At 45.3% G+C, this 57,671-nt stretch carries 32 protein-coding genes (2 of these 32 cut by a window edge); 5 read left to right on the forward strand and 27 right to left on the reverse strand.

Translation table 11 applies throughout. The features are described 5' to 3' along the window. The 8 genes from MHN30_RS02735 to MHN30_RS02770 form a co-directional block, all read right to left on the reverse strand. On the reverse strand, window positions 1–367 hold the 5' portion of the coding sequence (locus tag MHN30_RS02735; RefSeq protein ID WP_239357949.1) for a YbaN family protein. The gene continues 23 nt to the left of window position 1, outside the view; only the first 367 of its 390 coding nucleotides appear in the window; it begins with the start codon at window positions 365–367; the stop codon falls past the left edge of the window. Next, window positions 364–954, reverse strand: coding sequence for a biliverdin-producing heme oxygenase (locus MHN30_RS02740; RefSeq protein ID WP_039491166.1), 591 nt, complete (start codon window positions 952–954; stop codon window positions 364–366). The genes MHN30_RS02735 and MHN30_RS02740 overlap by 4 nt, the downstream gene beginning before the upstream one ends. Before the next feature lie 67 nt (window positions 955–1,021). Continuing rightward, window positions 1,022–3,745, reverse strand: a complete 2,724-nt coding sequence (locus MHN30_RS02745) for a TonB-dependent receptor (protein ID WP_239357961.1) — start codon at window positions 3,743–3,745, stop codon at window positions 1,022–1,024. Between the two features lie 84 nt (window positions 3,746–3,829). Continuing rightward, window positions 3,830–4,795, reverse strand: coding sequence for a FecR domain-containing protein (locus MHN30_RS02750; RefSeq protein ID WP_239357971.1), 966 nt, complete (start codon window positions 4,793–4,795; stop codon window positions 3,830–3,832). Between the two features lie 10 nt (window positions 4,796–4,805). Beyond that, on the reverse strand, window positions 4,806–5,276 hold the full coding sequence (locus MHN30_RS02755; RefSeq protein WP_130164537.1) for a sigma-70 family RNA polymerase sigma factor: 471 nt from the start codon (window positions 5,274–5,276) through the stop codon (window positions 4,806–4,808). A gap of 209 nt (window positions 5,277–5,485) precedes the next feature. Then, window positions 5,486–6,688 (reverse strand): iron-containing alcohol dehydrogenase, encoded by a 1,203-nt coding sequence (locus MHN30_RS02760; RefSeq protein ID WP_239357973.1) that lies wholly within the window; start codon window positions 6,686–6,688, stop codon window positions 5,486–5,488. 78 nt (window positions 6,689–6,766) lie between these two features. Beyond that, entirely contained in the window at window positions 6,767–9,094 is a 2,328-nt protein-coding gene (gene ygjK / locus MHN30_RS02765; protein ID WP_239357983.1) for an alpha-glucosidase, read from the reverse strand. 105 nt (window positions 9,095–9,199) lie between these two features. Further along, complete coding sequence (locus MHN30_RS02770) at window positions 9,200–9,946, reverse strand: transporter substrate-binding domain-containing protein (RefSeq protein ID WP_039491180.1); 747 nt, start codon at window positions 9,944–9,946, stop codon at window positions 9,200–9,202. 180 nt (window positions 9,947–10,126) lie between these two features. Between MHN30_RS02770 and MHN30_RS02775 the strand changes: the two genes are divergently transcribed. Continuing rightward, the gene (locus tag MHN30_RS02775; RefSeq protein ID WP_239357985.1) at window positions 10,127–10,642 is read left to right on the forward strand and encodes an acyloxyacyl hydrolase; all 516 of its coding nucleotides are present in this window, start codon (window positions 10,127–10,129) and stop codon (window positions 10,640–10,642) included. Window positions 10,643–10,834: 192 nt separating this feature from the next. Continuing rightward, complete coding sequence (locus MHN30_RS02780; RefSeq protein WP_239357986.1) at window positions 10,835–12,070, forward strand: MFS transporter; 1,236 nt, start codon at window positions 10,835–10,837, stop codon at window positions 12,068–12,070. 64 nt (window positions 12,071–12,134) lie between these two features. Here MHN30_RS02780 and MHN30_RS02785 read toward each other — a convergent pair whose 3' ends face one another. The 17 genes from MHN30_RS02785 to MHN30_RS02865 all read right to left on the reverse strand — a co-directional run bounded on the left by MHN30_RS02785 (window position 12,135) and on the right by MHN30_RS02865 (window position 49,668). After that, complete coding sequence (locus MHN30_RS02785; protein WP_239357994.1) at window positions 12,135–13,202, reverse strand: hypothetical protein; 1,068 nt, start codon at window positions 13,200–13,202, stop codon at window positions 12,135–12,137. 75 nt (window positions 13,203–13,277) lie between these two features. Further along, window positions 13,278–14,330, reverse strand: a complete 1,053-nt coding sequence (locus tag MHN30_RS02790; protein WP_010604068.1) for a hypothetical protein — start codon at window positions 14,328–14,330, stop codon at window positions 13,278–13,280. Window positions 14,331–14,522: 192 nt separating this feature from the next. Continuing rightward, window positions 14,523–15,761: an NAD(P)/FAD-dependent oxidoreductase gene (locus tag MHN30_RS02795; protein ID WP_045988380.1), complete on the reverse strand. Its 1,239-nt coding sequence runs from the start codon at window positions 15,759–15,761 to the stop codon at window positions 14,523–14,525. A gap of 128 nt (window positions 15,762–15,889) precedes the next feature. Beyond that, window positions 15,890–25,702 carry a non-ribosomal peptide synthetase gene (locus MHN30_RS02800; protein WP_239358004.1) on the reverse strand — a complete coding sequence of 3,271 codons (9,813 nt, stop codon included), beginning with the start codon at window positions 25,700–25,702 and terminating at the stop codon, window positions 15,890–15,892. A gap of 2 nt (window positions 25,703–25,704) precedes the next feature. Further along, on the reverse strand, window positions 25,705–33,549 hold the full coding sequence (locus MHN30_RS02805; protein ID WP_239358014.1) for a non-ribosomal peptide synthetase: 7,845 nt from the start codon (window positions 33,547–33,549) through the stop codon (window positions 25,705–25,707). A gap of 3 nt (window positions 33,550–33,552) precedes the next feature. After that, on the reverse strand, window positions 33,553–38,106 hold the full coding sequence (locus tag MHN30_RS02810) for a non-ribosomal peptide synthetase (protein ID WP_239358024.1): 4,554 nt from the start codon (window positions 38,104–38,106) through the stop codon (window positions 33,553–33,555). A gap of 23 nt (window positions 38,107–38,129) precedes the next feature. Next, entirely contained in the window at window positions 38,130–38,885 is a 756-nt protein-coding gene (locus MHN30_RS02815) for an alpha/beta fold hydrolase (protein ID WP_239358026.1), read from the reverse strand. Continuing rightward, the gene (locus MHN30_RS02820; protein WP_239358028.1) at window positions 38,882–39,589 is read right to left on the reverse strand and encodes a hypothetical protein; all 708 of its coding nucleotides are present in this window, start codon (window positions 39,587–39,589) and stop codon (window positions 38,882–38,884) included. Before MHN30_RS02820 ends, MHN30_RS02815 begins: the two co-directional genes overlap by 4 nt. Further along, complete coding sequence (locus MHN30_RS02825) at window positions 39,586–40,317, reverse strand: SDR family oxidoreductase (protein WP_239358030.1); 732 nt, start codon at window positions 40,315–40,317, stop codon at window positions 39,586–39,588. The genes MHN30_RS02820 and MHN30_RS02825 overlap by 4 nt, the downstream gene beginning before the upstream one ends. 11 nt (window positions 40,318–40,328) lie before the next feature. Beyond that, window positions 40,329–40,727 carry a 3-hydroxyacyl-ACP dehydratase FabZ gene (gene fabZ, locus MHN30_RS02830; protein WP_010369411.1) on the reverse strand — a complete coding sequence of 133 codons (399 nt, stop codon included), beginning with the start codon at window positions 40,725–40,727 and terminating at the stop codon, window positions 40,329–40,331. Then, window positions 40,724–41,839, reverse strand: coding sequence for an ABC transporter permease (locus tag MHN30_RS02835; RefSeq protein WP_010369409.1), 1,116 nt, complete (start codon window positions 41,837–41,839; stop codon window positions 40,724–40,726). Before MHN30_RS02835 ends, fabZ begins: the two co-directional genes overlap by 4 nt. Next, window positions 41,832–42,599, reverse strand: coding sequence for an ABC transporter ATP-binding protein (locus MHN30_RS02840; protein WP_010369407.1), 768 nt, complete (start codon window positions 42,597–42,599; stop codon window positions 41,832–41,834). The genes MHN30_RS02835 and MHN30_RS02840 overlap by 8 nt, the downstream gene beginning before the upstream one ends. A 1-nt stretch (window position 42,600) precedes the next feature. Next, a complete protein-coding gene (locus MHN30_RS02845; RefSeq protein WP_239358032.1) occupies window positions 42,601–44,784 on the reverse strand; it encodes a beta-ketoacyl-[acyl-carrier-protein] synthase family protein in 2,184 nt (727 codons plus the stop codon). Continuing rightward, window positions 44,777–46,273, reverse strand: a complete 1,497-nt coding sequence (locus tag MHN30_RS02850) for an AMP-binding protein (RefSeq protein ID WP_222242884.1) — start codon at window positions 46,271–46,273, stop codon at window positions 44,777–44,779. The genes MHN30_RS02845 and MHN30_RS02850 overlap by 8 nt, the downstream gene beginning before the upstream one ends. Window positions 46,274–46,307: 34 nt before the next feature. Then, the gene (locus tag MHN30_RS02855; RefSeq protein WP_010369398.1) at window positions 46,308–46,601 is read right to left on the reverse strand and encodes a phosphopantetheine-binding protein; all 294 of its coding nucleotides are present in this window, start codon (window positions 46,599–46,601) and stop codon (window positions 46,308–46,310) included. Between the two features lie 137 nt (window positions 46,602–46,738). Continuing rightward, complete coding sequence (locus tag MHN30_RS02860) at window positions 46,739–48,358, reverse strand: aromatic amino acid ammonia-lyase (protein ID WP_010606259.1); 1,620 nt, start codon at window positions 48,356–48,358, stop codon at window positions 46,739–46,741. Between the two features lie 650 nt (window positions 48,359–49,008). Next, window positions 49,009–49,668: a hypothetical protein gene (locus MHN30_RS02865; protein ID WP_010606260.1), complete on the reverse strand. Its 660-nt coding sequence runs from the start codon at window positions 49,666–49,668 to the stop codon at window positions 49,009–49,011. Window positions 49,669–49,948: 280 nt separating this feature from the next. Between MHN30_RS02865 and MHN30_RS02870 the strand changes: the two genes are divergently transcribed. Continuing rightward, window positions 49,949–50,542 (forward strand): ATP-binding cassette domain-containing protein, encoded by a 594-nt coding sequence (locus tag MHN30_RS02870; protein ID WP_130126616.1) that lies wholly within the window; start codon window positions 49,949–49,951, stop codon window positions 50,540–50,542. Between the two features lies 1 nt (window position 50,543). Next, window positions 50,544–51,617 (forward strand): DUF6136 family protein, encoded by a 1,074-nt coding sequence (locus MHN30_RS02875; protein ID WP_239358049.1) that lies wholly within the window; start codon window positions 50,544–50,546, stop codon window positions 51,615–51,617. A 9-nt stretch (window positions 51,618–51,626) separates the two neighbouring features. Here the strand turns inward: MHN30_RS02875 and MHN30_RS02880 are convergent, their stop codons facing one another. After that, the gene (locus MHN30_RS02880; RefSeq protein ID WP_130164521.1) at window positions 51,627–53,594 is read right to left on the reverse strand and encodes a winged helix-turn-helix domain-containing protein; all 1,968 of its coding nucleotides are present in this window, start codon (window positions 53,592–53,594) and stop codon (window positions 51,627–51,629) included. Window positions 53,595–53,783: 189 nt separating this feature from the next. Here MHN30_RS02880 and MHN30_RS02885 point away from each other — a divergent pair, with 189 nt between their 5' ends. Next, entirely contained in the window at window positions 53,784–56,042 is a 2,259-nt protein-coding gene (locus tag MHN30_RS02885) for a DUF5916 domain-containing protein (protein WP_239358057.1), read from the forward strand. Between the two features lie 117 nt (window positions 56,043–56,159). Here the strand turns inward: MHN30_RS02885 and fadE are convergent, their stop codons facing one another. Further along, on the reverse strand, window positions 56,160–57,671 hold the 3' portion of the coding sequence (gene fadE, locus MHN30_RS02890) for an acyl-CoA dehydrogenase FadE (RefSeq protein WP_039496080.1). 942 nt of this gene lie beyond the right edge of the window; only the last 1,512 of its 2,454 coding nucleotides appear in the window; its start codon lies off the right edge, out of view; it ends in the stop codon at window positions 56,160–56,162.

Consider the following 57,671-nt stretch of genomic DNA (forward strand, 5'->3'; position numbering starts at 1 on the left):
AATAAATATAAGACATCACTGCAATCTTTATACTGCCAACTACACAGGCCAACCAAGCCGCTGGTGAGAGCAAAATAAGTAAAGCATAACTTGCAGCCATGCCCACTGTTGCCATAATTTTGGCCTTAAGCGGAATAACCTTATATTGTTTCCATTGCGTTAATGAAGTGCCAAACCTTGGGTGATTTAGCAGCCACAAGGCAAGCTTAGGAGAAGCTTTTGAAAAGCACGCCAAAGCCAGAATAAAAAACACGGTGGTTGGCATGACGGGCAAAACAATACCAATAACACCGAGGGCTACAAATAGGTATCCGCATAGCAGTAGGGCTATTTTTTTATAGTTGGCTAAGGTGGCTTTAAACATCATGAATAAACGTGTGCCTGAAATGCTTGGAAACGGGTGAATGCCTGACGAGCACCTTCAATTAGCGCCTGTTCTTGCTGTTCGCTCAATTCAATAGCGTCTATGATTTGCACAAGCTCTCGCCAAGCGCTGCCGCGACCAGCTCCTGGGCCTGCTAAATATCGAGCGCCGTGCTGCGCATCAAAATTGAGTTTGGCCCCAACTTGTTTACCCAACATGGCCGCACCTACCTTTGAGCCCTCAACCACATACAGCCAGCCGAGCGCTTTGGCGACGTCGGTATGATTGGTTACTTCTGGCATTAAGTAGGGAGTAGGGATGGTGGTTCCAAGGTCGATAAAGTCTTGTTCAAGCAAACCTAAGCGGCGGCGCGCGGCCAAATCAGGAATAAGCGCCGACAACTCTGGGTGTTCATAAAGAGCGCTCACATCTTTTAAAAAATAAAACTGTAGTCTTAAGAAATCGAGATAGCTTTGTGTATTGGCGAATGGGTCTTGCGCCATAATGGATTTGTCTACATTGTCGTGGGTATCTGCAGTTGCATGTTTTAAGTTTTGCGCTCGAGAAAGTGCAGAGGTAACGGTAGTCATTGATGCTCCAAGGTGATGTAAAAATATAGCGCTGTCTTTAAGCAAAAGTACAGCGCCTAAGTGTTGATTAAAGTTTGAGTTCTAAGCCAATTGAAATGGTCTGGCCAGGTTCAGGCATCGCAACGATCGAGCCGCTTGAAACTTTATACTGATCGGTCAAGTTGGTGATCGCTAGGTTGCCTTTGATGCTATCGCTAAAGATATAATCAAGGTAAAAGTCGAGCTGATAGCCTGCTGGAATATACTCAAGCGCAGTTACTCCAGTCCCTGCCAAAAAGCCGCCTGGGTGATGTTTCTCAGCGTGTTTTTTGTAGGTAAAACCCGTATCAATTGTGTCGTTAAAGAGTGTCATACCAAGCGTTGCGATATAGCTTTTTTCAGGAGGCACACGAAGTGGTGTTAAACTCCCCGCAAAGCCGGTCGTATTACAAGTATCAACACCTGCAGCCTCAGCCATTAAGCGTGAGCACATTTTGACGTCGGTGTACTTTGTGTAAGATAACCTGCTGTAAAATAAGTCGCTTTGGTAATGAAGGCCAAACTCCGTGCCAGGCAGTTCAAACTGATCATAGTTGGTAAAAGTGAACTTTTGATCCCATGAAGGTGCATCGGGTTTAGGCAAGAAGCCTGTTGCTAACATACTTTCAATATTGGTGTAGAAGTACTCCGCCGAGATAATTAGCTTATCCCCGTGGCTGAGTAAGTTGCTAAAGTCACTCTCAAAGCCAATATCATACGATTTCGTTTTTTCAGGGGTGATCGGGTAGTCACTTGAGTAAGAAAATACCTCATTAGAAACCGTTGTTTCGTACAGGTTTGGCATTCGATATGCGTTGCTATATTTGGCTTTAATGACTGTACTATCAAGTAGTTGATAATTTGCTTGTACAGTCACATCCGCTTTGGCATCAAATGTAAGCTTTTCGCCTGTTTGATAGTCCTCGTTTACCGAGTCATGAAGGTTTACGTTCAGTGCAAGCTCTATCGGGGCAAGATCGATATTGGCATTGGTAAATAACGCTCGCTTTGTTTGCTTACCGTGTCGCGAAGTCGCTTTTAAATTGAAGTCAGCAGGGTACCAGTCTCGATTAAAATTGTCTTTCCAGTTTTTATGAGGGCTTAATTTTTCAACTTGCCAGGATAGGCCATACGTCAAAGTAATTGGTGTACTAGCCAGAGATAATGCAGAGGTATTGAATGCACTTATCCCATGACGCTTATTATTATAACGGTGAAAATATTGCCCCGCATTTGCTCCTAGGTTACTGCCAAGCGCATTATATTGCTGTAACCTCGCACTGGTACGCCAAACGTTAACACTAAGATCGACTAATGAGTTATTACTTGGTAAAAAACGGTATAACGCACTGGCACTGTTTACCAAAGCAGAGCCCGGAGCCCACTGCGGCATGGTTTCTACACCTTCTGGAATTTCTTCGGACATCCATTGTTCTTGGCCATTTTCATCGATCACCTTCCAAAACTTGGTGTCACCGGCTCTTTGTTTGTACCAGTAGGTGGCCAGCATTTCTCCCGCTTCTTGCTTATGGTAGCGTGTATTCACCTCTAACGATTGTTCGTCCGTAAACGCATAAGTTAGTTTGGCAAGATATGAGTCGCTTTCAAAGCTTGTATTGACGACTTCGCCATTTTGGTTAACCGGAGGTGGGATAAAGTCGACTACTGTGACTTCATCATATTTCCCTTGGTGTTCAGTTGAAGGCACCCAACGCACGTACTCCTTGGTTTCAACAAAGTCGTTAAAGCCATTTTTACCAGCAAAGTAGTTACCAACCTTTTTCTTACTGTAAGCGAGTACCGCTTGTAAGTTATCTTGTTGATAAGCGGTTGCTAGCGTAAACCCACCGCCTGCAAAGTCGAGCGTGTCATTGTGGTTGCTGATTTCGTAATAACTTTGCAGACCAAAGCTTTCAGGTACTTCAGGTGTTCTATTATTGTTGTGCGTATTTACCTTAACTAAAGCGCCAAGATTCTGACCGTCTTGGAGAATATCTTGTGTGCCTAAGGTACGGATATTGACTGTTCCGCCGATTGCACCTGAGCCAAAAGGTGATGCTTTGGCCGATGCGCCTTTTTCGACATTAACCGAGCTTATCAAGTTTGAGTCGATATAGGTTCTGTCAGACGAACCCATATAGCCGCGGTTTGTGTGCGTTGATTGCAAACTTCCGTCGATGAAAATCGGCACTCGGCCTTCGCCTTGCACGCCGCGGATACCAATATCAAGTGCGCCTGCTTCGTTTCGAATATTGTTTGCCTCTACACCAGAAAACGTTGAGAAGATATCCGAGTTAGATAAACCCTTGGTTCGAGCAATCTGTTCACGATTAAGATTGAGTTTATCGCCTTTGACAGTGATGACTTCAATATTATCTTGCGGATTTGGTGTTTGCTTGTGCTTAGCCTGAGTGTTGTTGGATTGGTCTTTTGCTGACGTTAACTCGCTAATCGCCGCTTTAATAACGATGTTATTGTCAATAATACTCGCCGTTAGCGGGCTGCCTTTCAATGTACGCTCTAGCGCCTCGGTTAAACTTACCTCTCCTTTAAGTGCTGGGGCTTGCAGGCCATTTAAGAGTTTCGCATCGGCAATTAGATTCATACTCGCAGCCTCAGCTACCTGCGTTAAGGTATGGCTAATAGGTTGCTGCGCGAGATTAAATTGATATATAGAAACTTGACTCTGCGCGGTTGCAGGCAGGCTCAGGCTAAGCCCGAGTGCAAATGCTAAGGGAGTGAGTCTTGTGTTTAAAACAGAGCGAGTTCTCATTGTGATGCGTCCAAATAAATTACCTAAGATGAAAACGAATGAGAATGAGAACTCCTCAATAAAAATTTGAATATTTTTATCTTGTCATCGAGAATTAACTATAACTATATGATTATTAGATTCTTTAACTTCTACAGGGAGAACATGTGGAAGTAAGTTTAAAAAGCTTTCGAGCTCTGATGCCAAAAAAGTACCCGAAATAACCAATTGCTCAGTTGATTGCGTGCTTAAGGTGTAACTTATCGCATGATGTCGTTTAAATTCCTCAAATACTTCGTTGAGTGGTGCATTGTCGAACACGAGTCGCCCTTGCTTAAACGCATCGACGAGATTGAGGTTTGGGTCAAACTCAGTCTTAACAATACCGTCACTGCCCACAACCGCCATTTGACCTTTTGTCAGCGTTATTTGCTGATGTTGGCTTTGCACGTTTACACGGCCATGAGCCACCACAATGCGAACGCTATCGGCTTTTTTATCGACTGAAAAGCGGGTGCCTAATACGGTAATCTTTGTGCTGCCGGCACTGATCACAAATGGTCGGCTTTTGTCACTGGCAACGTCAAACAATACGCGTCCACTGAGTAGCTTATTCCGGCGCCGATTGCCATCAAAATCAATAGCGAGGGACGTTTTGGCATCTAAGGTCAGTAGAGAGTTATCGGGCAGTGAGATAGTGCGTAATTCGCCTCGAGGTGACTGATAGCTGGCGTGAAAGGTGTCTTTGTTTACTTGAAAGAACCACGTTTGATAACCAACGAAACTCAACGCAAAAAGTGCAAAGCATGCAGCAATGGCGAAGTACCGCTGAGTTGTCTTTGATTTAAGCTTAGAGTGTGTAACTGGGTTCTCTAATTGTGCAATGTCTTGCTCTGAAAATTGCGATAACAGTCGCTCAACCTGTTTACTTTCTTGATAGGCTGTTTGGTGCGCACGGCTTTCACCAAGCCAACGATTGAGCGCTTGCTGCTGCGCTTTATTGAGTCCTTGCCTTTCGAGTTCCAGCCAGTGGTTTACTTGCTGTTGTATTGATACATTATGACGGTCCATTGCGATTCTCTTATTGTTTTTGTAATGCGTTACGGCAAGCGAGCATGGCAGTTGCCAAGTGTTTTTCGACCATGCTGACAGATATTCCCATTTGCTCTGCTATTTGTGGCTGGCTTAAGTTTTTAAATTTATAGAGCACAAATGCTTGCTTGGTTTTTAGGGGTAAGGAGTCGATACTTCGATTAAGTAATGCCAGTTGTTGTTGACTTGCGAGCTTAGCCTCGGGCTCATAATAACTTGGCGCGACTAATTCGAAGTCGTCGGGCTCAGCAACGGTTTGATTTTTGCGATACTGATCAATCACAATGTTTTTCGCGGCTTTAAAAAATAGTGCGCGCTCTTGCGTGCTATCCTGCTTTGGATTGCTGTTTTTATAACTTAGTATTCGGGTATACGCCTCTTGGACTATATTTTGAGCCTTATCTTTGCACCCCACTGAACGAGCGATATAACTTAATACTTCTGAGTAATAACGTTCCAAAATACACCAGTTTGCTTTTCAAAAGTCGCGCATACTAGCATTAATTTTTGTTATTGAGAATTGTTTTTATTTGCGTTTATTGGTTTTAAACTGTTCGTTAATAGATTTTATATTTTTAGTGCTTTTACTTAATGTTTGATTGTAAGGTTATGAAAAAACTTAGCTTTATTTTAAATTGCTTTGGTTCCAAACACTAAGCGGAGTGCTTATTAAGGCGCAGGAGCGATACCTTTTATAATGCGCTGGCAGGCACTGGGATCCATAAAATGGGGCACCGGATAATCCGGATGTGCTTCTTTTAGCGCCAGCTCTGCGAGTAGTGCAGCATCATCAGGAAGTACTTCGGCGAGCGTGGTTTGGATATGTAAATCAAGCAGTAAGCGCTCAATGTGCTCTAAAAGATCATCTGCTTGGCGCTCGATGGGATAGTCTAACGAGGTTAATCCACAGTATCTGGCGATGAGCGCGAGTTGCTGATTAATGCGCTCGCCATACCAGGTTAGCACGGGCATGAGTAACACCGCATTGGCAAGCCCGTGCGGCGTACCATATTGAGCGCTCAATTGGTGTGAAATTGCATGCACGTAGCCGACAGAGGTTCTGGTAAACGCTTGTCCTGCGTAATGGGAAGCGAGTAGTAGCTGTGTTCTTGCTTCTAAGTTTTGTGGGTCTTGTTGCGCTTTGGGTAGATATTCAAAGATGGCTCTACAGGCTTCAAGAGCACGTTCGCGGCTAAACTTAAGACAGTTAATGCTCAGTAGAGCCTCAATGGCGTGGGTTAGTGCATCAATTGCTGTAGTCGCGGTGATATGTGCGGGCATACTTGTGGTTAATTCTGGTAATAACACGGCATGGTGTGGCACTAAACAAAAATCAGTCGCGGCATATTTGGCGTGATTAGTAGGATCGTTAACGACGGCGGCAACGGTGGTTTCCGAGCCGGTTCCTGCTGTTGTTGGGATCGCGATATTCGGCGGTAGGCGTTTTAAGACTTTAAACAACCCTTTGAGTTTAGTGACTGGTTTGTTCGGCTTGACAGCCCGAGCACCGATCAACTTGCCCGTGTCGAGTACCGAGCCGCCACCAAGTGCGATAATTGCTTTACATTGATGCTGTTGGTAGACCTTTAGACCATCTTCGACGTTTGTTATGGTTGGGTTGGGTAAAACATCTGCGTAATAATGCGTGACTAACTCTGACTCACGTAGTGTGTTTTCCACAACCTGATGCAAGTTGAGTTTGAGCAGCACTTGATCGGTCACGACTAAGACGTTATCTCCACTTTTTAACCCCAGCGCTTTAATGGCGTCTAACAACCCCGTTTTTCCCTGATGTAATTTGGGGTTCGGGATCCCGATAAAAATAACAATGCACTTTAGGGCAAAGTGGTAAATACGGTAAAACCAACTCATTGCGATCCGTCTAATTTTGCTTTTGTATCATTTAAAAAATGTAGACGGATCATCACTGAATTGCTAGCAAATTTTCGGCTAGTTTGTAGTGATTTGCTGTGAAACTGGCTTTTCTTCTTTAATTGGTGCTTTGGGCTTGTCCATCTCAAATGCTTCTATCATGAGTAAAATATGGGCCGCGCTCCATGAAAAGTTCGGTGCACCTTGCTGCTCGCCGGTGAGTGGATTGTAGTTTTCGCGAATAGGCGCGTTTTGCAGCAGACCATCCGCATTTTGCATAAATCGCTGAAGCAAAGTGTTCGCTTCAGTTTCATAACCATAATAACCTAGTCCCATCAAGCCAAAATACAATTGGTCAAGCCAGACACGACCACGCCAATAGATATTTGCGCCAAATGCAGGGTTGGTCTGGGATGCAGAGCCCAGAGGAATATAGGTGTTGAATTCACTGGGGCTGAGCATTACCTCAGAGACGCGTTTAGCATGATACGCTGTTGCTACCTGATTAAAGAGCGGAGCCCAACCCTCTGGGCCGCGACCACGTTCAATGATTGGTTTCCCTGCACAGCCATTTTCAAGCGGTGATGCGGCAATGCGAATGTCGTAGTAGTATCCGCTGTTATCGTCGAACATGCAGCGGTTTATATAATCGGCGACTTGCTTTGCTTGTGCTGAAAAGGCTTTGGCTTCCTGTGGCTTAGCCAAGATATTGGCGATGGTACTCAAGTTTTTGGTGTCAGAATAAAAATAACTGGCCCCGTCAACCGATTCTTGCATCAAAGAGTAGCCTAGCAGGTGGCCTTGGGCGTCCTTATTGCTAGCAAATTCGACTTGCCAGTCTTTAGCATCGCCACCTTGTTTCACATAGATCTCAAGCTGCTGTGGTGAGATAAAACCAAAGTTAGCAGCATCGTCTCTTCCAGATTCCCATGACGCTGCGGTCTGCGCGGGAATACTTATCTGTTTACCTTGTGTTTGCGCATCGCGATAGGCTTTTAGCCCAAAGCGGGCATGCTTTTGCTTTCCTTCATGTAGATAAAATAACAACTCACCCGCTTGATTATTATGGTGTTTATCTATGGTTGCACCAAATTCAGGAATACCATTTTGGTTGTGATCACGGTTGCGCAGCCACCAATCACGATAGACGACAAGTTTAGGGTAAATTTGTGCAAGCCAAGCTTTGTCTTTGCTGGCATGGTAGGTATTCAACACCGCCCAAGCGGCTAGCGAGGGTTTTGAATTTCGTTCGCTCCAATTACCGCCATCGCCACCGCGTTCTGGTGGCAGGTTATAACCAATTAAATCGGGTAATAAGCCTTTATCTTGGGGTCTAACAGGATCGTTCGCTGCTATTTGATAGGAAAATACGGTATCAATGTTGGCCTTGGCTAAATCTGGTGCAAATAGTCTCAGTGCTGATGCTTGTTTCCAGCTGTCCCAAGGCCAAGTTAAATTGCCGGAAAACCAGCGAGCAGTGACCGAAGGCGATATGGTATCAAACGCGATTGCCCCTGCAGGAGATCGCCAGTTACCAATGAGGGTTTCAACGGCTTTTATCGCCAATGTTTGTTTATCTCGTGGTAAGGTTTGATAGCGTGCTAAATAGCCCGTCCAGCGAGCTTTAGAGCGTTGCCAATACGGAACTGGGGATGAGAGAATTTTGGCAACGGCCTTTGCTGTTTTTATGCGCTCTTGTTGATTGTGGACATAGCTTATTGCGGTATAAAACTGTAGATCACCAGAAGTTTGCGTCTCGCTATAATAACGGTTGTTTTCTACCACATTTTTGAAAGGGATTGTGCGGGTGATTGAGTACTCGTTGCTACCAGAGGTCAGAAGCGCCCACGGATCGCGAACACGACCAAAAGTGGTACTGATCCCACTTTCGCTGGCAACCATAGTTGGTGCGAGCTTAGGGTATTGTTGGTCCAGTGTTTGTTGATCATTAAGCTGGTGGAGTAATTTGCCGTCCAATTTTAAAGTAAGTCGTTGCTTTGTATGAATAGTGGTTTGAATAAGAGAAACACGCTCGCTAACAAAGCGTAAGCGGATCGTCACCGTCGCGAGCTCATGTCTAAGCGTTTGCACCAGCTCTCCGGGCAGGCTGTACAGTGCTGCATCAAATTGCAATTTGGTCTCACCATAAAAAATTTGTAGGCGCTCAATACGTTCAAATAAATACGTTAAATACTCTTCGGTGATAATCGCGTTACCCGTGAAACCACCATATTCCGCAGCGCTATCAGGAAGTAAGTGACCATGCCATGCGCCGTTATCAAACAGTGGTGAATAGGGACTATGGCCAAACTTGTCTGCGGGCTTCATTACCTGAGGGTGACCAAAGCGTGAAACCGCGTTGATGATTTTTGGGCTCGCGTACGTTTCGCATGCTACAAAGAGCATGAGTAATACCATTCCTGTGAGTACTTTCATTTTTATTTTGAATAAAGTATACAATTTTTGAGATGCTATCACAGCGACGTACAAAGTTCAGTAGCAAACGATGAATTACTCGTCTATGGGGCAGCCGACGTCAACCTTTTTGCGTTGCATCTGTACTCGTTCAGCGGCGGCGCGTAGCCGATTTATATATTCTGGAGGGGCGCTGGGGTTGGCGGTTAAATAGAGGGTTTTACTTAACTCTGGAACTTCTAGCACTTTGTCCCATTGCTCCACTAAACCCATTCTAGCAGCCATTCTATCCACAAAATTTTCGGCACCAAAAATAAAGTCAATTCTACCTCTTTCAAGCAGCTCACCTGCTCGACTCAAACTAGTTACTGATAGCATGTTCTTATCGGCGATAAAGCCTTGTGCTTTTAAATAGTTTTCGGAGAGTTGATCGGCCGCAACAGCGACAACATGTTGTTTGATTTTCCATATTTCCCACTCTTGCTGATCGGCGATATCAGCACGCTTATAAAAGGCGACCTTTAGCTCACAAAGTGGCGCAATCCAGATATGGTTTGCTTCACGTTGCTCCGTTCTGGCGATCGAGTAGAGCAATGAATAAGGGGATTTTTTGGAGAAGGCTTTTGCGCGAGTCCAAGGCAACATATAAATTTGATAGCTTAGCTCTGCTTCCCACATAATGAGGCGTACGATATCAGTGGCAAGCCCAGTAATGGTGCCGTTCTTTTGCTCTATCTGGTACGGAGGAAAATGCTCGGTATAGATATCTACTTTTGTCGGTGCTGCGGCTAAGGCACTAAATACACTAAATATCCCTATAACGCTCCCAATTATATACTGCATACCACATTCTCAAGATCGTTTTTAACAGTATAACTCATAATTTGTTATTGGTTTTGGTTAAATTAATGTACCCATTAAAATTCCATATTGGTGCTTTATTGGCAATTATTATATGGTTTTTTGGTGTCTTTTAAGAATTAAATAACGGCGTAAAATTGCCCTTGTTGTAGAGGAGTCGTTATGCGCTTAGTTTTATTCTTGCTTATGTTGTTTGTGTCTACTTACTCACATGCTGGTGAAGTTGCAGTCGATTATGTGGTGGGAGAGGGGGATGTAAAAGGACTGCGGCTTGGGTATCGTCCCTTGCATTATAGTTTAGCGGATTATGGTTTTGGCGAAGGTGCCTATGTTTATTTTGAGTTGAGCACCAACTATTGGGAATACGGCAAACCAAAACGCTCAGACACGACGTTTGCTATTGCACTGTCACCAGTGCTTAGTGTTCCACTGACCGAGTTTGCTGGAAAGCCGGTAAATTTTGAGTTTGGGATTGGCATGACCTACGTCAGTGATACTCGATTTGCGGGCAAAGACATTGGTGTTCACTATCAGTTTGAAGACCGCATTGGACTTAGTGTTAATTTGAATCCCAGTACTAAAGTTGGGATCCGATACCTGCATTATTCTAATGCAGGTTTGAGCGACCACAACCCCGGTCTTGATTTTTTAAATGTGTTCTACGTTAAGCGGTTTTAACGCTTAATGTCATTGATTTAGTTTTATCTCCCTTTGTGATTTCAAGGATGAAATTTTTTCTTACTAAATAACGTCATTTTTTCTTTATAGAGTTCCAGTTTCCAAGATAATAGAATGCAGTTAAACGCTTGACCTAAACTAAGGTTTAGGAATTAGGGTTCTGCGTAAATCAATAATAATCAAGGAACATCAATGGAGAATAGCTCTGCAATTGAGCGGTTAAAGCGCTTTACACCTTTAGTTTGGGTAATGCTTGTTGGTAACTTTTTCGTTCGCGCTAGTTACTACATGGTATGGCCTTTTTTGGCTGTTATTCTTTACGAAAATTATGGACTGAGTGCAACAGAGGTCGGTTTATTGCTGACGGTGTCAGCGACTTTCGCCGTATTTTTGGGGTTTTATACGGGGAATCTCGCTGATCGCTTTGGTCGCACCAAAATGCTCTACACGGCAGTGTTTGTTGGTGTGATTTCTTTTTCACTGTTGGCTGTGGCTGAGTCGTTGTGGTTGTTTGCAACCTCAGTGTTTTTAGCTTGTCTACCTAGGACGCTTTGGGATGCGCCTAGTAAAGCGTTACTTACTGAAGAACTTGCTGACGCAAAAGACAGAGAGCTTGCACTGCATTTACTCTATTTTCTCGTGAATGTGGGGGCGGCTTTAGGGCCATTATACGGGCTATGGGCGGGGCTTAATGGTGAGCAGTTTAGCTTTATCTATACTGGCATTTCGTATATTGGTTTGTTGCTCGCGCTGCTTTACTTTAGACCTAAACTGAGTGAAGCGCAGACTTTCGCTTTGCAGTCTGCCGCTCAGTCGGTACCCAAGTTTGCAAAGTGGCTGAGGATCTTACGAAAAGATAAAGTTTTTTTAATTGTGCTCATCGCTACAACTTTAGTGTATTTGGTTTATGCGCAATGTGACTCTAGCTTAGTGCAGTATTTGACGCGTGCAGAGGTCCCCGATCTAGCTTGGCTAATTTCTAGCTTAATCATCGCAAATTCTAGTGTGATCATCGTTTGTCAGTTTCCATTACTACATCTGATGCGTAATTGGCGCATTGAAAATAGGCTTTATGCGGGTGGCGTGATATTGATTATTTCACAAGTCATGATGGCCTTGAATGATGTACAAAATATTTGGGGATGGATTGCAGCCATGATGGTGTTGAGTCTGAGCGAAGCAATTATGTTTACTAACATCAATGTCTATATTGACAGATTGGCACCAGATAACCTGAAAGCTAGCTATTTTGGTGCTGCTGGCTTATGTTCATTAGGGTATGCATTAGCGCCCATTTTAGGCGGGCTTATTTTAGATTCTTACTCCGGTATGATGCTGTTTATCGTCATGACCTTAGTATCTATCACCGCGCTTGGGTTTTATCGCATTGCTGAGCTGAAGCCTAAGACGACGGCTGAAGCGATATAGCTTAGCTAACTCGGTGACCTAAAAAGGGTCACCGTTTAATTATCCGAAGCAAAGGTTAGTTACTTTACTTACCCGCCATTTTTTGCAAGTAACCCAGACGTTGACGCTCGGCAGCCGAGGGCTGATATGGGCGCTTCTCCAGTGCGTCAAAGTAGAAATCAGTGATGTGGTATTCGGTTATTTTGCTATCACCAAACTGCGCAAGCTCTCCGGGCATTGGCGACATTCTCTCAATTACAAATGTCTTTAACGTGAATTGTGATGGACCGGATTTAGCTGAAAAAGGAGCAAGCACCGACTGATGTGCTTTTAAGTTGAATACCTGTTTCCCTTCGCTTAACTTTTGTTTTTCAACCAAATGACTGATTGGTGTGCCATCGCGAGTAAATAGGTTTGCACGGATACGATAAGTACCACTTTGCTTTACTTCAAGCTGCAATGGAATTATCAAGTCTGCTTGCTCGGGGTAAGGTGTAGTAATAGCGAGCAGTGTGGCGCTGGGTTGGTAATAACGGATACTTGCCGTTAATGCAACAGCCTTAGCCGAGCTTGGCTTAGCACGCACGACGACATTCAGCTCTTGAGGCCATGTTGTCTCGCCATCGACTGCACCAAGCCAAATACCATCAGACTCTTTGAGGCGGGTGGTGGATAAGGTTTGCTGTGATGTAGGGTCGAGTATCGTTGCGGTTGCATTAGAAAATTGACTACCAGATAAACTTATCTCGATAGTAGCGGGGTGCACAAAGCGATATTGATTCAGCGACAAAGACACCTGTTCGTTATTTTCTTCAATTGGCATTTCGACGGCATAAAAATGATTTGGATTGAGCCTATCAAAATCACCTTTGCCAAGGGGCTGTGAATAAGGAGGTAAAGAAATACTATACTCATAATGTGCCGCAGCTGTTTGCGCAGCTTGTGCCAGTGGTAGTGATTCAACCAGTGATTGTTTTTGTGTTATCGCAGTTTTAGGTGTAGTGGGTTGCGTTGTTGGTGGTGTCAAAATAGCTGTGGTGACTTGTGGTGCTGGTAACTCAGGTGAGGGCTGAGCTTCGCGCTGCAAGGCAAAATAGCCTGCAGTGATACAGATTACAATAAGAATGACACTAATCAACAAAAACTTTTTCATAGCAATACTCGGTTAATATAAGGAACTGCATGGAGCAGTTCCTTGGGTATAGAAATTAGCAAAATAACCGTTAAGTTACAGTGAGTTTAGTATTAACTGTGAAAAGCTTTGTGAGTTAGACTCGCTAACATAACGGTAAGTTTTTTTCCAAAACCAGCTACCCGTTGTTTCTTCATAGGTGTTGTAGCTAATCGTTTTATAACCCGCGTTAAACTGAGTACGAGCCGCTGTTACTTTGCCTTGGTATCCAGCATCTGGCAGGTTACCGTGGCTATATTCCGCGCTCATTAGTAATGGGTAGTGGTATGGCATAAAGCTAGTTACTGCATCATCTTGAGAGGCTAGTTGACCGTTGATAGCAACGCTTGTACTACAACTACCAAAGTCACCTTTTGTCGATGCACCACAAGAAGAATGTGTTGATACAACTCCATCATCATTACCTGGTAAGAAACCTGAAGTGAGGCCGTAGTAGTCGCTTGCATCAGCGACGAAACGTAGGCGAGGTGCGTTGTCACTTGGGTACTGAGCAACTTGTCGCGCGTTATTTACTTTTAAATCCCACATGATACCAAACTCTTCAGGCATGCTACCAAGCCAAGCCTCAACAGCTTGGCGAGTTAGTTCACCAACTACACCACCTGAAGTTGCAGCGTTGATAGCCGTGTCTGCGAGTTCGCTTCCGCCACCCGCACCTGCAAGGTCAAAAGTAGCAACGATATTAAGTGGTTGAAGGCCCGCATTTTCAAGCCAAGTTGCTTGATTATCTAAGATATAGCGCGCAACCAAATCACCCGTTGAGTGGGTAACAAAGACACAGCCAGGATTACAAGTGCCATTTTCTGCAAATGCTTTTAGCTTTGGCCAAATATAATCTGTTGCGATTTTGCCTTGCAAACGTTCATAAGAAGGCCAATCAATACGTTCATCAGCGTGGTTTATCCAAAAAGATGACCAATATTCTTCACCCTCAAGCTCGACATTGGTACTGTTAGGGCGGTTAAGTTGGTCTGCTTGAAAGCCATGAATTAGAATTGTTTTATATTCAGCGGCCTGCGCGGGAGTTGCAAGTGCAGCGCCTGTTAATAACGCAGAAAGTGCAGCAGTGTATACAAAGTTAGTTTTCATTGTCTAAGTCCTTTAAAGCGCCAAGTGCCACATCTATGGTCGGCCTACAATAAAATTCTCCCACTTTGCTTAATCATCAATTAGGGAAACTATAGGCATCACACAACTACTTTCACTACTACTGAAACGCATCTTTGTTAGTATATTATGTGGCGTGAGAAACTATTCCCACGCCGGTCTAAAAAGCTAAAATCACGCCATTTCAGGGTTGTTATGGAGTTCAGATAGCAGGTTCAGGGTTTTCTCGCTGCGGTTTACAAATGGGTTAGTCTCATCCCATACATAGCCCGCAAGCACAGAAGTGATTTGGCTCTTAATTTTTTCAGGCTTGTTGTCTGAGAAAAATAGGCGGCGCAAACGTCCGTCGTACCAGCCTTCAATGTAGGTGCGCATGACAGCAATACCTTTAAGCATATGCGCCTCATAATCTTGCTGCCAATCTGCTTCCTCGCCATTTAACTGAGCGACTATGAGATCAGCGGCGCGCGCGCCTGATTCAATCGCAAACATAACACCGGCTGAAAATACAGGGTCAATAAATTCACTGGCGTTACCGGTTAGTACAAAGTTTTTGCCGAACAGTTGTTTAATACCTTTTGAGTAGCCTTTGATCTCCTTTGGCTCCATACACAGTGCCATTCCTTCCAACATTGCTGATGCATGTTGATCGCGAGCAAGGTAGGTTAAAAAGCGTGTTTTAGCATCGCCCTGGGCACTTTCCAAATACTCAGGGTTACCAACAAAACCGACTGAAACACGACCGTCAGAGAAAGGTATTAGCCAAACCCATACATCCTCTTCGTGAACCAGAATCGTTACTTTATTGTTTTCAGCCCCAGTCTCTATGCCATCAGCAGGTTTAAATTGCGCAAACAAAGTTGCGCGAGTTGGCGCTGATGAAGGTTCATTTAAATCAAGCAGGTTTGCGAGTACTCGGCCATAGCCGCTTGAGTCAACAACGAATTTTGCTTGAATTTCCTGCACATCACCGGCCTCATTGACTACCTTAATGATAGGCTCTTCTAGATCCATGTTGGCATCAACTACTGAAGTGCCAAATTCGATAGGGGCACCCATTTTTTGCACTTCTTCAGCCAGTACATTGTCAAAGTCATCTCTTGGAACTTGCCATGTCCATGTCCAGCCATCGGTGTAATTTTTAGAGAAATCGAAAAACTCTTGGAAGTCATCTTGTTTAAAATTAGCACCGATTTTCTTTTGGTAATTGCGTGCAACTAACGCATCCATAAATCCAGCATCTTCCAAATGCTGCATACTTTGTGGTAGAAGACTTTCACCGATGACATAGCGCGGAAAGTGGCTACGTTCAACGATCTTCACGGTTAATCCTGCTTGAATTAGCTTTGCAGCGGTCATTGTCCCAGCAGGTCCAGCGCCGATAATAAGTACATCTACATTTTCCTTAGCCATTTTGTAATTCCTTAATCATATATTGTGAGAAAATGTGGCAATTTATTAATCCTAGAGTGAAGAGGGGAGCTCCCTTTAATGCCTCACTCTAGAAAATCTAATTTAACATTATATTAACGAATAAAATGTTAAAGAGTGTTCATAATTTCTGACATTTTTATTAAGTCTTCCGGTGTTTTTACCCAACTGTTGTGCGACCCTTTCATGGTGAACACTTGAACCTGACTAGGTTGCATTGCTTCTTCGATAAGATTTTGATTCTTATCAAGGTATCGGTTGATTATATGACTGGAAAGTTGCAACTCTAGGCTATCCGACTGAGCCACTTCAACCGCACAACCAGCACTAAATAGCGTCACCTTTGCAGTGCTAGAAAATGCCGGATCATTTTGGTAGTGATAATTAATTCTATCGGGCTCAAGATGACTGAGCTCTGGGTGTAGAGCAAAAACTTCATCATGCATCGCGGCATAGTCAAAACAAGGGTCGACGAACACCAAGTGTTCGACTGTGTCTCCCTCATTTTGCAGCAGTTTGGCAACCTCGAGTGCCAGCGTTGCGCCAAAACTCCAACCAAAAATCCGATAAGGACCACTAGGCTTTAGCTTTTTAAGATGAATAGCATACTGCAACGCCAATGTTTGGAACTGATAATAGTCATAGGCGAGCGAGCCCTTTGGTTTTTCCTGTGCGGCATAGATGTTATTGAAGCAATAACAAGGCGCGGAAATCTTGGGAGCAATGGATTGCAAGTAACTCTCAGCACCACCGCCACCCGGAGGGAAGAAAAACCATTCAATAGGAGCATCGGCTTCATTCACCAATACGCCGATCTCAATATCGCTTAGGGTTTTTATGCCTTGGGGATTTGCGGCTGTAATCGAATGTGAAACGACGGCTCGAAGGGCAGCATCGAACTGCTCTATGAATGCGGTGGTTTGCGTCTCATCTAACTGACTTGCAATGCTCACTTGCAGTTTCATTTGACGCACTTCGGCATTTACGATGAGTGCCATTTCATCCTGATTATCCTTGCTGCTGGCATCGCCTGAGTGTGCATTTAGCATTCGTATGCCCTGATCTTGTGCATCATTGTTGCTATCAAGTTGTCCCAAGTAATTAAAGCTAACTTTAGGTAACTGATTGAAGGAAAGTTCCCCACGTCTGACCAATTCGCTGAAGCCTAGCCCTTTATCTGGAATGGCACGAAGCGTTTCTTTGCTTTGAATAATCAGCGTCGATAAATCCGTGTCATTTTTCAGGGCAACCGGAAACATACTAGTAAACCAGCCTAGTGTTCTTGAGGTATCAATATGGTCACTCAGATGTTCTCGGCCGTGGCCTTCTAACGTGAGATGGCAATAGTTTGTAGCAAAGGTATTGCACCAAGCCCGAGTAAACGCACTCATTAAGAGATCATTGATTTCTGTGTTAAACCCAGCAGGAGCAAGGCGTAGCAATTGCTCAGTAAGCTGAGTATCAAATTGATGCGTAAGACGCTGTTGTGATTTACCGTAAGGTACGTTTTGTTGTGTGCTTAGCACATTTTGCCAATACGGTATTTGTTGTTCAAAAGGATGCAGGGCCACAACGTCTGACCATTGGCGATAACTGCTGGTTTTGTCGCTTAAGGTGTCGCCTTGCAGCAAGCGACTTAAGTCTTCGACCAAAATACGCCACGAAACACCATCAATAACAAGGTGATGAACGATAAGTACAAGCCTAGTTAGCGGTGTATCATCGCTGAGTAAAACCGGTTGCCACAAAGCACCTGAACCGAGTTCAAAACGGGCGTGTATTTTACTCAACGCCAGAGCGGTTTGCTGCTCATCAAGCCCCGAAGTGTCCAAATGGATAAGCTTTGGTGTTGGACAAGCAGCAACGCTTTGATATTGGGATTGCCAAGTCTCGGTTTTGCTAAACTGAGCGCGCAACATGTCATGTTGTTGATGCAGCTGCGCAAGTGCACGCTCCAAAGTATCCAGCGCGGTATTGTGCGGAAGTGCGAGCATGACCGACTGATTAAAATGCGCTTTATGACGGTAATGGGAGTTGAGGAACCATTGCTGGATAGGTAATAACTTGATTTCTCCGCTGAGCTCACCTTGTTCAGCCTCGATTTCTACCTGTTCATTATTTGCCAAAAATGCACAAAGCGCTTCTAGGGTTGGATAAGTAAATATGTCTTTGGTCGATAGCGAATAGCCAGCACGTTTGAGAGCCGACATAAGCTGAATGCTCATAATTGAATCACCACCAATATGGAAGAAGTTATCTTCCAAGCCAATCTGCTTAATTCCCAATACAGCACACCAGATTTTAGCGATATGCTTTTGCTGTTCTGTGTTTGGAGCATGGTGAGTTTCAGTTTGGCTAAAATCGGGCTGCGGTAGTGCTCGGGCATCAATCTTGCCATTAACCGTAACCGGTAGGGCGTCTAATGTGACGTATGCACTTGGCAGCATATAACTCGGTAGCATGTGAGAGAGTGTTTGCTTGAGCTTCGCCTCATCTAGTGACTCAGTATTTGCCATGACCAAATAGGCCACGATACGTTTAACCCCATCTTGTTCATTCACGTTTACAAACGCAGTATGAATTTGCGCTTGTTGCTTAATCGCAGTTTCAATCTCGCCAAGTTCGATGCGGTAACCACGAATTTTCACCTGAAAATCATTACGACCAACATACTCTAATAAGCCATCTTCACGCCATTTAACCAAATCTCCCGTTTTATACATTTTGTTCCAACCGCTTGCGAGGTATCTATCCGATGCGAACGGATTAACTAAGAATGCTTGTTCGGTTAAATCTGAACGGTGTAAATAGCGTCTTGCCATACCCGCGCCGCCAATATAAAGCTCTCCTGCCACGCCCGGTGGAAGTATTTTGCCAGCAGGTGACAACACGTAAGCAGATTTATTGGCAATAGCGCGGCCAATAGGGGCTCCGTGATTTACAGAGTTGAGTAAGCAGCAAGTCGCATAAACGGTGGTCTCTGTTGGGCCATAGGCGTGGTAAAGCATCAGCTCTGGCGCTTGATGCTTTACTCGCTCAACCATAGCTAAGTCGACCGCCTCTCCACCAAAATTAATCTGTTTAAGTCCGGCGTGTAAGAAGAAGTCTTCGCTAGCTAAACGATTAAATAGCGCAGTGGTTACAAAGCACGTATCAATCTGCTGTGCTTGGCAGTACTCAATCAGTCGTTCTGGATCAAGTTGAGTCTGTTTATCTATCAGGTGTAGCGCTGCGCCGTTACTGAGTGTGACAAAGCAGTCAAAAATAAACGCGTCGAAGCTAATACTCGATAAGCTAAGTACCTTGTTCAGTTGTGTGGGGTCGATAAAATGGTCGTCCGTGGCATAGTTTAATAGTGCCTCATGGTTGATTTCTACGCCTTTGGGGTTGCCTGTGGTGCCAGAGGTATAGATAATATAAGCCAAATCAGACGGGCTCACCGATACCGCTTGGTCTAAGTTTGTTTCCTCCATTGGTGCATCGCTGAGTACACGTGTCAGTGAGGCAAGTGTTGTACTCTCAACTCTATCCATTAATCCCGATTGGGTGACCACGATTTTCGCACCACAGTCCTTGGCAATATATTCAATCCTTGAGTCAGGAAATTCCGGTGATACAGGAACATAACCACCGCCTGCTTTAAGAATAGCGAGGATCGCAACGATAGAATCCAACTGTTTTTCATGCAGCAATAAGACTGGGAAATCACCTTGATACTCGTTGCCGTAAATCTCAGCCTTAATCACCAATAATTGTTGGGCAAGCAGGCAAGCCTGGCGGTTGAGTGCTTGATAGCTTAGTACTTCATCTTGCCAGACCACAGCGGTTGCATCCGGGAATACGGCGACTTTTTCACTAAATAAGTCGTTGAAGTTCTCGAAGCCACATGACTGGCGCTCGGTTTCATTCCACTCGTTGAGAATACGGGTCTTTTCCACTGTATTGGCAATTTCAATGTGTTGATGCGGTAAGTGAGTATTGTCAGCGACTTGCTTGAGGATAAGTAGCAGTTGAGATTGCAGTTGTACGGCACGTGCTGGCGAAAGCAAACTGGCGTCGTACATCAGCTCAAGTTGCAGCTCTCCTTGCTCCTTTGCTATCAATGCAAGTGGGTATTCAACTTGCTCTGGTGCTGCGTCAAACTGCCAGCGAGCTTGTTGTGCCTCTGCTTGTTCATTTTCAAGGCTTGGGTAGTTTTCGAAAACGACTAGGCTTTGGAATAGCCGATTACCGCCTTGTTGCAGTGACGCAAGTGACACATTCGCATGGCTATTTAAGTCCAAAATGGCAGTTTGGATCTTCTCGAGTTGTTGCGCGATGGTGGCATCTGTAGGCCAATCAAGATAAAGCGGTAGCGTATTGATGTAAGCTCCAACACTTTGCTCTATGCCGTCAATTGGTAAGTCACGACCTGCGATAGTTGTACCTACTAAAGTAAATTCGTCGCGAGTATAGATCTGGATAAGCTTATGCCAGGCAAATTGTACCGCAGCATTGAGCGTGACAGAATGTTGCTGACACGCTTGCTGCAACTTACTTAATGTCTCGCTTGGTAGAGCAAAAAGCAGCGCCTGCGGGTCATGATTATGACGGAGCGTTTCTAAATCTGTTGAGTGACTAAACAGGGTGTTAAGATCGTTTGCTTGTGATAAATCAGCGACATGATATTGCCAAAATGCTTTGGTGGCGGCCTGATTATCTCTTAAGTAAGCATGGGCATCTAAATAGGCGTTGTCCACCTGTAAAGCAGGTTCTCGACCTTGTAGTAATTGCGTATAGTTTTGGTGAACGGTCTGCATAACTAACGGGCCACTCCAGCCATCACAAATGCTGTGATGCTCTGTTTTTATTAGGTGATAATGCGCTTCATCGCGTTTTACCAAATGCAGTGTAAATAACCCCGGTCTTGCAAAATTAAATGGCTGATTTAGCACTTGGTTTGCAAGCTTTTCTATGTGTGCTTGTTGTTCTGCTTTTGAGTATTGACTGATATCAATCACGCTAAAGTTATCTTCATCAACACAGGTGTGATCCACGATAAGTTGCAGCATGGTTTCTTCAACATCGAAAGCACAGCGCAGCGCTGGATATTGCAGTGAGGTTAGTTGCCACGCACGACAGTAAAGCGCAGTGTCAACTTTATCGAAATACTGCATCTGTGACTGCACCCGATAGGCGGTATCTTCTGGACTATTAAGCTGGTGGAAAATAAAACCTTGCTGCAAGTTTGTTGCGGGATAAACCGCGGCTAGGTCGTAACGTGTGCGCAGTGTATCTAAGTGGGCGAAGCTGACGCCTGTCAGGTTATAGTCGCTCGGCGTTTGTTTGGCGCCAAGCGCTTTGGTATGTAATGCCGTGTCCAGCACCGCTTGTAGACTGGCAGTGAACTGACTTTGGAATAGGGCAAATTCGGTTTCAGACAATGCTGTGGTGCAATTTAAGACAAGCTGACCATGAATAATAGCCGCGTTGATATCAAGAACGTAATGCCCATTATTTTCGCTCGCGACTGGTTGACCTGTAATGGCTTCGGTCAAGTAAAAGTCGCCATGAGGTTGCTGCGTTTTAGTGCCACCGATTTGGCCTAAATAGTTGAATGCAACGGTTGGTAAAGTCCCCGTCACTTGTTTGGAAAAATAGAATTGACCAAAACCAACGCCATTGTCTGGCAATTTACGCAGCTGCTCTTTGGCATTGACGATAGCGCTTTCTAGACTAGAACCCGCATGGAGTGCTAGTGGATATAATGACGTAAACCAGCCCACGGTGCGTGAATGATCTATATCTTCGGCGATGTGTTCACGACCATGACCTTCAAGCGCAATAACCTGATCATTACTACCAGTGATATGGGCGAGAGTTAGTGACAGTGCGGCGACGACAAGGTCTCGAGGCTCTGTGTGGTAGCCTTGATTAGCGTCAAACAGCAGCGTTTGTGTAAATGCAGAGTCAAGTTTAATCACTTGGTTTCTCGGTGTACTCTTCGCTGTTAAGTGTGTTTGACAAGTATCAAGTACTTCTTGCCAGTAATCGATTTGTTCGGCTTGAACCTGTGCATATTGGGCTAAGGCCTCAACCCATTGACGATAGCTTGAGGTTTTTTGCGCCAATTTTTTGCCTTGATAAAGGCTATTTAAGTCCTCAATTAGGATCCGCCAAGAGACAAAGTCAATGATCAGGTGGTGGAAGGCCAGTACCAATATATCTTGGCTTTGGCGTTTGACACGAATTGGCTGCCATAAAGGGCCTGAATTTAACGCAAACTGTGACTGCAAGCGGGTTAATTGCTTGGCAAGCTCGTCGTCACTAAGTGTGTCTGCATCAAGTTTAACTAGAGGTGCCATGGTATTATTTTGTTGGTACTGCTGGGTAATATGCGCCGTCTTTTGATTGAAAACAAGGCGTAGCACATCATGTTGCTCAGCAAGCTCGGACAATAGCTCAACTAATCTCTCATCACTGATTGCGCTTGGCATTACAGTGGCAAAAGTTTGGGCAAAGTGTGCGGGATTAGCAAACTGATTTGCGAAGAACCACTGCTGGATAGGCAGCAGATCGAACTCGCCTTCAAGCTGGCCTTGTTCGGTTTTTATCGTAACCTTCTTGTCGCCATTCGCACTGATAAGCTTTGCCAGCCGCGCGGGAGTTGGGGCGGCAAATATCTCTTTAACTTGTACCGTTAACCCAGCTTCTCTTAAGCGTGAAACCAGCTGAATACTGACAATTGAGTCGCCGCCGATTTGGAAGAAGTTATCCTCAATCCCCACTTGCTCAAGGCCAAGTACCTGTTGCCAAATCTCACAAAGCTGGGTCTCTAAGGCATTACGCGGTGCCACATAAAGGTTGTCGGCTTGAAGCTCCGGTGTGGGGAGTGCCTTGCGGTCAAGCTTACCGTTACCCGTAAGTGGAATATGCTCGATTAGAGTAAAGTGACTGGGCACCATATACTCAGGTAAAGCAGCACTTAGGGCGAGCTTTAACTCGGTAATTTCAAGGTCAGGCTCTGCAACAAGGTAAGCGGCCAGCGCTTTGCCTTGCGGTGCAGGCACATCAATCACCACTGCGTTTTGTACGCCTTGCTGGTCGACAATAGCAGCGGCAATCTCGCCTAGTTCGACACGATAACCACGAATTTTCACCTGCTCATCGTTACGACCGAGATACACCAAGTCGCCGTTGTCTAGGAAGCGGGCAAGGTCACCGGTTTTGTACAGCTTGCTATGGGCGGGGTCGTGACTAAATGGATTATCAATAAAGCGCTCAGCATTGAGTTCAGGGCGGTTTAAGTAACCACGGGCAACCCCAAGGCCTGAAATATATAACTCACCCGGCGCACCAATGGGCATGGGCTGCAGCGACTCAGATAACACATGAAGATTAACGTTAGGGTAGGCTTTACCTATGCCTTGATGAATACGTGGATAGGCCTGTGCTAGCATCGCACCGACTGTGGCTTCCGTTGGGCCATATTCATCGAAAATAGCGTTCACATGGTCGCTTAATGCGGCGATGGCCTGCTCGGTCAGCGCTTCACCACCGAGCATTAGGGCATCGACTTGTGCGTCGCTGCCAGGCAATAGCGCCATGGCAAGACTGGGTGTGGTTTTCACAAAGCCAACGTTCGCGGCATTTAGATGAGCTCTAAAGGCGGCGGCATCAAGAATATCGCCTTCATAAACACACACTGTTTGTCCAGCAAGGAGCGGGCATAAGGTGGTCGTCACCGACAGGTCAAAACAGTAATTAGAAGAAAAGTCGATATTACGATACTTGTCACCTAACTGGCTGGTTAAGGCGTGAAGATAGTAAAGCACATTGTGCTGCGTGAGCATTACGCCTTTTGGTTGTCCGGTTGTCCCTGAGGTGTAGATGATATAAGCCAAGTTAGCCAACGCGGTTGGACGCACTAAGTTCTCGTGCTCCACCGCCAGCGCATGGGTGTTTACGCCGAGCGCCTTCACGCCGAGCGCCGCCATTTTTCCAAGCACAGGCTCAAGTGAAGGCAAGTGGCTTTCCTGGGTTAGCACTAAGTCGGTGTTGGTGTCGGTTAAAATAAATTCAACCCGAGCTTCGGGGTAATCTGGTGAAACAGGCACATAGGCACCACCGGCTTTGAGCACGGCCAAAATAGCAATAAGCATCTCGCTACTGCGAGAAAAGTAGAGGGCGATAGGGGTATCGGCAGGCAATAGGCCAGCTTGTGCTTTGGGGTGCTGAGCAATGATTTGCTGTGCAAGGGCATTGGCTTTACCGTTCACTTCGGCATAAGACAGTGCTTCACCACTGCTGGTTAACATGGCCGCTTGCTCTGGGGTGTTAGCGGCGTGCTGCTCTACTAAGCTGGCCAGATCTTTGTCGGTAGCAAACGACTCGGCGTTGTTGTGCCAAGCACGGAGTGTGTCAGTCTCAGTTCTATTTTGTAGGGCTACTTTTGCAAGTGGCTGTGCAGTTCTGGTGATCACCTGATCGATAATATTGATAAAGCGCTCAGCAAGGAGTTCGATCCAGTCACTAGGAAATAGCGCAGTGGCGTAGTTAATATCACCAAATACTTCTTCGTCCCCATTTTGTAGCAATAAACTAATGTCGAACTTTGCCACTTTATGGAGCGCTTTTACCTGTGACTCATCCACTGGCGTAAACAGCTGTTGGCTGCTGTCGTCGCTGTTATTTTTAAATTGTTCAAGCGCAAACATCATTTGAAATAGCGGATGGCGAGACGGATCCCGTTGTAATTTTAGGGCGTCGACCAATTTATCAAATGGCAGATCTTGGTGCGCCTTTGCCGCTTTTAGGGTTTGGTGCACTTGTTGGATTAAGGCATTAAAGTCCAGTGTGTTATCAATATGAACTGGCAGGGCTAAGCTATTGACCAAAAAGCCAATAAGATTTTGTGTCTGGCTTAGATGACGGTTGTCAGATGGCGTACCGATGACTAAATCTGACTGACCGCTGGTTGCTTGTAATGTCAATGCCCAGCTGCTGAGCAGTACTATATAGAGACTGGTTTGTTGCGTTTTGGCTATGGCCTTTAGGGCTTCGCTTCGTTCTTGACCCAAATGAATACGGTGGTCGGCACCGTGATATTGATATTCATTTGGCCTTGGTAGTGGCGAATGTAATTCAAGCTGCTCAGCACCTGCAAGTGCATCAGTCCAGTGGTCTAAAAGCTTAGTTAAGGTATCGCCGCTGAGGTACTCGCGCTGCCATTTTGCGTAATCTTGGTACTGTAACTCAAGCGCTGGTAGCTCAGGCGTTTTGCCTGAAGCTAGCATAAAATAGGCTTGGTGTAGCTCACGCATAAAGATTTCGGTGGACCAGCCATCAAACGCTATGTGGTGCCACATAAATAGCACGTAACGTTCAGCGCCTACTGTCCAACAGCAAACCTTGAACATAGGCTCATTGGCTAAGTCAAATGGTGTACTAATAGCTTGTTTAACAGCCGTATTAAGCGCAGCTAAGTCAGCCACAGGGCTAGGCGTAATTTCAATACAAGCGCTCAACACTTCTTGATAGTCGTGGCCTTGCTCGTCTTGACGATAGACACTGCGAAGCACTTCATGCCTATCTAACACGATATTCAGTGCTTGTGTTAATCGCGTAAGCTCTGTGTGCTCAGAGAGTTTAACCAAAAACGGAATATGATAAGCGTTGGTGCCATTTTCTAACCGTTCGATAAATAATAAACGCTCTTGCGCAAACGAAAGCGGATGGCGGTTTAATTCTGGCAGTGTATTAAACGCATCCTTTGAAAAAATGGCTTTTGCTTCAAGGTAATCCATTAGCTGCGTTTTGTTTGACTTTAACTTTGCAACAAGTGCAGCATCTGGCGCTTGCGCGCCAAATGACAGCTCTAGTCCGCCGTCTTGCAACCAGATTGAGAGATTGTGATCTTTCAGTTCAGCGAGCAATGACAACATGGTTAAATCCTCATGCTATTAGTTTGTTCTTGTTGTGATCCGGAGTCTGCTTTAATTTCGATATCCACACTCAACGTCTCTAAGTTGTCGACGATTGCGGCAATATGGGTATGCTCAAACAGGGCTGAAATTGGGATGTTTAAATCCAGTGCTTTATTACAAGCATTCATCAACCGGATAGCCGAGATAGAATCCCCCCCAATACTGAAGAAATTATCTTCAATACCCACTTGCTCAAGGCCAAGTACCTGTTGCCAAATCTCACAAAGCTGGGTTTCTAAGTCATTACGCGGTGCCACATAGAGGTTGTCCGCTTGAAGTTCTGGCGCTGGGAGTGCCTTGCGGTCAAGCTTACCGTTACCCGTGAGTGGAATCTGTTCGATTAGGGTAAAGTGGCTGGGCACCATATACTCAGGTAAAGCAGCACTTAGGGCGAGCTTTAACTCGGTAATTTCAAGGTCAGGCTCTGCAACAAGGTAAGCGGCCAGTGCTTTGCCTTGCGGTGCAGGCACATCAATCACCACTGCGTTTTGTACACCTTGCTGGTCGACAATAGCAGCGGCAATCTCGCCTAATTCGACGCGATAACCACGAATTTTCACCTGCTCATCGTTACGACCGAGATACACCAAGTCGCCGTTGTCTAGGAAGCGGGCAAGGTCACCGGTTTTGTACAGCTTGCTATGGGCGGGGTCGTAACTAAATGGATTGTCAATAAAGCGCTCGGCACTGAGTTCTGGGCGGTTTAAGTAACCACGGGCAACCCCAAGGCCTGAAATATATAACTCACCCGGCGCACCAATGGGCATGGGTTGGAGCGACTCAGATAACACATGAAGATTAACGTTAGGGTAGGCTTTACCTATGCCTTGATGAAGACGTGGATAGGCCTGCGCTAGCATCGCACCGACTGTGGCTTCCGTTGGGCCGTATTCATCGAAAATAGCGTTCACATGGCCGCTTAATGCGGCAATGGCCTGCTCAGTCAGCGCTTCACCACCGAGCATGAGGGCCTCAACTTGTGCATCGCTGCCAGGCAATAGCGCCATGGCAAGACTCGGTGTGGTTTTCACAAAGCTAACATTCGCGGCACTTAGGTGAGCTCTAAAAGCGGCGGCATCAAGAATATCCCCTTCATAGACACACACCGTTTGTCCAGCAAGGAGCGGGCATAAGGTGGTGGTCACCGACAGGTCAAAACAGTAGTTAGAAGAAAAGTCGATATTACGATACTTGTCACCTAACTGGCGAGTTAAGGCGTGAAGATAATAAAGCACATTGTGCTGAGTGAGCATCACGCCTTTTGGTTGCCCGGTTGTTCCTGAGGTGTAGATGATATAAGCCAAGTTAGCCAACGCTGTTGGGCGCACAGGGTTCTCGTGCTCCACCGCCAGCGCACGGGTGTTTACGCCGAGCGCTGTGGCTTTTCCAAGCACAGGCTTAAGTGACGGCAAGTGGCTCTCCTGCGTTAACACTAAGTCGGTGTTGGTGTCGGTTAAAATGAATTCAACCCGAGCTTCTGGATAATCTGGTGAAACAGGCACATAGGCACCACCGGCTTTGAGCACGGCCAAAATAGCAATAAGCATCTCGCTACTGCGAGAAAAGTAGAGGGCGATAGGGGTATCGGCTGGCAATAGGCCAGCTTGCGCTTTGGGGTGCTGAGCAATGATTTGCTTCGCAAGGGCATTGGCCTTACCGTTCACTTCGGCATAAGACAGCGCTTCACCGCTGCTGGTTAACATGGCCGTATGCTCTGGGGTGTTAGCGGCGTGCTGCTCTACTAAGCTGGCCAGATCTTTGTCGGTGGCAAATGACTCGGCGTTGTTGTGCCATTGACTGAGCGTTGTCTGCATTTGGTTATTGACCAAGCTAATGCTTTGATGGCTTTGTGTTAGTCGTTCCCCAAGCTGAATCAAAATAGCTTGTACTTGGTCAAGGATCCACTTTGCCCGCGCTGTGCTTAACCATTCTCCGTTGTAGTGCATCACAAAGTCTAAGCGGTCTTGCTCGCTTTGGGCCACCACAGAAAGCGGATAGTCGCCTTTTTCTATTGATTCTCTGAACTTCCAGCTGCCGGTATTTTCTGGAGTCGGGTAGTTTTCGAATACAAAGAGGGTATGGAACAAGCGTTGACCATCACGTTGCAGCTTCGACAAGCTCATGTCGCTGTGGCTATTGAGTGCAGCTACGCCTTTTTGAATGGCTTTGAGGATGTCATTACAGCTTGCTTCTGCATGCCAATTTACCACTAAAGGTAAGGTGTTGATGAACAAACCGACCGCTTGTTCAATCCCATTGACTGGAATTTCACGACCGGAAACTGTGCTACCAACAATCGTTTGGCTATCACCAGAATAGGTTTGCAGTAACTTATGCCAAGCAAATTGCAGTGCAACGTTGAGCGTTACGCCAGCTTGTTGACAAGTATGTTGTAGCGACCTAAACGCCTCGCCTTGAAGGCTAAACTGCAGCGATTGCACTTGTTCAACAATTCGACTTTGCGACAAGTCAAACTGACCACCAAGCAACAAGTTAATATCGTTTGCGGTGTCAAATTCGGCTTGTTGCTGCTGCCAGTAAGCCTGAGTTTGCTTGGCATTTTTAAGGTAATAAGCTTGCGCTTCTAAATAGGTTTGCTGCGCTTGCACCTCTGGTGTTTTCCCTGCACAAAGCTGGCGATAATACTCAGCGACTGCTTGCAGCATTAACGGTCCACTCCAGCCATCATTAATGGCATGGTGCTCGGTTTTGATAAGTGTGTAGAGGTTTTCACTGCGCTTAAATAAGGTGAAGCGAATAAGCCCCGGTTGACTTAGGTCAAACGGAACTTGTCGATCTTCGGCTTGAGCTTTGCTGATGGCTTGCTGTTGGTGGTGCTCGTCAAGGGATGACAGATCTACTATGGCGAAATGGTTGTCATCAATACTGGCGTCGCGACACACCACTTGGAGTAGGCACTCTTGCCAATCAAAAGCGGTGCGTAGAATAGGGAAGCGAAGCGACGCTAAACGCCAGGCATGAATAAAGTGTTCAACCTCTAGCGCTTGTTCAATATCCATGACCAATTGCACTCGGTAGGCATCATCCGTTGGGAAGTTAACAGCATGATAGATAAAGCCTTGTTGCAAGCTATTAGCCGGGTAAAGTGCTTCGATATTATAGTGCTTGCTCAGCGCTTGATAATGCCCATAAGACAAGTCGCTTAATCCCAAATCGCTAGGGGTTTGCTGTGGTGTTTGCGCGGCTAGTTCACAGCTTGCATTAATGACCTGATGAAGCGCCATTTCAAAGTGCTCAACAAATGCCAACGACTGTGATTGGTTCAACCTCGAAACCACATCAAAGTGAAGCTTGTCACCGCGAACTGCGCCATTGATGTTGAGTAGCAGTGCATTGTCAGCCTGAGCGTTTGCCTCTGTCATCACATAGCCTGCTTGAGTATCATCCAGCTGCCAGTCTCGGCTTTGCTGTTGTTGCTGATTCAATTGACCTAGATAGTTAAAGCTCACCTGAGGGCGAATTACACTGACTTTGCCAGCTTGTACAAAAGCGCCATAGCCCACGCCTTTATCCGGGATCTGACGCAGCATTTCTTTGGTGTTTGCGATGGTTGCAATCACGTCGTCGTGGTGTTCAAGGCGCACAGGATACATACTGGTAAACCAGCCTATGGTTTGCGACACATCCAAGCGCGGATCTATATTTTCACGACCATGACCTTCAAGTTGAATATGATTAACGGTACTGTCAAAAGTGCTGTGTAGGGCAATATTGAGTGCCGCCAAAAGCAAGTCGTTAATGTCAGTATTCAAACCAAGATTGGCATCTCGTAGCAATTTAGCAGTCGTTTCTTGCGCAAACGTGATGCTGTATTGTGATTGTGCTGAGTAAGTGGGTTGGCTAGTAAAGCCTTTTTGTACCTGCTGCCAATAGTACGCTTGCTCAGGGTGAGCCGAAGGGTAGGTGGCAATGGCATCCACCCACTGACGATAGCTGGTAAGCTTGTCTGTTAGTGCTTCACCACTTAATAGGGTTTGTAAGTCTTGGCTTAACACCCGCCACGATACCACATCAATAATGGCATGATGGAAGGCAAAGAATACCTGGCTACCCTCGGCCGTTTTCACCAACGCTGCCTGCCACAGGGGGCCATTGAATAAATCAAATTGGCTTTGTAGTTTGGTCAATTCGTTAAATAACGCGTCTTTACTCAGAGCCGTCGCATCAAGTAATGGGACTTCAAACTCTATCGCCGCTTGGTACGCTTGTTTTACCCCGTTGCTGGTCTGAACAAAGTGACAACGTAGCATGTCATGATGCTCGCTCAGCGCTTGAATAGCTTGCGTCAGCCCCGTGTGTTCAATGTGTTCAGGTAAGTTAAGGGTAAATGCTTGGTTCCAATGGTGTGGATTTGGTAGCCCTAAATCGAAAAACCACTGTTGGATAGGCAGTAGTGCAAACTCACCACTTAACCTACCTTGCTCCGTGATAAGTTCGATGGTTTCAGTGCTAACGTGTTGAATTAAATAGGCCTGCGCTGCCACGCTTGGGGCGTCAATGATGTCTTTAACCTGAAGGTTAAAGCCAGCTTTACGCAGCGCAGACACAAGTTGAATACTGACAATAGAATCGCCACCGACTTTGAAAAAGTCATCATTAACGCCCACTTGTTCTAGACCCAATACTGACTGCCAAATACCACACAATTGTTTTTCTAATTCGCTGCTCGGTGCTTGATAGTTGTCTTCATCTACCACCGTTGGAGTAGGCAATTGCTTGTGATCCAGCTTTCCATTGTTGTTAAACGGTAACGCCGACATCACTTCAAAGTAGCTTGGGATCATATAGCTAGGTAAAACCTGAGCCAGTTCCTGTTTTACTGCACTTAAATCTAACTCGCCGCGCTCTGGTACCACGTATGCGGCAAGTTGCTTGTTGCCCGCTTGTTCGAATACCACCACAGCGGCGACTTTTACTTGCGCCAATTCGTTGAGTTGTGCTTCTATTTCAGCAAGCTCAATCCTAAACCCGCGGATCTTCACTTGGTGATCGTTACGGCCTAAAAACTCTAGTACGCCAGACTCTGACCAACGTCCTAAGTCTCCCGTTTTATACAGTTTATCTAGCCCGAATTGTTTGGCCTTTGCGCTTGCAAAGGGGTTATCGATAAAGCGCGCAGCACTCATTTCGGGTTTATTAAGGTAGCCACATGCAAGTCCGGCTCCTGCTATAAATATCTCGCCTGTCGCGCCGTATGGCACTGGATTAAGATATTTATCAAGCAATAATACTTGGCGATGATTAATGGCTTGGCCGATGGGCACCGGGCCATCAATATTGGCGCATGGATAGAAAGTGGTAAATGTCGTGCTTTCAGTTGGGCCATACGCGTTTATCACCAACTCTGGTCGCGTATCTCTGGCGAGAATGCGTTTGACTATGCTTGGAGTGATTGCCTCACCGCCTGTTAGTACGCAGCGGACATTGTCATAAATATCAGGTTGTTGTAAATACAGCGAATCAAACAGTGTGCGCGTTAGCCAAAGTACACTAACACCGTGTTGTTTAATTAACCTTGATAGGCTGTCAGGATCCGCGCCTTGTTGCGCACTTGCTACAACCAATTTGCAGCCGTTTATCAGTGGTGTCCAAATTTCATACGTTGCGGCGTCAAAGTTTGGATTAGATAGGTGAATAAACACGTCGTTTTCTGACGTGTTTATTAAATCAGTATCTTGTACCAAAGAAACAACGCCACGGTGTGGAACGACCACGCCCTTTGGCTCACCTGTCGTACCGGATGTATAGATCACATAGGCTTCGGTTTGCGCATGTGCGCCTGATAGTATGGGCGCTGCATCAGACAAAGACAAGCTATCTAAGCAGGTAATTTGCGGCTCTGCATCACAACTTGCAACGAGTGTTTCGATACGCGGGCGCAGCTCACTTTGTGTTAAAATCAAACCAAGTTGCGTGTCGTTGAGCATATACTCAATGCGCTGATCTGGATAATCAGGGTTAAGCGGTACATAAGCACAACCCGCTTTTAGGATAGCCAGTTTTGCGATCACCATTGCAATAGAGCGTTCACAGAAAAGCCCAACAAAGCGATGGCTGCCAACGTCCACATGATCTTTAATGTAGGCGGCAAGATTATTCGCGCTTTGTTCTAATTCTTGATAGGTCAGCTGCATTTCGCCTTCAACCAGCGCTATTCGAGTTGGCGTTTTTTGTACTTGCTGAGCAACCAATTCATGGATAGTAGAGTGCAAATAATCTGCATGCTCATCTACCTCAACCATTGGTGCTCGCTCATCATTACTTAGCAAAGAAATTTGGCTATGCGGCTGGTTCTCATCAGCAATAATGGCATCTAACACCAATGTCATTTGGGTGAGCAATCGCTGTGCTTTGCTTGGTGCCAGCATGGTTTCGCAGAAGCTCAACTTAAGTAGCAAGATATCTTGTTGTTCAACAATGCTGATGGTGAGCGGATAGTCTACTTTTTCAATCATCTTATCGAATGACCATTCGAGCACGTCTTGTCCCGCTGGTGTCGGATAGTTTTCAAATACAAATAGACTGTTGAACAGGCGAGTATTCGGCTCTTGTAGTTGCGACAGTGAAACACTGCTGTTGCCGTTAAGTTCTGCAATTTTTTCTTTCAGCGCTGTAAGCTGGGTGCGAATACTGGCCGTTTCTTGCCAATCAAGGGAAAGAGGTAGAGTATTGATATATAAACCAACACTGGCATGGATCCCGTCAATGGGTAGTTCACGACCCGAGACCGTTGTGCCTACTATGGTTTGCTCAGCGTCGCAGTAATATTGCAGTACTTTATGCCAAGCAAATTGCATTAAGACGTTCAGCGTTAGTCCGTGTTGTTTAGCAAATGCTTTGAGCTGTTGATGGCGCTCTGAAGAGAGCTTTAATTCGCTCGCCGCTGCTTTTTGGATCTGTGACGAGCCAGATTGGTCAATATTTTTACTCAATAAGCGGTTGATATCATTGGGCTCACCAAATTGTGCTTTTTGGGTTTGCCAATAGCTATCGCTAGATTTTTGATTTTGCTGATAGCGTGCTTGTGTTTGTAGGTAAGCCGTTTCTTCTTCAACAATGACCGGCTCGCCTTTGGTTAGTTTGGCGTAGTTTTGATGCACGGTTTGCAGCATCACCGGAAAGCTCCAACCATCGCTGATGCTGTGGTGTTCTGCTTTAATTAGGGTGTAATGTGCATCGGCGCGTTTAACAATAGCAAAACGCATTAATCCCGGCTGAGTCAAATCGAAAGGCGTATTACGGTCGTCGTGAATGAGCTTATCGATACGTGTCTGTTGTTCAATGTGGTCTAACGTGCTGAAGTCGTGAAAACTGAAGTGATTTGGGGTAAATCCGGCCCCTCCTTTGATCACTTGGATGATTTCATTTTCCCAGTTGAACGCGGTACGTAGCGCAGGGTAACGCATTGATGCCAAGATCCAAGCCTGTTGGTAAGCATCGACATCGAGTGCTTGATGGTAATCGATGACTAACTGAACGCGGTAAGCATCGTCATTTGGTTGGGCAAGGTGATGATAAACAAAACCTTTTTGCATACTGTTAGCATCAAAGATGGCACGGATCTCAGATGCCTTTTTATGCTCAGTCGCTAGTAACTGTTCAAAGTCTTGTTCGGAAAAAACTTGCTGCGATACAAGGTAATCTAATAATGCGGCTTTATTTGCTTTGAGGTAATCAACCCATTGTTGGCTGAGTCCTTGCTCACCATGGACAATTTTAAGTTTGTCTCCATTGGCCCAAAGCGCAATGTTATCCTTTGCAAGTGATTGGCATAAATTCAACATGGTTTAAATCTCTAATTCTTGTGTTTTTTCAGACTGAGTCGTGGTTTGTTCTAGTTGTGTTTCACTTAACTGGGATTGCAGTGCAGCTAGTTGCTCCTGAGAAAGCGAGCCCGCGCCAAAGTCGCTAGGGGTGCTTACACCGCCGCGCTTTTTCGCCTCGAGCGCTGTATCCAATACATCATGCAGCGCTTGTGTTAAGTGAGTAGCGAAGGCATCGGTAAGATTGCCATCTAGTAATGAATCCACTTTGATCCTAAGTTGCTCGCCCTGAACCAGCGCATTGATATCGAGGATCAGATCCGAGCCGTTTTGTGCAGAACTTGTCTCGGTTTGCAGTTGGTTGTCTATTTGCCAAAGCGCATCGCTTTGCCCACCCATTTGGCCCAAGTAGTTAAAGCTGATACTTGGCAACGTTAAGCTGGTGTCTTGCAGTTGTGCACTACCAAAACCAAGACCTTTATTCGGGATCTGGCGTAGCGCTTCTTTGGCATCAATAATGGTGTCGCTTAGTGTCGCTTGTTGAGTCAGGCGTAGCGGGTACAAACAAGTGAACCAGCCAATTGTTTGGTTGATATCAGCATCATCACGCCACATTTCACGACCATGACTTTCCAACGTGATAGCATGCTGAGTTTGCTTAAAGGTTTTACTCAATGCTTGGCACAAAGCAGCCAGTAGTAACTCTTCACCTTGCGTATTGAAGCCTGCATTCGCGTCACGTATGAAGCGGGCCGTGGTGTGCGCGTCTAGCTCTAACCAAGCGGTTGACGGTGTTGCAGCCATGCTTGGCGGATAGCTTGGCAAGTTGGTTGCTAAACGCTGCCAAAATGCCATTTCCTGCGGGTGTGCTGCCGGGTACGCTTGCATCATTTCTACCCACTGTCGATAGCTGGTACGTTTACTCAGCAACTCTCCTTGTGCTAAAAGGGTTTGCAGATCTTGCGTGATGATCCGCCAAGAAACCGCATCGATGATTAAGTGGTGAAGTGCAAAGTGAAGCAGGTCGTAGTCTTCGCAAAACGCTTCGATATGTGTAACTTGCCAAAGTGGGCCATTACAAATATCGAACTGGCTTTGTCGCGCGTTGAGTTCTGCTTGTACATCGTGTGACTTGCCGTTAAGGACGTTGAGTGGCGCCATGGTACTCACATCGTTATATTCTTGCGTAATATGGCCTTCAAATTCCATAAAGGTTGTGCGCAACATATCATGTTGATCACTTAAACTGTGTAGCGCCTCTTGTAATTGAATTTGGCTAAAGCCGCTTGGGATCCTGATTGCAAATGCCTGATTCCAATGATTCTCCTCCGGTAGTGCTTTATTGAAAAACCATTGTTGAATTGGCAGTAGATCAAAGCGTCCGCTCAGCAGGCCTTGCTCCTGTGTAATCTCTCGTTGAGTCGCTTGTACGCTAGCAATACGCTGACTTAACGCCGCTGCAGTTGGACAATCAAAGATATCTTTTACTTGCAGTTCAATGCCTTGCTTTCTGAGCAAAGCAACGAGTTGAATAGTGAGAATAGAATCACCACCGATAGCAAAGAAATCATCTTTGGTGCTCACTTGCTCAACACCAAGCAAAGTTTTAAATGCTTCACACAGTTGTGCTTCCGTTTCGTCTTGCGGCGCCACATATTCGCTTTGGCTTACCAGTTCAGGCTCTGGCAACGCTTTACGGTCTAATTTACCGTTGCCAGTCAAAGGTATTTCCGCAAGCTCAGTCCACGTTTTTGGCTGCATATAACTGGGTAGCGCTTGACTCACATGGGCTTTCACTTGGGCAGTTTGGCCGTGATGTTGTGGCTTAAACTTGATATAAGCGGCTAGGTAGGGAACACTTTGTAGGGTACGGTCGATAACCACCGCTTGGGCAACTTCTGGCAATTGGTTGATCACGCTTTCGATTTCACCCAGTTCAATACGGTAGCCACGGATCTTCACCTGATTATCGTTACGACCGATATACTCCAACTCACCATCCGGCAGGCGTCTTGCCAAGTCACCGGTTTTATACAGTCTGGCTCGTCCTTGTTGAATATCTTGTTCGCTTGCGTACGGGCTGCTAATAAAGCGTTCTTGACTGAGCGCTTCGCGGTTTAAATAACCACGAGCAAGACCTGCACCGCCAATATATAACTCACCGCAGGCACCGGGTTCGACCAACTGCAATTTGGAATTTAGTACGTACGCTTTCATATCTAATATGGGTCTACCGATATGAGAGGCTTTAGAACTTGATTGTTGCGTGAGTGCTTTATAGGTGACATGCACCGTGGTTTCAGTGATCCCATACATGTTGACCAATAGCGGCTGTTCATCGCCGTAGCAGTTCCACCAAGGGTTGAGCATTTCGGGGTTGAGTTTGTCACCACCGAAAATCACATACCTCAGTTTGTCAAAATTCAATTTTGCACATAGTGCCGCTGCACTAAATTCATAGAATGCGGCAGGAGTCTGATTAAGCACAGTCACTTGATTATCTGAGCAGTAGTCTGCAAAGGCCTCAAAATCGCGGATCAGGCTGTTGTCAGGAATACAGAGTTTACCGCCATAAAGTAGGGCACCCCACATTTCCCATACACTAAAGTCAAAAGTATAGGCATGGTAAAGCACCCAAGTATCGTGATGGTCAAAGCCATAATCTTGCTCCGTCGCCGTGAACAATCGAGCGACGTTTTCATGAGTTTGCATCACGCCTTTTGGTTGGCCAGTCGTACCTGAGGTATAAATGATGTATACCAAATCCTGCGGTGATTGGCTGATGACAGGGGCTGTGTCGCTTTGTTGCTGGGCATTGAGTGGTGTAACTAATGGGCAAGCCACCTCCGCCAAACGGCATTTGTCTTGTGCGGCGGCATACTCTTGCTCATCGACAATCAACAGGCTTGGGTTGGTATCACTTAGAATAAAGGTTGTTCGCTCGCTGGCATGGTCGGGAGACAGCGGCACATAAGCCGCACCCGCTTTAGTAACAGCAAGAATTGCAATCAGCATCTCGATAGAAGGCTGCATGTACAGCGCAATTAACGTATCGGCAGTGAGGGTTCGCTGATACTGAGACTGATATTGCTCCCGTAAATGCAAGGCAAGGGCGTTGGCTCTGGCGTTAAGGGTTTTATAATCGATAGATTGTGTTTGGGTTTGTAGCGCGATTTGATCTGGGTGTTTACTTACCGCTTGTTCAAACCAGTGATTTAAAGTGGTGTCGGAAAAGAACGTTTCATTATCTTGATTGCTGCGCGCCAAGATCAGCTTTTGCTCTTCTTCATCCAGTACAGGCAGCTCGGCGATATTAAGATCGCTAGAGTGGGTAAGTAATTCAATAAAGCGCGCCTGAATATCGGTGATCCGTGTCATTGCCACGCGAGAAAAGACAGACTTAGCTGCGACCACTTTACGACAAAGGCCTCCTTCTGTTTCAAAATGCGTAAATTCGATATCAAATTGTGAAACACCAGGCTCAATGGATACCCCTTTGATAATGGTATCTCCCGCTGTGCCCAAAGCAAGTTCGTACCCTTGGCGACCAATCATCAACGGGGTTATCCCTGGACGAATGCCATTGCTTTTTAGCTTGGCTAAGTAGTTACAGGTGACATTAATATGCTTCGCAGCGTCTTTATTATTATTTCCTGACAGCAGTAATTGGGTGAGCTGGTTACTGACTTCACTGATAAGCGATGCGCCTGTGTACTGCTCAATATCGCAAATAGAAACCGTTTCAACGTCTGAGTAATGACCTAAGATCGCACGGGTTTTACGGGTGCGGCGAGCCATCGGGATCCCTATGGTCAAATCGGTTTGCCCAGTGGTATGAAATAAAGTCAAAAAGACGCTGGCAAGCACGACGCTAAAACTCGTGACGCCAGCTTGAGAGGCTACCTGTTTTACTTGTTTGAGTGCCTCTGGGTTTTCTTCACGAAACGCGATGCCGTCATAATGGTGCGCGAGTGCCTCAGTATTACTCTGGTAAAAATCGATAGGATAGAGTTCGCTCTGTTGTGAAGTTGCTGCACGCTCAGGCTTTTCTTCAAACATCACTTGATAATCAAGGGGGGCGAGATCAAGTTCAGAATTATCAAGCACCGCTTCTATACATGCGAGTAAATCGCTCATCAGTACTTGCAATGCCCACTGGTCACAGTTGATGTGATGCCCTTTGATGGTCAATAGCAACCGAGTTTCTGAGCTACAAGCGTAGAATTGAAAGGTCTCTTTAGTGATATCGATAGCTTGCTCAATTAAAGTTTTGGCGGTGACAGAGTCACTAAAAGCGGCAATCTCATCAGGCACGGCTAATAACTTAGGGGCACAGGCTAATAATTCGAGTTGTGGCTCGCCATGAGCCTCATCAATACGACTCGATAAAACTGGGTGCCTTGCAAATAGCAACACCAAGGCTTGCTCTAGTGCCTCGGCTGTGAGCCCGCCGGTAAATTGTACCGCGCAAGCGATGTTATATACTGGATTTGCCAAATCAAGCTGTTGGGCTTGCCATACGTGAAGTTGCCTCGTTGTCAGTGACTTGAAATTGGCGGAATTGGACTGTGAGTTCATTGCGTGATCCTTGTTTTTTCGCCTTAACACAACGGCTTTTGCCAGTTTGCTTTTTGGTATTTTGTTTGCTGCAAGCGTGCTAGGTATCGCGCTACTGCGGCGACAATCACCTCACACGCCAGCGTTGGGCGTTGCTGTAAATACATATGACCGCCATCGACATGATGGTATTGAAAATAGTTCTCGCAGTACTCAGACCAAGCTTGGTGTGACTCAGGCTTAACCAAGTGATCTTGTGTGGCGAGGATCAGTTCGACCGGCATCGTCAACGTGATGTCTGTACTGACGGGTTGCTCGGCTAACATAAAGTCGTCTTTAAACATAGCGGCCACAACCACTTCTACGTCCTTCGTTAAACGATGTTTAGGCAGCATGTCGAGATGATATAAAGTCGTGAGCAAGTCCGAGTCAGTCAATTTTGAGTACTGGGTAGCCGAGGGAATACTTGGCGCGCGGCATCCAGATAAACAGAGTAAATCCGGTGTTGTCAGTGCGTGTTTAGCAAGATGATCGGCAAGCTTATAAGCCACCATCCCGCCAAGACTGTGACCAAAAAACACGCACAGCCGCTCACTACGCGGCTGAAGTTGCGTGCTACTACTTAGGTGACTAAGTGCCTCATCCCAGTCCCGTAAAGATTGCATACCTGCTTTAGTACCACGGCCCGGTAAGTCGATGCCGTGGAGTTGCCAATGCGCAGGTAAATGTTTGGCCCATTCCCTAAAAAACAAAGAAGAGCCACCTGCGTGATGGAAACAGTATAAGTCAACCGGCATCATAGCTTGAGCTCCAGCGTTGGTGTGAATGCGATGGATTGACCGGTGAGCATGGTGTTGGTTTTCATAAAGTTGACTAGGTATTCCACCAAGTCTTGATAGCTGTATACCGCAGGTCGTGCACCCAGTACGCCTCCTTTTAGGTTACGCTTTTGGATTCTTGCGGCTTTGCTATCGGTAGCCAGTAGCGGTAACACAAAACTGTTCACTGCCAGCTTGCTACCTTGATACTCGCGCGCGAGCGTCATCATCAATGCATTATGAGCGTGGTTACAGACACTGGCGGTGGCTTCTAATTCGTAATTTAAGGTGTCTGATTGCGTTAAAAAGACGAGGTTTCCACCACTCACTCTGAGGTTGTCGGCAATGACTCTGAGTGCCGCAAATACGCTTTCTAGACGCGCAATCACTTGCTCGCCAACGGCAATGTCTTCGAGTAGATTGCTTTCATCAAGGCGATTGGCACAATGCAGTACCATCACTTCTTGCTGATTATTATTGAGTTCAAACCAATCTAGTAATGTAGTGGTATTTAACTCCGAGAGGGGAGCGTTGAGGTGGATATGGCTTGCTTCTGGATTATGCGCGAGCACCTCAGCACTTGCATTGATAAGGAGTAACGGATGTTTTTGCGACAGCAAATGGGTAACGAAGTGGCTATCAAACTCACTTGTTGGATAAAGTAAAATAAACGCTTGAGCATTCATACCGCAAGCCCTCCATCCAAACGAAGCACATTTCCAGTTTGGTAGTTAGAGGCGCTAGAAGCGAGATATAGCGTGGCATCAGCAATTTCTTTGACGCTCCCAACACGACCTAGTGCGGTATGCTTAAGCACCGGGTTGATAATGCTTGCGGGGATATCATCAATCATATCGGTTGCAATAAACGTCGGAGCGAGTGCATTACAGTAAATACCACAGTGACCATATTGCCGTGCAATAGTCCGAGTGAGGCCAATAATTGCGCCTTTTGAGGTCGCGTAGTTGGCTTGGCCTTCTCGTCCGCTTATTCCGCTTTGCGACACCATGTTGATAATCTTGCCTGCACCTTGCTTAGTCATGACTGGTAATACCGCTTGGCAACACAGCAATGTACCCTTGAAGTTGATATCTAACACGTTATGAAAAGCGTCGTACGACATCTGAGAGAACAAGCTATCATTCGTGATCCCAGCGTTATTCACTAACACATCAACCCGACCCGTGTCGCTTATCGCTTGGCGAATAGCGGAGTTGACGAACTCGCTGTCGGTAATATTGCCGCTTTGTTGAGTGAAACGAGCTTGATACTCAGGTTTGTGTAACTCCGCGATGGGGGTTTGTGTGCGACAAATACCGTATACTCGAGCACCATCTTGCAAAAAGGCGAGTGCGATGCCTTTGCCTATCCCTTTGGATACGCCAGTCACTACTACTGTCTTTCCAGTAAACACAACCAAGTTCCTTAATCCGTGTAAACAATCGTGAGTTCGGCTTTGGCAACCAACTCATCTTCAACGTGTGCTTGTGCTTTAAAGCGCGCCATCGCACCAAATTCAGTTTCTAGTTTTGCCGTTACTTTAATGATTTCGCCGGGGCGAACAGGGCGACTAAATTTGGCTTTTTCTATGGAAGACAGCATGCCCCCTTTGTGCGTGTTGTTGCAGCACAAGCCGCTGATCTGCGCCATGGTCTCAATGATTAACACACCAGGGAAAATAGGCTCATCCGGAAAATGTCCTTGCAGGCCTGGCTCGTTATGCGAGACGAACTTCAATCCAACAATCATCTCTCCCGGTGAATGTTCGATTATCTTGTCTGCAAACTTAAATGGTGCCTTATGCGGCAAGTTATCGGTGATCATGATTTTTCATCTCCCCAGTCAAAGCAGAAGTAAACGATGAGGAAGAACACCACGCTGGTGACGCCTAAAATAATCAATTGACGACTTACCGCAGCCAGTTCAACGCCTTGGTTTGCGACTAAGCGCAGTGCATCCAAAAACGCAGTGGTTGGCAGTAACGAAACTATTTCTCGCAATAGAGTGGGAAAGTTAGCCGTGTCGAAATAAATGCCCGATAAGAACATCAATGGAAAGTAAAGTAAGTTAGCTATCCCTGATGAGACTTCAACCCGTTGGCTACGGGCGCCGACTAACACGCCGAGCATACAGATACAAAATGAACCGAGTGCCATTACCGCAATGATATCCAGCACGTTTCCTTGCAGCGTGTAACCAAATAAAAAGTGAAATGCGACGAACAGAATCAGCATTTGGAACACCAGTAAGAATAAGCGTGCAAGCACGATCCCAATGATGTAATCACGGCGCTTGAAAGGAGAAAGGCGTAGACGTTTAAAAAAGCCGTTTTGTCTGTCCGACACTAAACTGTTGGCAATCGACACCAGTGCTAAACCAAGAACTTGTAACACGATGATCCCAGGGATCAACCAGTCAGTGTAACGATAACCTTTGACGCTAATGACATTGCTTCGCATCTCTTCGCCGTTAGCTTGCGCTTTAAGACGCAATAGATAGTTACGTGCCATTAACGACTCATCGGAGTTATGAGTAGAAAACATAGCGTTGGGGGCAAGGTAAACTTCAGGGCTCACCTCATTTTGCAGCTTACGTAGCACTGAGCCTGGTGAGCTGATCACTTCCGCCAGCTGAGCAGAAGCAAAACTGTCTTCAAGCACAATTGAATCGGTTTGTGAGAGGCGGGTAACGGTAACGAGTGGATCTTCCTCCATCGCTTTAAGCCATTTCTGTTCAATTTGCTCGCCATGCATCACCACCACATTCATAGGAGACATTTTTGGTCCACCAGAGAAGGCTTGGATCAACAATAGGGCGATGAAAATAGGTAAACCGAATGTCCATAGCAATACCGCTTTATCACGGAAAAAAGGTCGAATATTGACCATCATTAATTGCCAAAATGGATATAACTTAGTTTGACTTAACTCAGGCATAACTTTCCCTCTCCATCGTGGAACCTGTGAGTTTCAAAAATACGTCGTTGAGTGTGGCTTTTCTGGGTTCTTTAATCACCGGAGTCTCAAAGGTGCGATTAATAATGTCGCTTGGCGCGCCTGACTCTATGATTTGACCTGAATTAATGATGGCTAAGTTGTCGCATAAGAACTCTGCCTCATCCATGTAGTGCGTCGTTAACATTACACAGGTACCGGCTTCTTTGAGATCTTTAATGATGTGCCAAAACTCTTGGCGACTCGTGGGGTCAAGTCCCGTAGTTGGCTCATCTAAAAACACCAACTTGGGCTGGCCAACTACTGCCATCGCTAAAAATACGCGTTGCTTTTGTCCACCACTGAGTTCGCTTAGCCAAGCGTCCTTTTTCTCGCTTAAATTGAAGCGCTCAAGCAGCGTATCAATTGGCGTGTAGCTTGGGTAAAAGCTGGCAAATAGCTCGACGCACTCTTTTACTTTGAGTTTTTCGTAGAGGTTATTGTGTTGCATCACGCCACCCATAAGGCTGCGAAGTTTGGTTTCGTGTTGCTTCCAATTAAGACCAAATAACGTCACTTCACCTGACGTCGCACTACGCAAGCCCTGAAGTATTTCCAACGTCGTGGTTTTTCCGGCGCCATTGGGTCCAAGGAGTCCAAAACATTCGCCTTCGCTAACGCTAAAAGAGACGTCATCGACGGCAACTTTTCGTGTTCTTTTGTAGACCTTCCTTAAGTTCTTCACTTCGATCACGGTCGTCATCTTATTTCCTTACTGTTCGTAAAATACATCCCGTCATACTTCCCGCGAGATTAACGCTTAGGAGTAGGGTTTGATCTAACTCGGTATCACCAGCTGGGGTGTTGAGTGCATGCATTAGCGCACGCACTGCTAATTCTGTACTGTGTAGAGGCGTGGTTTGTGGCTGATATTTTATAAGTTGGGCCTGTGGTAAATGGCTGTCCAAGCTTGCTGCAATGGTGGCAAACGCTTCGTCGTGATAAGTACTTAACACGACATTGCCCACTTGGCTCAGCTTCCTAGCATTGCTTGCCAATAATCTGTCTAGTGCTTGATGTTCCTGCGCATCATTGATTTGAATAAAATCAATGATTTCTGCGAGAGGTTGGTAGCCTGCCGGTAACACCTCGCTGGTTGCCAAGAGCGCGGCGCTGGAAAAATGACCGATATCTGCTTGGAATTGATGTGCAGCCCAGACTTGTTGCGAGAGTGCAGTATCGTCTTGCGAGCTACATACCATCGCATATCGACTTCGACCTTCACGCATATCAAGTGTTGCACTCCAAAGCGCATGTAAAAAGTCATTGCCTAAATCACTCACACAAGTGGCCGAGTTTTTAAAGCCAAAGCCAAGTGCCAGTTGGCCTAATGTGGCATTGACGACGGTATTGGGGAAATGCGTACTTTTTAGCTCTGCAATGCCATCTTGAAATGATGCGAGGTTTTTATCTAAGGTTTCCAGCGAGCCAATGGGATTAGCATAGTAGGCTGCGAATTCTGGCAGTGGTAATTGAGCTAGATCGAGATCGCTGTCTTGTAAGGTAAATTGGCAGGCACCTAAGGCAAATTGTGCAACACACGGTGTACGGCGCTGGAAAAGTGCAGGGAACTGCTGTTTTAAGTTAAATTCAGCAAAGCGGTCGGTGCTATTTTGTCGAGCATTGTATACTTCAGTATCAGACAGGCTGGTGGCGGCAAGTAGATACACCGGTTTTGACGCCGTGTTAATCGACGTTTTCTGATGTTTACTGAGTAGCATGCTGGTGTTGTGGCCACCAAATGCTGAGTTAGTCACCGCAAAAACATCAACAACCTGAGGTCTGGCCTGATTGGTCACTAATTGATACGCATGGCAACACGACCTTATTGAGTCGACCCCCAGTGTTGCTGGTAGAAGTCCTTCATCCTGGCTGACCAAAGTTGAAATAAGTTCTACGGCACCAGCGGCACCAAGGGTATGACCAAAGTAAGATTTACTACTTGAAACCGAGACGTCGCGCATGGCCTGTTCACCAATGGCAGATTGGATCCCTTTTAGCTCTGCGCCATCATTTGCTGGCGTACCAGTCCCGTGGCTGTTGATATATTCAATATCACTTGCTGCAACGGGCGCATAGGACAATGTCTGCGTAAAAGCGCGGCGTACACCATCGCCCTCGGGGTTAGGCGCTGTAGCGTGGTGAGCATCTAAGCTCGACCCTGTCGCGAGCAATTGATATCGCAGCGTTGCGTTACGCTGATTGGCATGTGTTTGCGATTCAAAGACTAAAAAACCTGCGCCTTCACCTAAACTTAATCCCATTTTTTCGCTGTACGGAGCACAAGGCTCAGGACTCAAGGACTGTACCGACTGAAAGCCGCCGTAAACCAGCTCGCTCAGGGCATCCGCACCGCCAGCAATGACGACATCTGCTTGGTCGTTTTCGATGAGTTGTTTAGCAAAAGCAATGGCACTGCTACTTGCGGTACAGGCCGAGGTGAAAGTCATTACAGGGCCCTGAATACCGAAGTGGCGGCTGACATCGGTTGCAATTTGATGTGGTGGATAAAACTTAAACCCTAGTTGATGCTGACCTTTAAGGCTCTCCATCAATGAAAACATACCGCAGTTTGCATTACCGAGAATAAATGCCACACGGGTACTGTCCATCTGATTTAAGGCTAAATTTGCATGTTCAAGTGCTTCTGTAACGGCATGGATAGCGTATTGGCTCGCCAGATCCATATCAAAATGTTCTGCGCTGTGATTCTCGTAGTTGATAGCGAGCGCCCCAACATTGTGTGTTAGTCCCTGTGTGTCGAAACGATTAATGCGGTCAATACCAGTGCGGTTTTCCTTGATGCTAGTTAGCAGCGCTTGGCGATTTTCGCCCGCTGCACAGAGCACACCATAACCAGTAATGAAAGTTTGTTGTTTATTATTCATGTACGCATTCCTGTAGTGCCGAGAGGGTGATTTTGCCGAGCTCGTTTTCTGGAAATTGCGCCAAAAAATGAACCTGCGGCGTGGGTAAATCTTTAAACCAACTTCTGATGTCCTGAAGTGTAGGGATGCAAGATAGTCCTTCGACAAAGGCGACCAGCTCGCCCCCTTTATTATTGTTATTGTCCTCGATAAAAAACACGCGATGGCGAAGTCCCACAAAGCGTTCTTGGAGGACTTTTTCTATACTTTGTAGCGAGTAGCGTTTACCTGCATATTTAAATATTTGGTCTGCGCGCCCACCGTGTGTGAATTGGTTTTCATTGCTGAAAATCAGCTTATCTTTGAGCTCAAACTCATCACAATTAGCCACTAAAAACGGTGATCTCAACATGGTTTTGTGCTCGCCATTTTGATAAATGTCGACCGCAGTGAACTTAGTAAAGTGCGTTTCGTTGTTGCCTAATGGACGATAGCCGATACCGCCGGTCTCAGTGCTTCCTAGTACCTCAAAAGCTTGTATTGAAAGTGATAGGTAAGAAATAAGGTCGGCAAGTTTTTGCTCTTTCTCACCTTTGAATGGTGCACCTGAGCTTATTAAGTAACAGTGGTTTTGATTTAACTGATCGGCCACAAAGTCAAACATAGTTGGCGTTAAGATCACACCTACCTGTTTGTCTTTTACAGGTTGTAAATCCGGTGTTGAACCGAGTTCATAACACACCGGTTTGCCAAGCTGCAGAGGGAGCATAAATGCCCAAATAAAGCCGAACATGTGGCGGATATCAACGCAAGCACAGAAATAATCTACTGCGTCAAACGAGAAAGTGTCAGCAAAGGTGACGGCTTCTGCATGGAGTGAGGCGATGGATTTATGCCAAGTTTGTGGCTTGCCTGTGCTGCCTGACGTTTCAAAGCCAATTGTCTTATCGCTATGCTGTTGTAAAAATGCCGTCATGGAATGAAACGGAACTTCTACCTCTTGATTGGCAAGCGTGAGTTCTCGCCAGCTAAACGCATTGACGTTCGCGGCCGCATTCGCACTTAGTACCGGAGTGATATTGTGCGCTAATAACACCATAGTGCTCACAATGATATCGCAGGGCGTGCTGTCTTTGATAAGGCGAGCCTGACCGTTGATCTCACACTCTAGACTACGCTGTATCAGTGCTAGTAAATCGGTCTCGTTGAGAGAGGTGACTTGATCTGCCCATGTCTCCAAGGGTGTTGCTTGTTTTTGTTGCGTTAAGTTTAACGCTATTTGACGTGTTAGAGTCGCCAAAGTTACAGTGCTCAATTCGCCCAAGTCTTTTAATTGGAACGCTTTTTTACATGCAGCAGATAACTGCATAAGGTCGACCGAGTCGAGAAACAGTGGCGCCTCAATTAAATTGGCGTCGTCACTTAGTACGTCTAGTTGTTCTTTATCTACTTCTAACTCAGCTTCAATCAGTTGCATGAGTGTTGAACGAATGGCACTGTATGTTTGCATGGTGTCCTTCCAAGCGAAAATGGTTACGGTCAGATCAACAAGCTTCAGCTGTTGTTTGTGCTTCAACTTGTTCGTGAACAAAGCTAGCTAAGGTACTGACGTTTTTCATTTTTTCTTGAATGGTTTGTTCTGGGTAATCTTTGAACTTAAGGTTGTATTTTTTCTCGATAGATACCACAAGATCGAGCACCTCGATGCTGTCTAGATCTAGACCGTCACCGATAAGTTGAGCATCATCTTCGATTTCATCAATGCTATCTACTACTTCTAAATTGTCGACAATGATGTCTTGTTTAATAAATTGTGTTATTGATTCTAAGCTACTCATTTTTATATCCTTTTTAGTTTCTCTGGTGTGTAGTTTACGTCTCATTAGCGGTTTTTGAGCAACAACAAGCCCTAGCTGGCTGCAGTGAAGCTGCCAGCTATAGCGTTATCGTCATCTCAAAAATGACTTAGAGAGGGTTACTGCTCATTAAATAGGGCGTTAACCATATTGTTGATTTCGACATCCATCGGCCTATCTTCAATGACTGGTTGGAAGTTGCTGCTAATTTCGTCGAAAAACTCGCGAGAAAGTGCGTTAAGTTTCTCTGCTTTTGCATCTTTCCCATCAACATAAAATGCCTGGCGGATCGCCATTGCCTGAATAGCAATAACTGGCTTGATAAGATCTGTAATACGACGAAGGTCACGTGCGGCGATGGTGCCCATGCTGACGATGTCTTGGTTTAGTGCTTCTGTTGTGCGTGAAAATACTGACATCGGGCCTGCATTTTTAAGTGCTTCTGCAACAAGAGAAGAAGAGGTAATTTGCATTGCTTTGAAACCGTGGTGTACCCAAGCTTTGTCGCCAAGATCTTCACGCGCAACCAAGTTGTTAGAAATTCCACCGTTAAGGCGATCATCAACCAAAATGCCTAATTCACGCTCTAGTAACGCGCCCATGTTTGCAACGAGTGGCTTGAGGGTGTCGCACACCGCTGCAACGTGACCACCGTAGAAGTGACCCGCGTTGAGGATAAGGTCGTTCTCATCATCAAATAGTGGGTTATCGTTCACTGAGTTGATTTCAGTCGTTAGGATCTGTGATGCCCACATCTCAGCATCAATTAATGGACCTAACACCTGCGGAGAGCAGCGAATTGAATAGCTATCTTGTAACCTGAACGTTTCTTGCTTGCCAAACTCAATGTTGTCATCGGTGCGGTTTCTGCGACCTAAACGCTGATCGACGTTAGTTAAGCGTTCTAGAATTTTCTCTGCGCAGATCTGCTGTCCGCGGTGTGGTTTAAGTTCGTGTACGCGTTTATGGAATGGCGATGCACGACCTTCGATAAGTTCGACATAAAGCGCGATCAGTTTACAGCTTAAATCAATGCCGCGGCGGATGTCTTTTAGCGCATTCGTGGCGATGGCAGACATAACCGAAGTACCATTCATGATAGCTAAACCTTCTTTCGGCTTTAGCTTGTATGGCGCAATGTTTAGCTCTTCTAATACTTCAGCGGTTTCACGCAGTTGTCCTTGATAGTACACCTTACGCTTACCACCAAGTGCGGCACCGACATAAGAAAGTGGTGTTAAGTCGCCGCTCGCGCCTACTGAACCCATAGAAGGGATAGCCGGGATGATGCGGTTGTTTAGGAAGGTTTCCATTTGCGCCAGCAATTCCCAACTAACGCCTGAAAAGCCTTTGGCATTACAGTTCATGCGGATCAATAAAGTCGCAGCACAATCAGACTCTGAAAGGTAATCACCAACGCCACAGCCATGATAAGCAATGAGGTTTTGTTGTAATTCTTCAGAGAGAGAAGTCGAAATACGGTTACTTGCTGAGTTACCAAAACCAGTCGTCACGCCGTATATATCTTCTTGATTTGCTAATTTATTGTCCAGGTATTGACGGTTTTGCTCGATTCTAGCTTTTAGTGCCAACTCGTCCAATTTTACTTTGGATAAGGGCTGAGCTGCGTAATCTTGCACTGACTCCAGAGAAAGTGATTGATCTTGCGAGATGAAAACAATACTACCGAGCTTTTTCTCGACCTGAATTGCTTCCTTTTCTGTGTTGTACTGGTTCATGACTTTCCTACTCTGACTAAAATAATGAATCCGATTGTGATTTTCACAATGCTTATATTTTTGTATGACGGGAAACTGTTTAGAAAACCCAATCATACTTGTTAGAGGCGAGTACTACTTAACCAACGTCCCGTGTGTGCCAATCCGCTAACTTGGTCGGCTTTGTCGCGATACTATTGTCGCTATCTTTGTTACAAGATTATTTTATTTGTAAATAAAAAATATTAAATGTGATTTTTTGATTGTTGTGTTTTAAGAACGGCGGCTAGGTTAAGCCCGAGTTTTCAGGGTGTCAACACGAAAAATTTGACATTTTAATGTTAATTAAATCTAACGTTAACATAATTGAAATGTTATAAAATGATTGCAATATGGAGTTGTTAATAGCTGTTTTTTATCTCTATGAGATATAAAGAATTAATTGATTTTTAAAGCTAAAACTCTATTTTTATTGCGCGTGGAAAGTTTAATAAAACTGACTTATGACAAATGTCACTATTTTGTATGGTCGGATCTGAAAATGAATAGAATTGACTTATTTCGGCAGAAAGTTGAATTTTTTGTGAATAAAAAATGCGTTATAAATATAAATCTAGACGGCTAACCGTTGAGGTTGCCGGAATATCGGCAGCCTCAAAAGCGATGATTAATTAGTATTCTAAAACGGTGCTCATTAATCCAGTTTCACCGACGACGAGTAAATAAGAGCGGTCTAGTGATGCATTGCAAAGACTTATAACCTCATCACCCATCATAATATCTTGATTACAGTCATCCACTTGATACCAGCTACTGACTTCTCCTTTATCAAATTCAACGTCTGAACCGTTAATATTTAATGTCATTGTTTTGGAAGCTAATACTCGTACGGTAAATTTATTATCGTGATCATCTTTAGACTTTCTAACCACCTTTATATCTAAGGTATCGTTGCTATCCTGCATTACAACAAAGTGATAATCTCGGTCATTACTTACCTTAATTTTTTCTTGTTCTACCATGCCAAGCTTGTTGACTGACTCAGCATAAAAACTGATTTCACGGTTGGTGTTATGTTCGTGTGTTATGCGTACGGGTTCTGAACCGGAAGCTAGTACTTTGACGCGATATTTATCGTCAGCGACATTTCGTTCATCACCGTCTAGCTCAGTGTTAGCAAGGTGAAATGCAATTTCATAATCGGTGGCATTAACCAAGTTATATTGGTTTTTATAGATGTCAGAACCGAAGTTAGCGGTCTCGACATCTTCAGACGAACATGCAACCGCTAATAGGGATAGGGTGGCTGCAGTTAGGATACGAAAGTTCATAGTTGATCTCCTTTATCAATATTTTGAACATAGGTCGTTATTCAAGCGATTTCGGAGCAAGAGTATAGGATGGAAAAATGAAAGGTTACTTAATGATGTTTATAAGATGTTAAAAAATGTAGTGTGTAAGGCTTTGTTACAAAATAAGGTACGTAATTTACGCCATTTTACTTTCTAACTAGGTGATAAATATTGGCTTTTGTAATAAGTTAAGTTTTATGACAACTACATTTTTAAACATAAATATAAATCCCTATTTGGATTTATAGTGTAGAGCAAGATGATAACGATAAAATCTCTAAGTAAAAGCTTCTCCAAAGAGGTACTGTTTGACAATTATTCACAACAGTTTGAGCATAATAGAATTTGTTTAGCGGCGCCGAATGGCGTAGGGAAAACCACCTTACTGAGTATGATTGCTGGGCTTGATGATGCCTTCAATGGCGACATTCTATTACAAGACAAGAAAATCGATAAACGCCAAACACTTGTTGCACTTGCGTCAGACAATATTCCATTTCCTGCTTTTTTGCGTGCAAAAGAGTTATTAACTCTCACATCAACCGCATGGCAATGTGATTTTCCTTCGCAGCTTGTAAACGACTTTCAGTTTGAAACCTTTTTAATGACGCGTTACGCGGATCTCTCCTCTGGTAACAAAAAGAAGCTTCAGCTTATTAATGCCTTGATGCGTAATACCCCTTATTTATTGCTCGATGAGCCTACTGCAGCTTTGGACGCGGCAGGCTGCGAATATATCGTTGAGCTCGCGCAAAACTACGCTGGCATGGTGCTGATGACAAGTCATGAGCCTGAACCTTTTTTACAAGTTGGATTTCATTCTGTTCCCTTAGCACCGAAGCAGGGTAGTTAATATGCTTTATTACTATCGTTACAGAAAGGCATCACTTTCCCTATCGCTGCAAGCCATAGGCCAGCAACTTCAGCAATTTGGCTTGATGATAGCTGCCTTGTTTCAAGTTTATCTGCTAGGTTTTATCGCAATACTATTTATGGGTATAGGTAAAATTGTAGAAAGTGATAATCCCATTGCACAGGTACAAATTGCATGGGGATTACTTGCGGCGCAAAGCTTTATTCTATTTGTGTTTCGAGATGCGGTTTTGGACAAAGCGCACCGAAGTTACCACCACACGATCCTCCATCGTGCCATCCATCAAAAAGTGGCGGATGGGTTGTCCGTACTGGTTGTTCATCCTTTATTATTGATGACGCTAATTCTCTGCTACTCGATTGGAATTGAGAAAATCACGCAAGCGTGGCACTTACTGTTTTTTGCGGTGACGCAATTCTTCATTGCCCTTTGTTTCATTTATCGACCCTTGGGGACCAGTATTGGGTTATTGATAACAGCTATTATCAGTTTTGCTGTTGTCGAAATTACTTGGTATTTGGTTGCTGTAAACCTAATAGTGCTTGGTTGTGCAGTTTTACTACCGCGTAAAGTGACGCTATCGGTAATGGTTAAAGGGTTGACGACATTTTGGCTGAGCTTTGCTTACAACCACTATTTTGTGTTGCTTTGGCGCATTGTGATGAGTGTGTTGGTGCTATGGTTTGGCGCGATCTTAAGCGCAGAGCGCCCCGATCTGATGGCAAATTACGTTCCAGGTCTGGTGACGTTAAATCTATTATGGTGGTCGAGCCTTGCCATTGATCTCAAACCTGAAGTCTACGACCGCACTGCATATTGGTTGAGTATAGATAAGCTGCAACCGGCAAAGCAGAGTATCTGGATTATTGTGCTGACGGCTGCCGTCTGTTTTTCAGTGCCTGTCTATATGTTATTAGGACTGAGTGTAGTGAGTATATTACCCTATGTCTTTCTACCACTTTTAGTGTTAAGTGCATTAAAAAGTCCACAGCATTTAGCTATGACTTGGCTCAGCACCTTAGTGCTGAGCTATACCGCGTATGTGCTTTTGTAACGATAATCGCTAGTTAGCAGCTTCAGGCAGGCGAGTCAGTTTCTTGATATCGCCTTCTACACTTTCCATTTTTGCTATGAGTAAATCCCCAAGCGCGTCGATATCGTAATGCCAAATCAAGTGGCCGACTTTTTTAAGCGTAGGGTTTTGCGCTGGCATCAAGGTGAGTTGCCAAATGTAGTCCTCTTTTGACCAAGCGGATTGCCAATAGATGTCGTTGCCGCGAATTCTTAAGTTACTAAATTGATTGGTTTGCTTTTGACTTAGCGCATATTTATTTAACGCTTCTGAGTCGCTTTCGAAGAGCGTCTCGTACTCCAGCAATAGGTTTTGTTGTAGCACAAACCAAGTTTGTCTTTCGGGGTGATAAAAGACAAAGTCAGCTGTACTGTCATGGCTGCTGATAAGCGCCCCAGACAAGCTGTATTGGTTTAATGTTTCGCCGTCGTAAGCCCATAGTGTTTGCTCATCTATCCAGCCCATACTTTTGACGGGCAGACTCAGCTGTGACTTGAACTGGGTGAGTGGGCGTTTTCGGTCGTATATCACTAAATCGTTATCACGGTTTGAGGCCAAATAGCTCAGCTCTGGACTCCATACTAAAAAACCAACGTACTCATGCCCCTGATAAAAGGAAAGCTGACTGATTTTATCATCGCGATATAGATACACCTCGCATACGCCGCTGCGCCTCGACATAAATGCCGTTTCCCCCAAGCTGTTGGTTAGTGGTAAATAATCGATGCTTGAGCTTGAAAATAAGGGGAGATCGTCTCGGTCTTTGATATTAACTTGAAAACTCTCCAATGCCGCGAATATATCACCGCGATTATCGCTTGAGAAGCTCGTGTATAAGCCAATTTCCGTTTCTTTGATGGCTTGACTGTCACCGTCTCTAAAGTGTCGCGATAGGCTGCCATATTGACTCGCAATAACGGCTTGATGATAAACATCAAACGCAACGGAAGTGACTGGGGCTGACCACTTCAGATGTACCGTGCCATCAAGCGCTTGTAGCCTTGCTAACCCTTGTTTATCTTGAACCAAATAAAAGGTTTTGTCTTGCCACGCTCGAAGGGCCATTTTTAACTGTTCATTGGCTGCCAAAGCAAGTGGCAGCTTAACCATTTGATGGGACTCAAGTCGGTAAAGGTGTGCTGCTTTGGCATTATATTGGCCGAACGTTAAGATAAGCTCTTTGTCACTTTTCCAAACGGGTTTAGTACCAACTTGGCAAGGAAGAATTTGCGAGCTATGAAAAAATTGCCCTGCGGCAGTCATAACATGAAGTTGGCAGCCACTACCTTGATATTGCCAAAAAGCCAGTTTGTCTGAGTCGGGACTCCAACTTGGAAAACTGATCCGCGAATCAAAGCGGTGTTCATTTAATTGAAAGCCTTGTTTGTTGGCAATAATAAGATGGGTAAAATCTTTTACATAGGCGATGAAATCTTTGCTCTGGTGAGCATCAACGTCAAATTCAAGGCCAAGCTCATGACTGAGGCTCGAGGTTTCGTAGCGTGATGGTGTCTTTTCTGTTGGTGTTTGATTAAAAAAGGCGATTGCACCAAAGCATAAAACTGCCATTGCGACGGCACTGAGTGAAAAAATACGGGGCTTGGTGATTACTTTGACTGGTTTTGTTGTATGACGAGGCGCTATTTCATGTCTTTCTAGTAGCGCGATAAAGCGATAGCCCCGCTTTGGGATGGTTTTGATGTAAATCGGGTTTTTAGGGTCATCCCCGAGCACTTTTCGCAGTTTAGTCAGAAGTTGATAAAGGCTATTGGGTTCGACAACCGCGTGTTGCCACAGCTGCTCGGTAAGCCAATATTTCTCTAGCACTTCGTTATGATGCTCAATAAAAAGCGCGAGTAACCTTGCCATTTGTGGTTCAAGTTTTACGGTTTCTTGGCTTTGCCTATGTGTTAGGCAATCTTGCTGGAGATCAAACTGCCAATGTCCAAAACAAACCATCTCTACTTCCTGTGCCTGCACGCTGAGTACCAATTTCAATAATCAAAACCAATTGTTCCCATAACGTTAGCGTTTCTTAAGATTAAGTCAATGTTTATAAAGGTTAAGTCAGCTTTCTTCAGAAAAAGTTAAGAACTTTTTACGGCAAAGTTTGTTGCAATAGCAGGCATAACTCTGAGGAAAGTATGTATGAATAAAAGCAATAAATTTTGGCTCGGTTTAAGTTATCCCATGATGGCAGGCGCTGTACTTGCGGAGCCTATCGTGGTTGATGGTAAGTTGAATGAAGCGCAGTGGGGTTCTGCTACGCACTTTGAACAATTTGTTCAGGTTGTGCCTGTAACTTTGGCATCTGCCAATGACAAAATTACCGCAAAAGCCTTTGCAACCGCCGACGGCGTTTATATTGGTATTAAAAATTTCCAGAATAAAGCCGAGCGCAAGCGACAATTCAATATTCATGACCGCTTTATGCAAGCTGACTTCAATCGGGTCGTTGTGGACTTTTCAGGCGACGGTAGTAGTGCATATCAATTTTCGGTGACATTAGGTGGCGGCTCGCAAGATGGTGTTGTAACCCCAAGCTTAAACGTGGATTACGATTGGGATGGGGACTGGCACTATGCCAATCATATTGACGATACGTATTGGACCACGGAATTATTGATCCCTTGGCATACCGTGTCGTTTCAGCCAGGAGATGAGCAGGGGCTTACAAAGATTGGGGTTTCGGTACAGTTGTATGAACTTAAAAGTAATTTTATCTATGCAAACCATGAGGATACAACAGCAAATAGCGATTTCTTCCTGACTATGCCAAAGATCGCAGCACAGATCCCCGCACATTCTCAATTGGCATTTGTGCCTTACTTCGCGCATCAGACTCAATTTGCACCTCTAAGCACTTCACCTTCCGAGCGTCAGCACCAGTCCGATCTTGGCTTTGATTTGTTTTACAAGCCTTCTCATCATCAGAAGGTGAGTCTTGCCGTGAATCCTGACTTTGGTCAGGTGGATATCGATGATGTTGACGTGAATTATTCAGCCGTAGAAACGCTTCGCACCGATAAACGTCCATTTTTCACCCAAGATATCAGCCTTTTTGAAGTTGCTGCACTTGAAAGCACTAAGCTTATTCATACTCGTCGTATAGGGGCATCAAGTGATAATGGTACACGCGCAATCACCCCCATAGATGCGGCGCTACGATTTGTACATAAAGGAAAGTCGGTACAATTTGGTACTTTTGCTGTGTCTGAGTCGGACTTTTCGGACGATATTGGTAAGCAGTTTTTTGCAGCAAGAGCTAATTATCGCACGCAAGATTGGCAGGCCGGTGTACTTGCGACCAAAACAGACCGACCGTTTCTTGAGAGCGATGCCATGAGTTATGCCCTTGATGGACAGTATCGTAGTGATACTTGGTCTTTCAAAGGCGCGCTATTACAAACTGAGGTAGAAACACAAAAGCAAAGTGTTACAGGTCAAGGTGTATCGCTAGACGCGGAGTATCAACTTTCTTTACAGACGAAGTTCGCTGCGCGCTATTTTGCTGTGGATGACGAATTTGATAACCGTGATCTCGGCTATATGATACGCAATGACTGGCAGGTGAGCGAGCTTTATGGTGAATACTCGATGCACCCAAGAGACAGCTGGTTTACCAGATTAAAGCAGTCACTCACACTGAGGCATGAGCAAAATAATGCAGGAACTGGTTTAGCGGCCAGACAAGCATATTTAGCGCAGTTTTTGTTGGCAAATGGTGGTCAGCTCAACCTCGGGCTAGATTATTACACTAGCGGTAAACAAGACAACTTAGGGCGAGGCACTGAGGTGTTTGAGATGCCCAGCCGTGTAGAGTCTCGGGTCTTTTATCAAAGCCCTTATGTGGGGGATCTTTCTTGGGCTGCGAGTATTGAGCTTGACCAAGAAGGAATATCAGGCTCAGCACAGCAATACGCCGTGGATTTGACTTGGATGCCACACTACAACTGGAACCTTAAGTTGAGTAATTTCTTTAGAAGCGGCGATGGCTGGCTGATGGCGAACGGGCAAAATCGCTTGAGTGAATACGACAGAGATGAGTTTTCCAATAAATTGGAATTTAACGGTCGGATCACTGACAACCTTGAACTCAGTGGTTCGCTACAGTGGACGATACTTGAAGCGCAAAGTAAGACGATTTATCAAATTACCAACGGAGAGCTTCGCGAAATTCATGGTGACACCAGTTTTGACGACAGGCGCTTAGCAAGCCAGATAAAACTGCGTTATCGCATGGGTGCATATTCAGATATTTTTTTAGTGTATCAACGAGGAGGTGCAAACTTTTCGACACTTGAAAAGTCGCAGGTCGGGCGCAGAGATTGGTTTGGTAGTGTCGCCGATTTATGGCAACAACCAGTGCAAGACTTAGTGACGTTTAAAGTGCGATATTTATTTTAAATCACTAGAGCTGTGTTTCCCCGGCTCTAATCTGCCAAGAAAAAAGGTCAGAAAATTCTGACCTTTATATCCACGCTAATTGCTAGGGTAGTATGAACACTACCTAAACAAAAATAGTTATGCTGCGTCTGCTTTACTTGATTCCTTAGTTCTTGCTTTACCGGCAAGTAACTCTTCAGGGTCAAAGTCATCAACGTTGATAACGGCAAGACGTTTTGCTTCAACGGCAGTCAATTTTGCTGCTTCGTCTTCGCTCAGTACACCTGCTTCAAGCCCCATTGCTGCTACTTTATCAAGTTGCATAAACGGTAACTTTTTACCAGTACCACGGCATACCTTTTCAAATAACGGCTCTACGGCAAGAATGTCTTTTAGCGTTTGCTCTTGCTTACCAAGCAAGCACAGTGGCTCATCTTTTAAGTAGATGTGTGTTGCAAGGCGATCACGCGTTTCGCTAGGTACTTGAAGTAGCTGAGCAAGCTTGTGCTCCATTTTGTCGGTTGGTTTACGAACCGGACGACCAAATGGGAACAGTACCACTTTCAACAGGCCACGTAATGCAGCAGAAGGCATGTTGTTGATTAAGTCAGCAAGGGCACGTTGACAAAGGTACAGGTGCTCCTGACAAGACCATTGCACAAACGGTAAGTCTTCTTTACGACGACCTTCATCGTTATAGCGCTTAAGCGTTGCAGAAACCAAATAAAGGTAGCTTAATAAGTCGCCCAAACGTGCAGAAATACGCTCTTTACGCTTAAGTGAGCCACCAAATACAGCCATACAAATATCAGACATTAATGCCAATGATGCACTGTAACGAGCAGCATTACGATAATAAACCGCAGTTTCATCGTTAAATGGTACTTTGGTGAAACGTGCACCGGTTAGCGCTAACCACTTAGTTCTTACCAAGTTCGACATAGTGAAACCGATGTGACCCATCAAGGATTTATCGAAACTATCAAGCGCTTCTTGTTTATCTTTGATAGAACAAGCCTCAAGTTCAGCCAGTACAAAAGGATGGCAACGAATAGCGCCTTGACCATAGATGATCATGTTACGGGTTAGGATGTTTGCACCTTCTACCGTAATTGCAATTGGTGCACCTTGGTAACCACGGCCAACGTAGTTATTTGGTCCTAGACAAATCCCTTTACCACCATGAATATCCATGGCATGGATGGTTGAAGCACGCATTTGTTCGGTTAAGTGGTACTTCAAAATGGCAGAAACAACCGAAGGTTTTTCACCTAAATCTACTGCGCCAGTTGACATAGTCACCGCAGCATCAGAGCTATACGCATAGCCACCAAGTTTCGCTAGTGCCTCTTCAATCCCTTCCATCTTACCGATAGGAAGTTTGAACTGGCGACGAATGCGACTGTATGCGCCACTTGCAACTGCAAGAGATTTAATACCACCGGCAGAGTTTGAAGGTAGCGTAATAACACGACCAACCGACAAACACTCAACCAGCATGCGCCAGCCTTGTCCTGCCATTTTTGCGCCACCGATAATGAAGTCGAGTGGTACAAACACGTTTTCGCCTTGGGTAGGACCATTTTGGAATGGCACATTCAGTGGGAAATGACGGCGGCCAATTTTTACGCCAGGCGTGTTTGTAGGAAT

The sequence above is a fragment of the Pseudoalteromonas sp. OF7H-1 genome, from assembly GCF_022347825.1.
Taxonomy (GTDB): Bacteria; Pseudomonadota; Gammaproteobacteria; order Enterobacterales; family Alteromonadaceae; genus Pseudoalteromonas; species Pseudoalteromonas maricaloris.

Excerpts from the sequence above, each read along its gene's own strand:
- MHN30_RS02740 (WP_039491166.1), bottom strand. The coding sequence starts at position 954 with ATGACTACCGTTACCTCTGCACTTTCTCGAGCGCAAAACTTAAAACAT.
- MHN30_RS02745 (WP_239357961.1), bottom strand. The coding sequence starts at position 3,745 with ATGAGAACTCGCTCTGTTTTAAACACAAGACTCACTCCCTTAGCATTT.
- MHN30_RS02750 (WP_239357971.1), bottom strand. The coding sequence starts at position 4,795 with ATGGACCGTCATAATGTATCAATACAACAGCAAGTAAACCACTGGCTG.
- MHN30_RS02760 (WP_239357973.1), bottom strand. The coding sequence starts at position 6,688 with ATGAGTTGGTTTTACCGTATTTACCACTTTGCCCTAAAGTGCATTGTT.
- ygjK (WP_239357983.1), bottom strand. The coding sequence starts at position 9,094 with ATGCTCTTTGTAGCATGCGAAACGTACGCGAGCCCAAAAATCATCAAC.
- MHN30_RS02770 (WP_039491180.1), bottom strand. The coding sequence starts at position 9,946 with ATGCAGTATATAATTGGGAGCGTTATAGGGATATTTAGTGTATTTAGT.
- MHN30_RS02775 (WP_239357985.1), top strand. The coding sequence starts at position 10,127 with ATGCGCTTAGTTTTATTCTTGCTTATGTTGTTTGTGTCTACTTACTCA.
- MHN30_RS02780 (WP_239357986.1), top strand. The coding sequence starts at position 10,835 with ATGGAGAATAGCTCTGCAATTGAGCGGTTAAAGCGCTTTACACCTTTA.
- MHN30_RS02785 (WP_239357994.1), bottom strand. The coding sequence starts at position 13,202 with ATGAAAAAGTTTTTGTTGATTAGTGTCATTCTTATTGTAATCTGTATC.
- MHN30_RS02790 (WP_010604068.1), bottom strand. The coding sequence starts at position 14,330 with ATGAAAACTAACTTTGTATACACTGCTGCACTTTCTGCGTTATTAACA.
- MHN30_RS02795 (WP_045988380.1), bottom strand. The coding sequence starts at position 15,761 with ATGGCTAAGGAAAATGTAGATGTACTTATTATCGGCGCTGGACCTGCT.
- MHN30_RS02800 (WP_239358004.1), bottom strand. The coding sequence starts at position 25,702 with ATGTTGTCATTGCTCGCTGAACTGAAAGATCACAATCTCTCAATCTGG.
- MHN30_RS02805 (WP_239358014.1), bottom strand. The coding sequence starts at position 33,549 with ATGTTGAATTTATGCCAATCACTTGCAAAGGATAACATTGCGCTTTGG.
- MHN30_RS02810 (WP_239358024.1), bottom strand. The coding sequence starts at position 38,106 with ATGAACTCACAGTCCAATTCCGCCAATTTCAAGTCACTGACAACGAGG.
- MHN30_RS02815 (WP_239358026.1), bottom strand. The coding sequence starts at position 38,885 with ATGATGCCGGTTGACTTATACTGTTTCCATCACGCAGGTGGCTCTTCT.
- MHN30_RS02820 (WP_239358028.1), bottom strand. The coding sequence starts at position 39,589 with ATGAATGCTCAAGCGTTTATTTTACTTTATCCAACAAGTGAGTTTGAT.
- fabZ (WP_010369411.1), bottom strand. The coding sequence starts at position 40,727 with ATGATCACCGATAACTTGCCGCATAAGGCACCATTTAAGTTTGCAGAC.
- MHN30_RS02835 (WP_010369409.1), bottom strand. The coding sequence starts at position 41,839 with ATGCCTGAGTTAAGTCAAACTAAGTTATATCCATTTTGGCAATTAATG.
- MHN30_RS02840 (WP_010369407.1), bottom strand. The coding sequence starts at position 42,599 with ATGACGACCGTGATCGAAGTGAAGAACTTAAGGAAGGTCTACAAAAGA.
- MHN30_RS02845 (WP_239358032.1), bottom strand. The coding sequence starts at position 44,784 with ATGAATAATAAACAACAAACTTTCATTACTGGTTATGGTGTGCTCTGT.
- MHN30_RS02850 (WP_222242884.1), bottom strand. The coding sequence starts at position 46,273 with ATGCAAACATACAGTGCCATTCGTTCAACACTCATGCAACTGATTGAA.
- MHN30_RS02855 (WP_010369398.1), bottom strand. The coding sequence starts at position 46,601 with ATGAGTAGCTTAGAATCAATAACACAATTTATTAAACAAGACATCATT.
- MHN30_RS02860 (WP_010606259.1), bottom strand. The coding sequence starts at position 48,358 with ATGAACCAGTACAACACAGAAAAGGAAGCAATTCAGGTCGAGAAAAAG.
- MHN30_RS02865 (WP_010606260.1), bottom strand. The coding sequence starts at position 49,668 with ATGAACTTTCGTATCCTAACTGCAGCCACCCTATCCCTATTAGCGGTT.
- MHN30_RS02870 (WP_130126616.1), top strand. The coding sequence starts at position 49,949 with ATGATAACGATAAAATCTCTAAGTAAAAGCTTCTCCAAAGAGGTACTG.
- MHN30_RS02875 (WP_239358049.1), top strand. The coding sequence starts at position 50,544 with ATGCTTTATTACTATCGTTACAGAAAGGCATCACTTTCCCTATCGCTG.
- MHN30_RS02880 (WP_130164521.1), bottom strand. The coding sequence starts at position 53,594 with ATGGTTTGTTTTGGACATTGGCAGTTTGATCTCCAGCAAGATTGCCTA.
- MHN30_RS02885 (WP_239358057.1), top strand. The coding sequence starts at position 53,784 with ATGAATAAAAGCAATAAATTTTGGCTCGGTTTAAGTTATCCCATGATG.